This window comes from Planktothrix pseudagardhii (assembly GCF_904830925.1).
GTDB classification, from domain to species: Bacteria; Cyanobacteriota; Cyanobacteriia; order Cyanobacteriales; family Microcoleaceae; genus Planktothrix; species Planktothrix tepida.
In genome coordinates this window covers 1,441,789-1,499,459 of sequence record NZ_LR882967.1, presented here as the reverse complement: position 1 = coordinate 1,499,459, position 57,671 = coordinate 1,441,789, and the positions used below count along the sequence as shown (strand labels likewise).

The following is a 57,671-nucleotide window of genomic DNA, read 5'->3' as shown; positions in this document are numbered from 1 at the left end:
ATAGGCTTCTTTAATTCCCGATGTCCCTAAAATTTGCGCCCCCGTGGGAAAATCTGGCCCCGGAATATGACGCATTAATTCAGCAATGGTAATCTCAGGATTATGAATTAATGCTACTAAACCATCAACTAATTCCCCTAAATTGTGTGGGGGAATATTGGTTGCCATTCCCACCGCAATTCCTGACGATCCATTTAATAATAATTGGGGAATTCGTGCGGGTAAAACTAACGGTTCTTGTTGAGAACCATCGAAGTTATCGCCAAATTCAACGGTTTCTGCGTCAATATCTCGTAGGAGGGAATCAGTCGTTAAGGCTTGCAAACGACATTCGGTGTACCGCATGGCAGCCGGGGGATCGTTATCAACTGATCCGAAGTTCCCATGACCGTTAATTAACGGCGATCGCATGGAAAAATCCTGCGCCATCCGCACTAAGGCATCATAAACGGCGACATCCCCATGAGGGTGATATTTACCGAGTACCTCCCCCACCACACGGGCGCATTTACGGAAGGGTCGATCAGGGGTTAAGCCCAGTTCGTTCATGGCGTATAAAATCCGTCGATGAACGGGTTTCAAACCATCCCGCGCATCTGGCAGCGCCCGCCCTACAATTACGCTCATGGCGTATTCGAGGTAAGATTGCTGCATTTCATTTCTCAGATCCGTCGGGATAATTCTCGACTCAGAGGTACTCATACCTTCAAAAACTCCATTACAATTTAAAATTAGTCACCTTTAACCGAAAATATTAGGAGAAATAAAATCATCTTCGGTATAGGCTCTAAAATCAGTGACTAATGCTTAAAATTATACCATAATTTGCCTTCTTCTTGGGGGTGAAATCTGGGATTAAAATTGACAATAAACTCTTGACAAATGCTAACAGTTATTTATTCTGACGAATTCCTCAACCATAAGACCGGATTATTCCATCCAGAACGGCCAGAACGGTTAACAGCGATAGTAAATGCCTTGAAATCGGTATCTTGGGCCGAAAAGTTAGACTGGAAACTACCCACTCCGGTGATGGATCGGCTGCAACCGTTGATGAGGTTATTGGAAACGGTACATACCTCTTCCCATATTCAACGAGTCAAAGCGATCGCCGATCAGGGGGGGGGTTATTTGGATGGAGATACCCCCATGTCGGCTGAAAGTTATGATGTGGCACTGTTGGCGGTGAGTGCCTGGTTGGATGGGGTGGATCAAGTCTTGACAACGGGACATCCGGCTTTTGTTTTAGCGCGTCCCCCCGGACATCATGCCGAAGCTGATCGAGGGATGGGATTTTGCTTATTTTCTAACGCAGCGATCGCGGCTTATTATGGCTTAGAACAACCGGGGATTGAGAAAGTCGCTATCTTAGATTGGGATGTGCATCATGGCAATGGAACCCAAGCGTTAGTGGAAGATGATCCTCGGATCGCTTACTGTTCGTTACATCAATCCCCCTGTTATCCGGGGACGGGATATGCGGAAGAACGTGGCTCTCACAACAATGTGCTGAATCTTCCCCTGTCTCCGGGTAGCACCATTGATCTCTACAAACCCGCCTTTCAACATTATATCTTGCCCTTTTTACAACAGGTACAGCCGGATTTGCTGATTGTGAGTGCGGGATATGATGCCAACCAGGATGATCCCTTAGCCAGTATTTCTCTACAACCAGAAGACTACGGACTGTTTACTGAATATTGTTTACAACTCACTCCCCGCATTCTGTTTGGACTAGAAGGCGGTTATGATTTACCTAGTCTCTCCCAGTCCGTTGTCGCCACCTTGGAAAAATGCCTTTAGGTAGTCAGTTATCAGTTATCAGTTATTAGTTATTAGTTATTAGTTATTAGTTATCAGTTATTAGTTATCAGGGGTTGGACGAGGCTGGATAGTTTGGCAACACAGTTGATCTAAATCACAAAACTTATCCAAGTTAATCACAAATTTACAAAGCGTTGAGTCACTTAATATTGAGAAGAAAAAGTTCATAATTAATCCAGACAAACCATGGACTTTGATCAACCTCTGAGTAACGTATCCCAAGGAAAGGTGATTTATGATGGCATATCGTCCAGTACCCCTTGAAGAACTTTTTGGTCAAATTATGTTTTCTAGTGTCGTGACTCGCAGTGATCGCCAACACTTGCGTTCCGCCATTTTAGGTGAAAGTTTGACCGATAATGAAAAGGTGATTATTAACCGATTACTGTACAATGTTCGCCGGGGGTGGGTGAAGCTAGTGGATCTTTAGTTGATCAGCTACCTGTTTTCATAAAAAATTTTCATAAATAGAGTTTCCGTTACCCATTTTTCCTTTTTATAGATAGATCCTGAAATTGAGCAATTTTCGATACAATATCAGTCGTTAACTTTACGTTCAGGATTAATCCCAACCCTTGCTATCCCCATCTTTGCTGGTTGCTCACGGTAGCCGAGATCCTCGTCCCCAACAAGCTTTAAATCTATTGGCAAAACGCTTAGGGGAACGTTCAGGTTTTCCTGTAGTTGGAACTGCAACATTAGAATTAGCACCCCTTCCTCTCCATCAACAGATTCAAGAGTTTGCTAAGTTAAGCCAATCTTGGGGATATTCTCAAGTCCAAATTTTACCGTTATTTCTCTCGTCAGGTGTTCATGTTAACACTGATTTACCCGCAGAAATTGCGATCGCCCAGGAACAACTCGGAGCAGAAATTCAACTTAATTTATTACCTTATTTTGGGTCTAAAATCAATCGTTTAGCGGCTTTAATCGCAACAAAAATGGCAATGGTTGAGATCGAGCATTGGATTTTAATCGCTCATGGCAGTCGCCATCCAGGGGGAAATCAACCCATTGAACAATTAGCAACTCAAATCAAGGCAATTCCCGCCTATTGGTCAGTTTCTTTACATTTTGAAACTCAAATTAAAGCCTTAATTTTATCGGGAGTTCACCGAATTGGAATTATTTCTTATTTTATGTTTTCCGGTGGTATAACTGATGCGATCGCCCAATCCCTTCAACAGTTTTATCAAGAATACCCCACTGTTGAATTTTATTTAATTTCACCGTTAGAAATTGACGATAATTTACTTGATTTAATTGAAGATTTATTAAAATAATAAGTTTTAGATTAAAATAAAAGGAATAAATTTAATATTAGGATAGAATATAGTAATCCGCGCCTTCGAGACGGAGGTTATAATAATTTCTAACTGACATGAAACAGCCAGAAGTATTATCCCTGTTCCCTGTTCCCTTTTGAACCCAGATTTTGGATACAACTCAAATAGAATTGCTATAGATTACCCATGAGTCAATTAACCTTGAAAGATTTTACTCCCGACCCCCAACGGTTAGCCGTTTTGGCAGAATGTATCGCTGACTATGGGATTGATGAGGGAAATAGTGAATGGACAAATAATATAATTTCTAAAAAAACCGTTGTTTATGGCAGTGGTGTGATTGCCAAACAAGGTGAAATTGTTAATCATAATGTTGACCCCAAAGAGTTAGAATTATGTCAAAAATTAGCCGATCAAGTTTGCCAAATTATGGGAGATATTGATGTGGGGATGGGTTCAGAATCTTCTACCCCCTTTCAACCTTTCTATATTGTTGCTAATATTGATGATCCAATTCCTGAAAAAATAGATATCGAATTGATTCGCTCAAAATTTGCTGGGACAATTTTTCCCCCCGCAATAATAACAGTTGAACCTTTAGAAGAAGCAGGAATCTGGTGGTCAGAAGTCTTAGATGATGCAGATGGAAGTGAAGAGGAAGAGTATTTACGACCTTGGCGAGAAATGATGGCTTGGTTTCAAACTCAAGATGCTTTTAAAGATACGGCATTTGTTCGTATTGGTGACTATAACGTATTCTATCAAGGTCAATATAATGAGGATGAATTTCCCGAAGATATGGGAGATCAGGGATGTGTTTTCCCCCGGTTTGCAGTTGGTTTAACTCATCATGGCAGTTTAGCTGGAATTTTTGGGTTTAGTGTTCAAACGTAATCAATTCTGGTAAATTAGAACGGTGGATTTATTTCCATTCAACAGGACAAAATAGATCATCAATAAAATTAAAAGATAAATGGAAAACTCAGTTCAACCTCAATATCATTTACAACCCTTTAAGGTTATAGCGGGAGATTCTGGGTCTTCTAAATTAGAATTGAAGAGTCAAGAAACTCTCATTAACTGGAATAATCAAATTATTTTGGGTAATTGCTTAAATGTATTAAAGCAGATACCTGATCATCAGGTTGATTTAGTGATTACATCCCCACCCTATGCGGATAGTCGTTCTAAAACCTATGGCGGAATTCATCCCGAAGAATATGTTAATTGGTTTTTGCCGATTTCTGCGGAAATCAAGAGAGTCTTAAAATTCAATGGTACATTTATTTTAAATATTAAAGAAAAAGTTGTTAATGGGGAACGACATAATTACGTTATTAAACTTATTTTAGAACTGCAAAAACAAGGTTGGTTATGGACAGAAGAATATATTTGGCATAAGAAAAATAGCTATCCTGGAAAATGGCCGAATCGATTTCGAGATGCGTGGGAACGATGTTTACAATTTAATCAACAAAAAAAGTTTAAAATGTATCAAGAACAAGTTATGGTTCCTATGGGAGATTGGGCTAAAAATCGCCTTAAAAATTTAAGTGAAGTTGATCAAATTCGAGATAACTCTAAAGTTGAGAGTGGGTTTGGAAAAAATGTCTCGAATTGGGTAGGACGAACAATGGTTTATCCGGCAAATGTGTTGCATTTAGCGACGGAATGTGGTAATAAAAATCATAGTGCTGCCTTCCCAAAGTCTTTGCCGTCGTGGTTTATTAAATTATTTACTGAACCGAATGATCTGGTATTAGACCCCTTTGTCGGTTCAGGAACAACTTGTATCGCAGCTAAAGAGTTGGGAAGAAATTATTTAGGGATTGAAATCAAAGAAGACTATTGTAATCTTGCCTTATCGAATCTTGATAAAACAGTATTTAATGTTCAAAATCAAGACTCAGTTATCGAAACTATCTCAACCGATTCTATTAATTCTAATATCACAAATTCAACGATAACTCAAAAAAATTATCAAATTTATAATGACTATCTGATTAATCATGTTTTGTCTCCTTTTTATAATAAACGATTTGAAAAATTGAATAACCTTAAACTGAAAGATATTCTTAAACGGAAAAATCCTTACTTATTCAAAGCCAAGAATATTGAACTTGCAGGTGATTTTGTTAAAAGTATAGTTGATGCTTTTCTTTCTTCTCAAGAAGAAACAATTTTTGGTCATTTATTAGAAAGCTTTGCTATTTATATCTCAGAAACTCTTTATGGGGGATTTAAGTCAACGTTGAATAGTGTTGATTTAGAATTTGAACGAGGAAGAAATTATTATATTGTGGGAATTAAGTCAGGAATTAACTGGGGTAACTCTGATCAAATTAATCGCATGAAAGATAACTTTAAGAAAGCCAAAAATAGACTAAGAGAAGAAGGAAAAACTTGTGATATTATTGCAGTTAATGGCTGCATCTATGGAAAAGACAAAAATCCTTTAAAAACCGATCAAGATCCAGATAAAACCTACTATAAATATGCAGGTCAAGATTTTTGGAATTTTATTGCAGAGGATGATAACCTATATCAACAAATGATTGTCCCGATTGATATAGAAGCTCAAAAAAAAGATGAAAGTTTTAAAACCATCTATTCCAGTAAAATTAATCAAATGACGCAAGAGTTTATGCAAAATTTCATGAAAGACAATCAAATTGACTGGGTTAAACTGGTTGATTATGTTTCTAAGCGAGAAGAAAACCCTTTAGATCCTGCTATTGAACAGTTATCCTTAGATTTAGAATTAGGAGATTCGGAAACTTAACCGCTTAGTAAGCCCTGAAGGGCTTCCGGTGAGAGCGAATCATCAAACCCCTTAACCTTAATTTTATTCTGCCCATCTTCTCAATAAATTTGTATAGGTTTTAGACACCAAATCAAACTCAATGGTTTTCCCTTCCTTAGCAAAAATAGAACGGCGAGTGGTATCTAAATCAAATAAAATTTCTCGATTTGCAGGGTCACGAACTAAACTTTGAACCCATCCCACAATGGCTAATCTTACCCCTTGACTAACAGGTTCAACTCGGTGTAAGGTTGTTGATGGATAAACAATCATTGAACCCGCTTTCAATTTATAGCTACGTTCTTCATCACTATTTTCAATCACTAATTCTCCGCCTGTGTAGGTTTCAGGATCACTTAAAAATAACGTAAACGAAACATCCACACGCCAAAATTCTTGATCTCCCATCAACGCATTATCTGTATGGGTTCCATAGGACATTCCATCTTCGTAGCGGCTGGCTAAAATCGAGTGAACAATTTTAGGTAAAACCGCACTTTGAAATAAGGCATTTTTTTTGAGAATAGACTGCACTTGTTCCCGCAAAGCTTGAGCTTCCGGTGTTTTCTTATCAAGCTGTTGATTGTTCTTAACGAGTTTGGCGTGCCAACCTGCGGTTGTTTTGCCATCAACAAACGTAGCTTGAGTGAGATGATCAATAAAAAATTTTAATTCCTCTGATGTCAAAATATCATCAATCGAGAACAGCATAGGAGATAAAAGTGCAACATTAGATAATCGATAGCTGTTTGCACCTCTGTTTTTCGGCGAGTTTCTATGAAACCAGCTTGACAATGTGCAAATTTGTCAGCTTGACGGTATATTGAAAGACGGCTTAATCTTACCTTAATTTTCATTGGTGTAGTCAAGGAGTGTCAAAATGCAATCCAAAACAATTCAGTTATTTCTCACAGTCGGTTTAGCTGCTACTTTAGGGGCTTGTGCCCCAGCCACTCAAGAAGGGGGTACCCCAGCGACTTCACCCGCCCCAGAAGCGACTTCTAGCCCTGCCACTTCACCCAGCCCTGTCACTTCACCCAGCCCTGTCACTTCACCGAACCCTGCCACTTCACCCAGCCCGGAAGCAACTTCTAGTCCAGAAGCAACTTCTAGTCCAGAAACTTCACCTAGCCCAGAAGCAACTTCTAGCCCAGAAACTTCACCTAGCCCCTCTGCTTCTCCTGAAGGTGGTGAAGGGGGCGAAGGCTAGATCCTTTGCTGAGTAGAGATGTTTGAGAGAACGTCTCTACGCAAACAGTTAATGCCCAGGAGGAAAACTCCCCTCCCGCACTTCCGTACAGAACTGTTGAACGGCTTGGGTAATCGTTTGTTGTAAATTGGCGTAGGTTTTGGCAAAGGGGGGTTGCCAGGACGATAATCCCAAAATATCCGAGGTGACTAATACTTGACCATCACAATTAGCCCCCGCCCCAATACCAATGGTGGGTATGGTTAATTGCTGGGTAATTTTTTGGGCTAAATCTGAAGGGATATGTTCTAACACAATTGTAAAGGCTCCAGCTTGCTCTAACGCGATCGCTTCTGAAAGAATGCGTTCTGCTGCATCGGAAGTTTTGCCTTGTTTGCGATAACCCCCAAATTGATGAACGGACTGGGGGGTTAAACCCACATGACCCATGACTGGAATTCCAACTTGGACTAACTGACTAACTGTTTCTGCCATTGCTGGATATCCCCCCTCCAGTTTAACACCTTGAGCACCTGTTTCTTTGAGAATTCGTCCGGCTGAATGAATGGCTTGTTGAGGACTTTCTTGATAAGTTAAAAAGGGCAAATCAACAACTAATAAAGCTTGTTTCACGCCTCGTCGCACAGCTTTAGCATGATGAATAATTTCATCTAAGGTTAGGGGTAAAGTGGTGTCATATCCTAACCCAACCATTGCCAGAGAATCTCCCACTAAAATAATATCAATTCCGGCTTGATCGAGGAGTTGAGCGATCGCATATTCATAGGCTGTCAATACTGTAATGCGTCGTCCCTGCTGTTTCCATTGACTTAATTGTTGGGTTGTAACTGTCATAATCAGTTATCAGTTATCAGTTATCAGTAATTATATCAAGCATGACATAAATGCAGTCGAATCAGACATCCGACCTTTTCTATTCTTTAAAATTTCAACTTTTATTCTTTTAAACCTTAACCTAATTCCAAACTGGTAACTCCAAAAATATTTGTCCAATTGATATTCGGTTGCTCTCCAGTATACATTCTAACACATTCAAACATGGATTGCATTTGATAACGTTCAACTAAAGAAATTCCTGGATTATTAATATTCGGAACATCAATATAAATCGAATCTCCCTGGGCATAACAAGCTAAAGCCAGAAACAGCTTTTCTGCTATCTCTTCATTTTCAGCAAATAAAGGAGCAATTTTATATCCATCTGTTGCTTTTCTAATCACTCCATAACCGACTAAATTCTCCCCATTTAAAATCCCATAACCTTGTCCATGGGGTTGATTAATCCAGTGAGAGAGAAAATTAGGACGATCACCGGGAAAATATTGACGATCATAATTACACAGTTGAGCAAAATTAATCGTTTTTAAATCTACTAAATCATTAGCCATTGTTCCTGAAATTATCCCTTGATAACGCAGATGAGAATGAAACGGTTTAAAGCCAAATTTTTGATAAGTTTTAACTTGTTCCAAAACAGCATCTAACGCTGCATTTTGACCCGGAATTAACTTAAAAGCTTCCTGCCAAGTTTTCAAACCATATCCTTGCTTACGATATTCCGGTTTAACAATATAAAGGCCAATAAAGTTAAAATTGCTATGATATCGGACAACAGAAATACAACTAATGGGTTGACCGTTTAATTCCCCAATTAAAAATCCACCTGGATCAGCACTATAAAAATTATCAACATCATCAATACCCGGATTCCATCCTTCAGAAGCTGCCCAACTTAAGGCTAATTTTAGATCATCCGGGGTCATTGAACGAACTCTGAAATAATCTTCTATTAGGGTCATTTTTTTCGACTCATTAAAACATTTCTCCCCATCTTTTGCAGATAGGGTTCAGATTTACTGATTGATTTTTTAATAATTTAGGTTTAATCTAATTGATTAGTAGATTTTCCTAAAATTTGATTGAATAAACTAGAAACCAAAGAAAGAACGATTGAACCCAATAATGCTGCCCAGAAGCTAGAAATTGAAAATCCGGGGGTGAAATAAGCAACTAACGAAATAGAAATAGCATTGACGACGAATAAAAATAAACCTAACGTTAGAATGGTTAAAGGAAGGGTAAAGATCGTAATAATGGGTTTAATAATGGCATTCACTAAAGCCATTACAACCACTCCAACGGCAGCAGCTTGCCAACTGTTAATGGTAAAACCCGGAACAATATAAGCCGTTATTCCAAGTGAAATTGCAGAGATTAGCCAAGTTAGAAAAAAATTTAGCATGGATGTTTCCTAGGAATAAAAATTCAAATGGCGGTTCTTTTGAGGAATTTGAGATCCTCAAGGAAACTTCTGAGAGATAGCTAATTTTACATGGTAATGGCAAAATTAGGCATTTGAGAAGCTAACATAAGTATAAATCAGTTGATCCTAAAGTGGAGTAATCAATAGATGATTAGACTTTGGCAATATATCATTTTAACAGTCGTTGTCGTGCTGTTGGCTTTACCGCTTCCCTCCTGGGCTGCAAAAAATCCATCCCATCTGTTTTTCAGTCATAGTTTATTACAAGGACGGGATTTTTCTAATCAGTCTTTACCTGCGGCTGAATTTGCGAATTCTAATATGGAGTTAGCCAAATTTGATCATTCTGATTTAGAAGGAGCTATTTTTAGTAAAGGGATTCTAACAAAAGCCAGCTTAAAACAAGCAAACTTAACCTATGCTATGTTAGATCAAGCTGATTTTACAGAAGCAGATTTAAGTGATGCTGTGTTAGTTGAAGCCTTATTTTTCGGGTCAACCTTTCATCATACAAAAATCATAGGGGCTGATTTTACTGATGCTTTATTAGATCGAGAACAGATTCGACAATTATGTCAGGTTGCCAGTGGCATTAATACCACAACAGGAGTTTCAACTCGTGAGTCTTTGGGATGCAGATAAATATGCAATTACTTTGGGAAATATTCTTGAGTGGGATGAGTAATCATGGGGTAATTTTTACTCCCAAAACCTAGATTACACTTGTTGTTGATTATATCACAAATAGAGCTATCTATCTGAAACTTTAACTCTGTAAAAAATGCTTATTGAATTAAACTAATTGGGTAGCTTTAATCAGGTGATAAGCCATTAATAATTGTGTTAAGACAAGAGGATAGCTTTGTAACATTTCTCCCGTTATTTATACTAAAATCCATAAATTCTGTTAAAGATTACAAGTTTTTCCATTTTCTTCTTTGTAATCTTCTGAATTTATTTTAGCAACCTGACTATAGGGTGTAATTAAAGATTGTAAACTCGCCTTAAAAATACTTCCCTTACTCACTTGACTTTGAACTAATTTTAAATCGCCTCCCATCATTTGACAAAAATGGCGACTAATCGCTAAACCTAATCCTGTGCCGCCATATTTACTCGACGTTGAATTATCCCCTTGAATAAAGGCTTCAAAAACATATTTTTGCTGTTCTTCGGGAATCCCAATTCCTGAATCTTGAACACAAAAATTAATTCGATAATACGGTAAAGGATTATCCGATAAATCCTCATTTTCAGAATTGAAATCATTAGAGGAAGGAGTCAGAAGTTCACGATTCACTGTTAGTATAATTTCACCGTGCTGTGTAAATTTAGCCGCATTACTCAGTAAGTTTAATAAAATTTGTTTCACTTTGGTTGAATCCGCATAAATAATCGTTATAGTCGGATCATAATTCAGCGTTAAAATATTTCCATTTTGACTAACTAAAGGTTTAACAGTTGCAAAAACGCTTTCAATTAATTCTTTTAAATCAAAATTTTCTAAATGAAGTTCCATGCGTCCGGCCTCAATTTTAGATAAATCTAAAATATCATTAATTAATGATAATAAATGTTTCCCGGCGGTATTGATCATATCTAAATCACTAATAAATTCCTCATGACCTAAATCTTTCGCATCTTCACTCAGCATTTCGCTGTAGCCTAAAATAGCATTTAAAGGTGTTCTTAATTCATGACTCATATTAGCTAAAAATTGGCTTTTAGCGATGTTGGCAGATTCTGCTGAATCTTTCGCTTGTTCTAACTGCTGAGTTCGTTGATCAACTTGTTCAATTAAGTAGTTGACTGAATGAGCTAAAGAATAGATTTCATCAATATTCGTCTGGAAAGGAACCCGAAGTTGATAATTAGACTCCTGTGCAACTTGTTCTGCCACTTGCTGGGTCACACTTAAGGGTTGAGTAATAGAACGGGTCGTTTTAATAGCTGTAATAATAGAAATTAAAACCGATAACACAGCACTAATAATAATAATTAAATTTTCTAGCTTTCGAGCTTTTTTGAGCACAAGTTCGCTCCTATCTTCTTGGATTTGAGCTTTTTTTAACCAGTCTGTCAATTGATTATTCAGCTTTTCTAAGGTTTGAATGGTTTGTTCATTAGAGAGAGAGTTCAAGGACTGATAAATCGCCTTGCTTTTAGAGTCCGGGGATAAGGTCGGTAAAATAGATTTTAAAGTTTCAATCGTTTTAATATAGGTTTTTAAACTGTTCTTATAGGTTTTAAAGAAGGATTTTATTTCTAGGGGTGTAGCCACTGACCAACTGGGTTCTTGATCAATAAACTTTTCAATTTGAACAACAAGCTGTTCTATTTCAGCTAGATTTTGATGGATACTTTTTTGGTCATGATTCCAAGTTTTAGGGTTATCTGCTGAAGAGATTAAGTGATAACTCTGCAATTGGATCTTGAGAACCGTTGTATTAAAGTTACTGAATAATTCTACTTGTTGATGAGCATCCGATAATTGATGATAAGTCTGTTTTTGGTAAACATCCGCCAACAATAATCCTGTAATTGAACCCATAAAACCAATAGAAATGGCTAAAAAATAGCCATAACTAATTTTTTGATAAATAAACCAGCGATGCTCTGACTGCTTCTGGTGTCGAAAAGGATTATATTTATCGATATAACCCTTTAAAGAATGCGCTCCAACTCTGTGAGTGTCTTGGTATGTTGCAGTGGATTTTAAATCTTCAGATGGCATTAGCCTATACTCCTTTTCCCTCCCAGTTACCTTTGACTAAAGAATAGTTACCTGGTTCATCTTGTCAACCTCAATCCTTAAATTGCCAAGTTTTAGAACATAATAGGGGTTGGTCAGAATACAATCTCCTTCCAGGGTATAACCCCTTAACTACAATTGTGACATGGCTGTGTTAGTGTTACTACTAATTAAATAAAAGATGTAAAAAACCCTCCAGGTTCAACTGAAGGGTTAGGAAGACAGCAAAGTCAAGAATTTCAATCGAGTTCTAAATCCGTGAAGGTTGATCTGATCACAAAGAGATCTCTATTTTTTTGCAAACTTAACAATCACTATCTGAACGATTCACTTCAGTCGAAAAGAATACAGCCGTAACTAACCGACCATAGCAGTTGGTTGCAGTAAGGCTTCTTTGAGTAACTGTACTTTATCCGTCTTCTCCCAAGGTAAATCTAAGTCTGTTCGACCTAAATGACCATAGGCAGCCACATCTTGGAAGAAACGACCGCCACGTTCTGCGGGTAATTTTTGTAAATTAAACGCTTGAATCATTCCCGCCGGACGCAATTCAAAGTTTGCTTGTACAACTTCCAACAGTTTGTTTTCATCCACCTTCGCAGTTCCAAAGGTTTCAATAAACACGCTGACGGGTCGAGCTACCCCAATTGCATAGCTTAATTGCACTTCACACTTCTCTGCTAATCCCGCCGCCACAATATTTTTAGCCACATAACGGCAAGCATAAGCCGCACTGCGGTCTACTTTTGTGGGATCTTTACCCGAAAATGCACCGCCACCATGACGGGAATAGCCGCCATAGGTATCCACAATAATTTTGCGACCGGTTAAACCAGAGTCCCCTTGAGGGCCACCAATCACAAATTTACCCGTTGGGTTGACTAAAAAGCGAGTTTGGTTATCAGGTTTTACCGCAATATCATCAAATACGGGTTGGACAACCGCTAACCACAAATCTTCTTTAATTTTGTTTTGTACTTCAGCCTCATCGGTAATGTCTCCAATGGTCGCTGTATGTTGGGTGGAGATTAAAATCGTATCAATGCCAACGGGACGATCATCTTCATACAGGATAGTGACTTGGGTTTTACCATCGGGACGTAAATAAGGCAATTTGCCATTTTTCCGCACCGTTGCCAATTGTCGAGCAATTCGATGAGCTAAACTAATGGGTAATGGCATCAGTTCTGGGGTTTCATTACAAGCAAAACCAAACATAATGCCTTGATCTCCGGCACCGATCGCATCAAGTTGTTCATCACTTAACAGTTCTCTTGCTTCTTGAGCTTGGTTTACCCCTTGGGCAATATCAGGAGATTGTTTATCTAAGGCAATCAGAACAGAGCAGCTATCGGCTGAAAAACCATTGTTGGCATCAACATACCCGATCTCCGCAATTTTTTTTCGAGCTACATCAATATAGTTGATATGGGCAGTCGTCGTAATTTCACCCGTAATCAGCACTAAGCCGGTATTGACCACTACTTCAGCAGCAACGCGGCTTTTAGGATCATGGGCTAATAAGGCATCTAAAATCGTATCGGAGATTTGATCGCAGATTTTATCGGGATGACCTTCAGTAACGGATTCAGAAGTAAACAGGTAACGGCGAGACAATAATCTATTCCTCCTTATCTTCGAATGAGATTGATTCAGTAGAACCGGATTGACATTACACTACTACAGCATCATCTCTTAATTCTCATTTTCACCGATCAGACGGATTATATTATAGAAAGTTGCGACGATCAGCAATTATACAGGGGTTATTCCCAATTTAACGAAAATTATGGGTTTAAAGCCCCGCCCTTTAGCCGAGTGGAGGGCGGATTTGGTAGCCAGATTGTCAATGTTAAAACTCAAATTGTTTTAAGAATCCCCGTCGCGATATTCGCGGAGAGTATCAAATACGGGCAATAGCGGCTATCTTAGTCAGCTTATTTGTGTTGAGTCCATCTAGTTCATTAAGATGTAGCCAACCCTCTTTAACCAAACTGGCAAAAATAAAAATTAGTCCTGAATATTCATAATCATATTTGCCATCTATATTGTGTCTTCTAGCACTTAAAAAGTCGTGCAAACGCCAGATATCATCAATTTCTACAATCGCACTTGATTGTTTACGAACTTCGTCTATCAAAGCCTTTATTTCTCGTTGATAAGCTGTATCAAAGGCAGCTTTGGCTACTTCTTTTTCTGCCTCAGACCATTCAATTTCATTGACTTGCATCATTACTAAAGTTAAAAGGTTTATTAATCAGAACTTACACAACCATAATTAGGGTTATGTTTGTTAAATCTCACCAACAGGGAAAATAAAAACTATTTATTATCTTCCCCTTTAAACCACAAGTTAAAATATACTATTTATTAAAAATAGACCCTAAAAAAACCTACACAATCAGGGTTTTGTCTGTGTGGCAACGGGTTTAAACCCGTTGCTATATTAAATTAGATTCGTTTATTAATTAACGAACTAAATTTAACAACTCTTTAGGTGATGCTAACAAGTCAATTGCAACAAAGAAAATTTTATTTTCAGGACTTAGCAAAAATCTCCAAGCCATATTCATGCCCACACCAGCACCAAACCAAGGAGTTTGCACTTTACCAGTTACTTTGATTTGGGTATAACCACCCTCTGCGGGTTCTGTTACGCCTCGCTCTGGAATCAACTTGAGATGATTACACTCTTCTCGGAAAAATCGAAGAACAGCATCTTTCCCCACAATGGGTTTCTGAAAAGGAGGTTGAAGCGCGCCATCGGGGGTGAATAACTCAATCAGCACCTCAAAGTCGTTGGCGTTCATGTTATTCATGTAGTTGAGAACCGTGGGATTATCAACGCCTTCGATAGTAACTTGAGTCCGTTGTGCCATATCTTTAGGAACAACCACAGGTTCAGAAACTCTCTGAAAACTATCAAGCTTACTTGTATCAAATCCCATGTCAACAACGCAATTGCGTAAAACAGTGATTTGTTGACCTGATTCTAGTGCTTGAATTGCTTGCAGTACAGAAGTTGCATTAGCTGATAGCTTATATCCTGATGGAATTGGAGCGACAATTCCTTGAGCCATCCATTCCCCAAGCTGATACCAAAAACCTAGCTTAATGTTGGCAGTCCAACTACCGTAAGCTCGTGAAATTGGTGTATCGGTTCGGTTTGCCAAATCACACATGACCTGTGTTTGTTCTTGGAAAGACATTTGCCGAATTTGATTCATCGTTCCTTGAGCAAACTCCATATTAGCCGCGCCTAAAGCAGCAACGGTAATCGTTTTACCCATTTCAAGGTAAGCAAACCAGATTAATGCCAGTTGATCTTCAGCATTAAGTTGATTGAAGCGGGCGATTGTAGCTGGTACTACGTCAGCAGTTAAAGTATTTGGAAAAATCCCACGGGCTGAATCGACTGTAAATGGCATAAAGTAAATTCCAGACTAAAATTTGGACAAAAACCAATCCTGAGTTTCAAAGCAGGGGATGAACTTTAACAGAACATGATTTTAAACTTGCTCATGTTTTGACTATAGCACACAAATCTTAAAGAAAGTACAAAAATCTTTACATAAATTTTCAGACAACATTACGATCTTTGCGAAAAGTATCGGCAAAATTAGGGTTAGATCCTAGTCGAGTTGGTAGAGGCGTTTTGATATCGCCGTTAAAAGTCAAATTGTTTTAAGAATCCCCGAAAGATACTCTTGGGAGTGTCAAGCTCTTAATTTTCAATTGATCCCAATGGGAGATCACCACCGTCGCCCGATTTAGGTGTTTAGGGTGGGATTGGTTCCAACAAACCCCCACACAACCCGCAGCCCCAGCCCCGATCGCCATATCAATATCTCCTTGAGCATCCCCCACCATTAAAGTCACAGAAGGATGCACTCCCAGGGCTTGACAGGCATTCAGGAATAAAATCGGATCGGGTTTTGTTGGGCCGTCATCGACCCCCATTTGTAATTGAATATAGGGTTCGAGTTGATGGTGTGTCACAAAACGTTGGACTTGTGCAGTCGGAGCCGCCGAAAGAATCCCTACCTTTACCCCTGCATCGGATAGGGATTTGAGAATGTCTAAACCCCCAACAAACAAAGGAGAAGGGGGAGTAGACTTGAGATAATAATCTGCATCTTCAAAAGCACGACGGGCAATCGTTAAAGACTCTAACCACCCTCGTCCCGTTTCAGCAATATAGGCTGCTGCAGCAATTTCATTTTCTCGTCGGCTTCCCACCGCCATCAATCCAGTAGGGTCAAGGCTATCTCCCTGAACGCCAAAAGCCATCAATAGAGGTTCCCCAATCCCCGGAATTTGAGCATCAATTAAACGCGATCGCTTTTGAGCTAAATTCCTCAAGAAATCAGTAGAATCCTCTAAGGTTCCATCTTTATCGAAGATAACGGCTTCGATATTAGAAAAAGTAACCGTCTGAACTTGAAGAGTGACCAACCTTTAATACTCCAAAGCGAATCGGGAAAAAGCAAAAGGGAACAGAAAAAAATCTATTCCCTCTTCTTAAAAAAACAGGGAACAGCGAACCGGAAAAAGCTTGATTTCCTCTACCCTATTCCCTCTTCCTTTTTGTTCGGTTGAAACTTATACTCCTTCGGCAACAGGTTCAACGTCTTCTTCGATGGCTTCTGGAATGTCATCGTCAATGGCCGATGGGATTTCATCATCAATGGCCGATGGAATATCTGCTTCATCCAGTTCTGCGGGAACTTCAATCGAGACAGTTCCTTGTTGAGCCGCCAAGAGTTTTTCCCGGAATTTGGCTGCCATTTCTTCAGCTTTCTCATACACAAGCTGAGGATTTTTAACCATTGCTCCCGGTTCGGGTTCCAGTTGTTTTGTCGAAAGGGAAATCCGACCGCGATCTGCATCTAAGTCAATAATCATGACTTTGACTTCATCATTGACATTAAAGACGCTATGAGGCGTGTCAATGTGATCGTGAGAAATTTCTGAGATGTGGAGCAGACCACTCACGCCACCAATGTCAATAAACGCCCCGTAAGGTTTAATTCCTCTAACGGTTCCTGTCACCACTTCACCCACTTCTAAGCGGTTCATCTTCCGCTCAACTAAAGCCCGACGATGGCTTAGAACGAGGCGATTGCGATCCTCATCAACCTCTAGAAATTTTAAGGGTAATTCTTCAGCAACGAGTTCTTCTTTGGGTTTGCGTGTACTAATATGGGAGCCGGGAATAAAGCCCCGCAATCCTTCAATGCGAACTAAAGCGCCGCCTCGATTTGTGGCAAAGACTTGAGAACGGACGGTAGCATCTTCCGCTTGCAGTTGGCGGACGCGCTCCCATGCCCGCATATACTCAATGCGACGAATGGAAAGAGTTAATTGCCCATCTTCGTTTTCATCGGTCAGAATGAAAAACTCGCGGGTTTCATTGGACTGTAATACTTCATCAGGACTTTCCACCCGATTAATTGACATTTCTTGTAGTGGAATGTATGCTGCGGTCTTAGCACCAATATCAATCAGAGCGCCCCTTGGCTCTAGACTAAAAACTGTCCCCGCCACTACGTCACCGGGACTAAAGTGATAGTCGTATTTATCGAGTAAGGCGGCAAAATCTTCGTGGGTGAAGCCCACATCTTTTGGTTTTGTTTTCTGATTGATCATGCGAGTTGTGTCCTAAAGTTGCTCCTATTAAATGGTTGTTTTTGCAGTTAAGAGAGGTTTTTGATCCTGGCTGATCAGCCAATTTCTAGGCGATCAAAACTGCTGACTTGACACCCGAAGCCTCTGGACTATCTGCTAAAAACAGATAAACCGAGTATTACTGCGTCAAGTCTAGTAGCTCCTATAGAATTAAGGTCATCAACTTGAATATACAGCCTAAACCTTTACCCTTGGGTTTCAGGTAAGCTGTGTTGATGCCTAGGGGAACAGTTGACATCCTCCACTGCCTAAAGGCGAATGGATTCTTCACCACGCCACAAGGGTCGCTGAATGGGGTTGACGCTTCATCGATCAATGCCTAAGTGTTTAGGTCTTACGCAATCTCTACGTCCGTTTTGAGTCTCCGAATGCCCTCCGGCGACTTAAGTTTAACCTCGTTCACTAAGTTAAACTTTTTTGTTTAATTTGGTAAATGGAGTTAACTTAAATAGTATAACTGTTCAGAGCATATCTATTATGCCATAACTGATCGATTTTGGGTCATAGCTTGCCCAAAGTTTTATCCGGTTAGGGCTAGAGTTCAAGATTGATTGGGATAAATTAAAAATTATAACTCTGCTGTTGAGATGGAACTCAGGAGGCAGAACACAAAGAAGGGGGGGTTTCAAGCGGTGAACTCTCCCTTGGGGAACTCGGATCTTCCTCGGTTGAAGTGGGTTCATTCCCGTTTTGAGGGTCAGTATCACTCTGAAAGTGATTCAACGCTTCGGCAAAATCTCGAATCCCTTGAAATTGTCGATAAACGGAAGCAAACCGCACATAGGCAACTTCACTTAAAGATTTGAGTCGTTGCAAAACTAATTCTCCAATTTCCTGGGTGGGAAATTCCCGTTGGGAACGTTGTTGCAGTTCCGCTTCAATTTCATCAATAATTGATTCTAAATCTAAAGCAGAAAGTCCTGTTTTTTCACAAGCTCGAACCATTCCCCGCAGTAATTTAGAGCGATCAAAGGATTCCCGTTTCCCATCCCGCTTCATCACCGTAATGGGAACAAATTCAATCCGTTCATAAGTCGTAAACCGATGCTGACACTGGAGACATTCTCGTCGCCGCCGAATGCTTTTACCCGATTCAGCCGAACGCGACTCCAGTACGCGACTATTGGTATACTGGCAAACTGGACACTGCATGATTAACGTCCTTTGAGCATAGAGTTCACCGAACAGAAGTTTTCTGATCAGTGAGTACAAAGCACGGTGGTAACGTTTGAACAGTCCAATACTCAGCCATGAGAACTTAAGGTTTTAGTTAAACAAGTGAACCCCTAGCTCCCAGAAATAAATCCAAGCTTTTCTGGGTTGGCGACGGTACAGAACGTTAAATTACCCCAAATCCTCATCACTTAGTATTGGATCGGAAAAAAATTCTCTTATTGCCAGTTACTTCCCAATCCGAGGGGGTTCCCGGAATGCAATTGCAAAAAAGAGAACTCCTAAGGCCAAGGTCAAAACTAAGATGTAAGCAACACTTTCCATGTTAATGTTTCCTAAACTTATTGTTTTCTAACAGTCTACCATTGAGCGATTAAGGAAGATGGAATCCGTCTAAATAAAGAGAGAGTCGGAAACTTTATGAACAAAGCTCCAACTCTCTAAAAATTAGGTTGACCAAAAGACCGCAAAAGCCTGAACTAGGTGTGTCCTAGACGGTTTTCTTAACGCGAGTCGTTTTGTCACCCACTTTCTGGAACAGACCCCATTCCACTTGTTCTTCGAGATCGGCTTCCACCCCAGCGAACACATCGCGGAAGATCGTCCGAGAACCGTGCCAAATATGGCCAAAGAAGAACAATAATGCAAAGCAAGCGTGGGCGTAGGTGAACCAGCCCCGGGTGCTAGTGCGGAACACCCCGTCAGATCCCAAGGTTTCGCGATCAAACTCGAAAGGTTCCCCTTGTTGGGCTAAACGAGCGTATTTCTTAACGGTTGGGGCATCTTTAAAGGTTTTGCCATCTAATTCACCACCATAGAAACTAACCGTCACTCCAGCTTGTTCAAAGCTGTAGCGAGACTCAGCCCGACGGAAGGGAATATCAGCCCGAACCACACCGTCTTTATCCGTGAGGACTACTGGGAAGGTTTCAAAGAAATTAGGAAGACGGCGAACTAATAATTCCCGTCCTTCAGAATCTTTGAATACCGGATGGCCTAACCAAGCTTTAGCAATGCCATCGCCGTTGTTCATCGGGCCAACCCGGAATAAACCGCCTTTAGCGGGGCTGTTGCCCACATAGTCATAGAAGGCGAGTTTTTCAGGAATTTTTTCCCAAGCTTCAGCGTAGCTATCCCCACGGGCAACACTGGATTGTACCCGGCGTTGAATTTCCTGTTGGAAGTAACCACTATCCCATTGATAGCGGGTTGGGCCAAACAGTTCAATGGGGGTCGCCGCAGAACCGTACCACATCGTTCCAGCAACAACGAAAGCGGAGAAGAACACCGCAGCAATACTGCTGGATAACACCGTTTCAATGTTCCCCATCCGCAGGGCTTTATATAACCGTTGGGGCGGGCGAACAGAAAGGTGGAACAGACCCGCAATAATGCCAACAACACCGGCGGCAATATGGTGAGCGACAATTCCTCCCGCATTGAACGGGTTAAATCCTTCAGGCCCCCAAGCCGGTGCAACGGGTTGCACACTTCCGGTAATGCCATAGGGATCGGACACCCACATTCCAGGGCCAAATAAGCCTGTTAGGTGGAATGCCCCAAAACCAAAGCAAAGCAGACCAGATAAGAACAGGTGAATGCCAAACATTTTAGGCAAATCTAAGGCAGGTTCGCCTGTTCGGGGATCGGTAAAGAGTTCAAGATCCCAAAAAACCCAGTGCCAAACGGCAGCCAGGAAGAGTAAACCAGACAGAATGATATGAGTGGCAGCCACCCCTTCAAAAGACCAAATACCAGGGTTGGTAACGGCTTCTCCGGTGAGACTCCAACCGCCCCAGGATTGAGTTACCCCTAAGCGGGCCATGAAGGGCATGACGAACATCCCTTGACGCCACATCGGGTTGAGGACGGGATCAGAAGGATCATAAATTGCGAGTTCATAAAGGGCCATAGATCCAGCCCAACCTGCCACCAAAGCGGTGTGCATCAGGTGTACAGAGATCAATCGTCCTGGGTCATTCAGGACAACTGTGTGTACACGATACCAGGGTAGTCCCATTGACTACGCTCCTCCTAGTTGATAATGGTCTACTTTTTTATAACTTTGCTATGAATACGCCCGAATTGATCGTCCCTCAATTGAAAAGTCATCAATTTCGGTTAGATCATTAACGGGATCTCCACGAACATGAAGCTTATCTTAAAGAAGTGTATCGATTGTTAGAACCAAATGCAATAGTTTTGATACTCTCACCGACAAGCTTCGCTGTGTCGGGAGATTCTTGGGCTGAACATTGACTCCGCACGACTTCACCGTGAGATTACAGACTATTATTCATTTGACATTCTGTGGAAGCACTTGCCAAGCGTTCTAGGACTTGATCGGCTGTAATTAAGCGAGTCAGAACAACTTGACCAATAGTGCTAGAGGGCTTGTTAATTGGGGTAATATCGGGTTTGACTTCTAACATCAAAACAGCATCTTCAACCCGATACAGCCACATTTTTTCCTGTTGAGTTTGATTCCAAATACAGAGGTTCATTTTTTGAATTTCGGGTGGACGGCGACGTAGGGTTTGATCCCACAGACCTCCTACTCCCCAGACTCGTCCTACTGTCCATCCATCGGTTAAAAAAAAGTATTTCACGACTGCCTTAAACAAACTGACTTTAGATCTGCTGTTTACGATAGCGCGAAAGGTTGACATACTCCCCATTTAAGATAGAAGACAGAACATAGCTAAAGTTCATCTTTGATCAGGGAAATTGACGGGGGCAAAGATCTCTGTAACGATTAAAGTTAACGCTTGACTCCCAGTAAAATCATGAAGACTTCCCCGTCTTTAGTCCGGTTATATCCCTTATCAGCTTTTGCAACTGTACGGCTGTATTATCTAAAGGTTTTGGCTGAACAAGCCCAAAGACAGAGTTTATCTCGGTTAATCCCTCTGTTTTCGATTTTATTATCAACTACAGGCTTAATCTTGACCGATCCTCTCGGTGCGCTCGCTCAAGAATACCCGGGTTGCTTTATGAAAACAAAAACCGGACAGATGCTTTCTTTAAATCAAGTTTGTATTTTTCCACAAACTGATGCAAAAACAGCTATTTCTCCCCTGGCAACACCCGGTATTTATCAAGCTAAAATTATTAGAAGAGATGGAGGAATCCCGGTCATCCAAGTCATCTTTAATAATCTACAACCTTTTGAAATGATGGTTGATACCGGAGCCAGTGGAACAGTCATTACTCCCATGATGGCAGAACTTTTAGGGGCAATTCCAGCCGGTCGAGGTAAAGCAGATACACCCAGTCAAAAAGGTGTGGAATTTGATTTGGGTGCTATTCAGAAATTGGAGGTAGCTGGGGCTGTTAAAAATAATTTCATCGTTGCGATCGCTCCGACTTTAGATGTGGGTTTACTCGGTCAAGATTTTTTTGGAGAATATGATGTTACGATTAAAGCAGATGTTGTTGAATTTCGAGCCAGGCAATAAAAAATCAATAACCAACTTAATGAATAATGGGATCTCAGATTTTAATCAGGCAGATGAACATATCGAATTGAGAGATTGAACTCTCTAATCCTTAAACCAGGATAAAAGGGTGAAATTATGAGCAAAGTAATTTCGATTGATATTAATTCCTTCAGGCTAAGTTTAACCGTTGTTTTAACTGGAATTCTCCTGAATGTGATTCCTGTTAAGGCTCAAGAATATCCAGGCTGTTTTATTCGAGAAAAAACGGGAGATGTTGTGAATTTAACGCAGTCGGTTTGTGGTTTATTTCCGACCTCAACTCCTCTATCTGCAAATCCAACAACACCCGGAGTTTTTCAAATTCCGATTAAACGCCGACAAGGAGGAATTCCCGTTATTGATGTTAATTTTAATGGTCAAAATACCTTTGAAATGTTATTAGATACGGGAGCAACTGGAGTTGTGATTACGCCTGCAATGGCAGATGCTTTAAAGGTGCAACCTTATGGAAATCTACCCATTAACACCGCCAGTGATCAATTGGTCAATCAACAGGTGGGTCGTGTAGATTCTATTAATGTGGGGGGGTTACAAATGAGCAATATCGAAGTGTCGATTTCTCCGGTCTTAGAAATAGGATTATTAGGACAGAGCTTTTTTGGAACATACGATCTCACCATTAAACAAGATGTGATTGAATTCCGCCCCCGTGCCTAATATTAATCCTGGAGGAATTGTACCAATTGTTCGAGTTTTGACCACGCCGCACCGCTTTGCAAAATCTCTTGAGCTAAAGAGATCCCTTTTTGATGGCAACCCATAGGCACAGCACCCCCCACTTGTAATGCTAAAGAGGCATTCAGAGCCACTACATCTTGTTGAGCTTGTGTACCTTTTCCTTGTAATAAATTGCGAAGAATTTCAGCATTTTCTTCCACATCTCCCCCTTTAAGAGCCGTGATAGAGGCTGAAGTTAACCCCACATCTTGAGGGTTGAGGGTGGTTTGTTCAATCTGACCTTGGGATAAAATCGCTAAGTCAGTTATATCGCCTAACCCCGCTTCATCCAGTCTTTCCCGTCCATGTAACACAATCGCCACTTCTGTCCCTAATTCATTTAAGGCTTGAGCAATGGTGGGGAGCAATTTTGGGTCAAAAACCCCCATAACCTGTCCCGTGGGGCGCAGAGGGTTCACTAAAGGCCCCAATAAATTAAACACCGTTCGGACTTTTAGGGTTTGACGTAGGGGAACAACCGCTTTCATCGCGGGATGCCAACCCGGAGCAAATAAAAATGTAATTCCAACCGCCGATAAAGCCTGGGTAACTTTTTCTCCGGGTGCTTTTAAGTTAACCCCCAAAGCTTCTAAAACATCCGCAGACCCGACTTTACTCGATGCAGACCGATTTCCATGTTTCGCTACCGGAACCCCAGCCGATGCTGCAACAAAGGCAACGGTTGTGGAAATATTAAAGGTTGAAGCACCATCACCTCCAGTTCCACAGGTATCAATGACACGGTAAGGAGAAATGACATCAGAATTCCCTGAAACCGGAGATTCTGAAACACAACAGGACTGTAACACCGATGCCATTCCTGCTAATTCTTCTGCGGATACCCCTTTGGCTTGGATAGCTGCCAAAATACCCCCAGACAGCACAGGAGGAACTGCTTCTTCCAACCATCCCCGCATCAATTGTGAAGCTTGGGTTATCGATAGGGATTGGCGGTCTAACAGTTGTTGTAATAACTCCGGCCAAAGATTGGGATGAATTTCAGGTGCAGCAGGGTTTGTCATGAATATGGATTTTTCAATAACCAAAATTCAGTTTACAGCATTTTTTCAATTAAACTTTAAAATCTGTAAAACCCGATTATTCGTAACTAAGGTTCAACAATCACAGGGGTTCCGATTTTTACCATCTCAAATAAAGCCAAAACATCTTGATTAAACATCCGAATACAACCATGAGATGCCGCTTGTCCAACAGTTTCAGTATTCGGAGTTCCATGAAATCCAATATAGTTTTTTCCATCTGTCCAAAACCCAATCCAACGCTGACCTAACGGATTATCTGGCCCTGGAGGAATAATTTCTCCGGTAAGGGGATGTTCCCAAGTCGGACGGGTAATCATTTGAATCACTTGATATTGACCGACTGGAGTTTCCCAACCTTCTCGACCGACGGCGATAGGATAGCTGGTTTGTAATTGTTGATTGCGATATACATAAACCCGACGTTCATTTAATTTAATCACCAGTTGCAAATTAACTTGAATGGAATCAGAACTGGGTTGTTTGGATGGGGGGAATAAGGTAGAAGTGGCAAATTTAGGGGTTCTGGGGGTTAAAAATTTAACCGGGGATGGTGCTAGAGGGATGGGGTTTTGAGGGTGAACGGATACCGCCAGCACGGGCTTTGGAGCTTTCTCTAAAAGTACCGTTGTCCCCAGAATAACGGCTATGAAATGTTTCAGAAAACCTTTTCTTCTAACCATTGCACTGTTTATATTGAGCAAAAAAATAATTTTAAGACGACATCATTACTTTTGACAAACTGAGTAGCTCTCACTGTTCCCGGTGCTTTGCTTGTCGTTCTAGCCAATATAGGTAATTTCCTTAAAGGCTGTTAAACTGAAGTTATAAAGATAACCGTTACCTATCCACTCTTCTTCACTTCCCCGGGTTGCAGATCTGGAATTTGAGTTGGAGTGCCTTTTTCATAGAAGCTAATTCAGTCTGAATTAGCTCTAAACCTGGGAATATTAGACTAAGACACTATTAATAGAAAATGTTAGCTAAATCTCAAGCCACTGGAACAATTCCGTTGGACGCGCAGCAAATTTTCGGTTTAATTGACAGTATTTTACCGTTAGAAGTTTGCTTGCATTACCAAATTTTGCCGCTCTGTCTCAAAGATAATCAATTATATTTGGGCGTTGTTGATTCAGAAGATGAATCAGCCTTAGAATATGTTCAAAAGATTGTATCTTATATGAATTGCTCCATTGTAACTCAGATTATTTCCTCCGAAGAAGAAAGATCTGTGTTGTCTTCGTATTTATATTATACGCAACAGGCTCAAAAAACTGAACCAATTTCAACAAGTGTTGAACAAACCTTATCTTCTGAACCTCAAACTTCTTCCCAAACTTTTATACAAAATTCAGCAGTTCATTCTTCTGTTAAGTCTAAAAATATTACCCCGTCAGAACCTCTTGAATCTTTACCGTCACTGGTTGCTAATTTTTCTTCTGAGGTCGAAAAGTTTTCCCTGGAACCGATAGAATTAGCATCTCCAGGTTCCTTAAATTTACCCTCAGTTTTAGAGATTAAAACAACTGATTTAGAAAATCCGATGGAGGATTTAGCAATATTATCTCCCCATGATTTGTTACAAGAACTGTTAGGAAGAGTGTTAAAGGGGGGGATTGGGCGACTTTATTTTGAACGCCAAGAAGCCAATTCATCTCGAATATTATGGAGTCAGGATGGCGTTTTACAATCCGTTGTTGCGGGGTTAGAAGATCAACAATTTCAGGGGGTAATTAATGAGTTGAAATTATTAGTCGAATTTCCTTTAATTCCCGTTGATAAGCCTCAACAAGTTGAGATTGAACGAGTTTATCAAAATACCCATCTATTATTGCGGTTAAGAGTTACTCCCGGAAGCTTAGGAGAAGAAGCTAACTTACAGGTTTTACGAGGGGCTGCTTTAAAGTTTTATCAAAAACAACAGTTATCTAAATTGAGTTTAGATGCTTTACGGCTAACGCAGCAACTTCAAAATAAACTCAGTGAACTTAGCACTCGCCTTGCTGTAACGCCTTTATCCTCAGAAAATTTACGGTTATTAAATCAACTTTTGAAAACAATGGTTCAACAATCAGAAGCGTTAATTCAAAAAGGTCAAGATTCAGATACCACTCCTTAGAGGGTTGAGGGTTGACGGTTAACAACCAACAGCCAACCGTCAGCTATCTGAAGATTAATCAAAAATTAAACCCAGTAGTCCTTTCGTGTAAATATAACTGAAACCAATTTGAATCCCAAAATCTGTTTCATCTCGAATATATCCCACACTAGCACGGCCTGTAATTAAGAAACTGTAAGAAATGGGAATATCAATTCCGGCTACGGCTGAAGGGCCAACGCTAAAGTCATTATTAAAGATATCTTTGTAGATAATTCCTGCTCCTACAAAGGGTGAAAACCGAACCGCATTTGTTTCACTTCTGACTGGAAAATCAGCCGTCAGATGAACTAAACTGGCGCTATCGCTTCCGATGATAATTCCACCCGAATGTAGGGAAAAGTTTTCTGAAAATCCGGTTTTGGAGAGGCTCATTAAACCTCCTCCTCCTAAACCTGAACCATCTCCTGTAATTCCAATATTTCCTCCGAGTCCAACATAATTATAGTTATTACTTAAACGACGACCATTCGCATCAGCGGCTTTCCGGGGATCTTCGGGTTTCTCTTCTCTTGCTTCAGGTTGTTGAGTAACGGGTAAGGATTGATCTGAATTTTGAGCAATATTCCACTCAACTCGATCCATCCAATTATTACTTAAATCGGCGGCTTGTGTGGAGGGAAATGTAGTTTTAGCTTCTGATAAAGTTTGCGGTTGCTGTTGAATAACTTCCTCGGAGTTATTATTAAGTTCTGTACTTTCAACTGCTAACTGTTCAGGATTTGAATCCGTTGTTTCTGAGAGCGTTTTAGACGCAATTTCTACTGAAGATCCAACAATATTTTCTAAGGAGGATGGAGAGGAAAGTTCTTTAGCTAAAAGTTCACCCCCATTTAGGGTGAGTGCTATCGCAGTTCCTATAAAAGCCGTTGTATGGAGATTGGGCATCGGTAATTGCACTCCTCAACCAATAATTATTTCAGGAAATTTAACATTATTATTATATATAGTTTTCAGAGATTATTCCAGATGAGAAACTGTCACAAGCTGCTTAAAAATCTATCTTTAGACAGATGTAAAAAATAAAAACTCTTATTTTGATTATCCCTAAAATAGTATTAGTTTTAAACTGTGGAAAATTAAAACCAATTTAAGGTAACAACACTCTCAAAATTTGACCCGGATGGTCAACCTGAGCATCTGAGCATCCGGGTCAAGGAATTAACCGACAACAGCCAGTTCTTTTGGCCAACGGCCTACCGCTTTACCAATCACAGACAGTTCTTGCATTAAATGGTCAAACCGATCTGGGGTTAGAGATTGAGGGCCATCGGACAAGGCTTTTGCTGGGTTGGGATGGACTTCAATCATTAAAGAATCGGTTCCGGCGGCAATGGAGGCCATCGCCATAGAAGGAACGTATTCTGCCACACCAATGCCATGACTGGGATCGATCATAATCGGAAGGTGAGTCAGCGATCGCAATACGGGAATCACGGATAAATCCAGAGTATTGCGGGTATATTGACGGTCAAAACCCCGAACGCCCCGTTCGCATAAAATCACATTTGGGTTTCCACCTGCGAGAATATATTCTGCGGCCATTAACCATTCTTCAATGGTGGCAGACATTCCCCGTTTTAGCAGAACAGGTTTATCTTGGGCTCCCACTTTTTTCAACAAAGAGAAGTTCTGCATATTGCGAGCGCCAATTTGAATAATATCGGCGACTTCTCCTAATTTTTCCAAATCTTCGGCATCCATTAACTCCGTAATAATACCGAGTCCGGTGGCTTCCCGTGCCGCTGCTAATAACCCTAGGGCGCTTTCCCCGTGTCCTTGAAACGCATAAGGAGAGGTACGAGGCTTAAAGGCTCCACCCCGCAGGAATTTAGCACCAGCGGCTTTCACTCGTTTAGCGGTTTCAATAATCATCTCTTCGTTTTCCACTGAGCAAGGCCCAGCAACGACCACGAGGGGATGGTGTTCGCTAAAGGTAACATCTCCAGCCGGAGTTGGAACGGTAACTTCGCTGGCTTCTCCTTGACGATAGGTGCGACTGACCCGTTTATAGGGTTTTTCGACCCGTAAGACATCCTCAATGAAAGGACTCATTTCCCGCAGTTGCAAGGGGTCAAGGTCTGCCGTTTCACCGACTAACCCAATCACCACTTTGTGTTTACCAACAATTTTTTCCGGTGATAATCCCCAACTGGTGTTGAGATCTGCATTTAAACGTTCAATTTCGGCTTCCGGTGTGCCGACTTTCATTACTATAATCATTTATCCTGGAATGATCGGTTGATCAAACTTAAAAAACTGGAATTGTTTCAGAAAATACAGGGACGTTAAACTAAATTTAGCGTATTACAATTCAACTTTGGACGTAAAGTTTTGAATTCTTAATTTTTCTGATTTTTTTGCCGTGCAGCTTTCCATCCGTCCTGCATTCGCCCTAAATTCAGTTTAAATTCTTGCCAGCCTAAAACACTTCCTGAGATGTCTTCATCCCAGGATGCTGACAGAACGCCATAGCTTAAACCCACGACACTTAACCCAAAAAAACCCATACTAATCATCACAACAATGCTATGGGGAAAGAGAAACAAGTCTTGGGTAATTACAAAATAACTCCCAATGAATGTTCCTAAGCCCATCAGCAAAGGTAGTCCCGCTAAAACGACCATTCGAGAGAGCATCCGTTGACTGACTTGCTCTGGAATTGCCGTTTCTTCACGAGTATAACGACGCTTAGTGTCTTTCGTTTTTTGGGGTTGAGGTTGGGAAGAGGAAGCAGTCGCCTTGACCTTTTGATCAGGTTTTGTCGATTTAGGGTCTGAAGCCGCCTTAACAGGAGGTTTTGAAGTCGCTTTATTATTTTTTTTGCGATTTTTCCTCGGTTCAAAGGCGGGACGTGCGGGAGGACGTTCAGAGGACATAGGTTTAAAAGATGGGTCTGGAAATGCAGGAGGAAAGCTAAGGTCACAGATTAAGGCTTCGGTTGTTACGCCAGTCGCAGAATTCTAACCCCGAATACCCAGACGTGCAATTAAGGCTTTATAGCGTTCTCTATCTTGACCTTGTAAGAAGCTTAACAGACGTTTGCGACGGCCAATCATGAGTAAAAGTCCACGCCGAGAGGAGTGATCTTTTTTATTGATTTTTAAGTGTTCGCTGAGTTTATTAATTCGTTCGGTCAGCATTGCCACTTGCACCTCACAGGAACCGGTATCGGTTTCATGGGTTTGGTGCTCGGACATGATTTCTTGTTTACGCTGCTGTGTGAGAGCCATAGTTGTTGAATCTCAAGTTAATCCGTAATTTGCCACAATCATTTAGAATACCATACTTTTGATCAGTTTTAATGACGGTTGACGGTTGGCTGTGTAGAGACGTGCCATGGCACGTCTCTACTGACGGTTGGTGGTTTACTGTCCTTCTATTCCCTATTGCCTATTCCCCATTGCCTATAATTAAATAAACCTAGCTCAGGGGTAGAGAGCGTGCCGATTCCCGATTTAGTTAGTCAACGCAATATGCGTTTGTTGATCTTTAGTGTTATTGCTGTGAGTGGGACGATTTGCCCGATTGTTATCCCTGCTCTTGCTGCTGCGGGCACCGTCGCTACGGGTGTTGGAACAATAATCACGGGTATTGCTGGTGGAGTTGTTGCTACTGATATGATTGCCCATCACCAGAATCAACTCAGTGTAAAGCTGCGTCAGAGTAAGGATAGCCTTGCTAATGAAGACCTGATCAAAGCATCAGGGTTAGCGGTGGGTTTCTTGATTCGATCTGTCGCAGAGTCGGGCAAATATCCCCAACGCACCTCAAGGTTAAAACAGCTTGCGACCTATGCGGCAAAACGGTGGACAAAGCTAATTTATGATAGTCATAATCGAGATTTAAATGAATTAACTCCGTTACAGGAAGAGGAGATTAATACTCTTTTTGCCAAACAGGGAAAAGATTTTTTTGAGCAAACAGTATTAACAATAGAAGATTGGCGGATTATTCTTCAGGATCAGTTGTGTAATCCAGCCAAGATTAACCTAGAGGCGGAGATTATTGATGATTTGGCTGAAAAGCTCCATCGAGGATTTCCTAAAGCTCTGCGGCAAGTGCTGAAAATTGATTTTGAGGAGGGAGGAAAAGCCTTTGCTGGGTTGACTATTTCCATGTTAGGAGAAATACTGGCAATTTTGCGAAATGCGTCCTCAATGGGCAATAATGAAACAATTCTTGCTGGGTTGCAACAGATCGAAACTCTACAGCAACAACTCCAACAAAGTCAAGAAGCTAAATTTAAACAGTTGGGAACTGAGATGGAATCGGGGTTTGATGCCGTCTTACAACAGTTGGGAATCACTCAGGCACAAATTGAAGAATTACGGGGTTGGTTATCTGAGGAATTACAAACTTTACAAGAAACGATCATCACCGGATTCGCACAAGTTGGTCAACAGAATCAAGAGTTAAAACAAACCGTAGAACAGGGCTTTGAGACGATTATCGGATTCTTTGAGCGAGACCAATCGAAAATTCAAGCGATTTCCTTTAGTCTAAATACCACACCCCCGGCTGTGAACTATTGGCAAGGGCGAGAACAAGATTTAGCCATTGTTAACGGTTGGTTAGACGATGAAAATAATAAATTGGGTGTAATTGTCGCTATTGCAGGGATGGGAAAATCAACCCTAGCCGCCAAAGTCTTTAACGATAGAACGGATTTTATTGATAAATTGTGGTTAGATTTAAGCCAACGTCCCCTATTCTCCCTTGTCGCCCAGGGGATTTTAACCCAATTGGGAAAACTGTCTCCAGACCAGTTAAAAGAAATTGAAGAAACTCGTTTAACCGAGGTTTTAATCCACTGTCTGCAACAACAACGGTTTTTACTGGTATTAGATAATCTGGAATCCGTGCTCCAGGATGAAGGTTATCAGAATTTCTTGCAACACTGGCTAGGGAAATGTCATCAGACAGAAATTCTGGTGACGACCCAAGTTGTGCCGAATTTAGTCCAGGATAAACCCACAGAATTAGCCCTAGAGGGACTTTCAGCAACGGAAGGAAGACAATTACTTCAAAATTTAGACATTGGAGGGACAGAGGCGGAATTAGGGGCTTTTGTGGCTGGGGTGAATGGCCATCCTCTGACCTTGCGACTGGTGGCGGGGTTACTGAATGGGGAAATTGGCATCGGGGCGACGATTGGGGATTTAGCCGCGTTAGGAATAGCCGATGTCGGGGAGTTGATGGGGCGGTTACAGGGATTTCACCGTCAGGAGGCGGTGCAGTTGGTGGCCGTGTTGGATGCCAGTTTTAACCGTTTATCGGAGAAGTTACAACGGGTGTTGTTGTCCTTGGTGGTGCTGCGTTGGGGGTTTGATGCGGTGACAGCAACAGCTATTTCTAGGGAAACGGTGACGGAGAAGGAATTGCGGGAGTTAGGGAAACGGGGATTTTTGGCGTCGGAAACCAAGGGAATTTATACGTTTTTGCCCTTGATTTTGGAGTATCTCAAGTATTGGGTGGGGGATTTAAGGGGATCGCATCAGAAGGCGATTGAATTTTATCAAAGTCGGTTTAAATCCCGTGACCAGTGGCAGACGGTGGAGGATGTGCGGGAATATTTGGAGGTGTTTTATCATTGGTGCGAGTTGGGGGAATATAAAGCAGCGTTTGATGTGATTTATGATGGAAGTTATAACGATAATTGTGTTGCTAAATTTCTCGAATTACGCGGTAATAACCAACTCCGTACTGAACTCTATCAGGAATTGGTTGAACATCTTACCGATAAGCAAGACTGGCGATATTGTGCCTCTTTAATTTCGTTAGGCAATGTTTACAATTCCCTAGGACGCTACGAAGAAGCGATATCCTATTACCAGCAATCACTAGAAATTGCACGAGAGATTGGGAATAGACAGGGGGAAGCCAATTCTTTAAACGGTTTAGGCAATGCTTACCGTTTTCTAGGACGCTACGAAGAATCCATATCCTTTCACCAACAATCTCTGGAAATTCAACGAGAGATTGGGGATAGACAGGGGGAAGCCAATTCTTTACGCTGTTTAAGTATTGCTTACAATTCACTAGGACGCCACCAAGATGCTATATCCTATTATCAGCAATCTCTGGAAATTCAACGAGAGATCGGGCATAGAGAAGGGGAAGCCAATTCTTTACTCGGTTTAGGTATTGCTTACAAAAACCTAGGACGCTACGAAGAAGCGATATCTTATTACCAACAATCTCTGGAAATTCAACGAGAGATCGGGCATAGAGGGGGGGAAGCCAATTCTTTAAACGGTTTAGGCAATGCTTACAATTCACTAGGACGCTACGAAGAAGCGATATCTTATTACCAACAGTCACTGGAAATTGAACGAGAGATTGGGAATAGACGTGGAGAAGCCAATTCTTTAAACGGTTTAGGCAATGCTTACAATTCACTAGGATGCCACGAAGAAGCCCTATCCTTTCACCAACAGTCACTGGAAATTCAACGAAAGATCAGGGACACAAGGGGGGAAGCCAGTTCTTTAAAGGGTTTGGGCAATGTTTACAATTCCCTAGGATGCCACGAAGAAGCCATATCCTATTACCAACAGTCACTGGAAATTGAACGAGAGATTGGGAATAGACGGGGGGTAGCTAATTCTTTAAATGGTTTAGGAGAAGTCTATGATGGTTTAGAAGACTATCAACAAGCTCTTTCTTTGTATCAAGAGGCTTTGACTATTGCAACAGAAATCAAAAGTCCTGAATACCAAGCTGAAATCTGGTTTAACTTTGGTAAAACCCTAACTAAACTTAACCGCATTCCCGATGCCATAGGTGCGTACCGCAATGCTCGCCAATTCTATCAACAAATCCAACTCGATCACAAAATCCAAGAATGCGATCGCGCCCTTGAGCAACTCGAAACCCCACCCATTCCGCCATCCCTGACCCTGTGGCAAAAAATCCGTCGCTGGTTGAGTCAAATCAAGCAATTTTTCCGCCAGTTATTCTCCTAGTCCTAACCCCATATTTCGGTTAACATTAACCCCAAAATTTAATCTATATTATGAAACAAGAACTTATTCAAGAACTCGAAACAACACCCGACTTTGTAATTGAGGAAGTTTATCACTTCTTAATTTTCCTGAAAACCAGACTCAAAACCAGAAACACGACGGATTCAACCCAACCCAAACTTGATAATTCTATCCTAAATATGATCGATGAAATTATATCAGAAGTCCCTCCCGAAGAATGGGAAAAACTTCCTAAAGATTTTGCCGAAAATATTGATTATTATTTGTATGGTGTGCCCAAAGGTGAAGAATGAAAACAGTTTATGCAGATACAGGATATTGGATTGCTTTAATTAATCCGAATGACAATTTACATTCAAAAGCTAGAGAGATAACCCAGACCCTTTATCCTCTAAAAATCATAACCAGTGAAATGGTATTTGTGGAATGTAGTTGCGCTTAAGCGCAAAAATAAGGGCTAAAGCCCAACTACTAACTGATCACACTGTTGGGTGCTGGGGTGCATTTGGTAAGCGGTTGATGGGAAGTTTGACAAATTTTCGGTTACTAGCCATTTGTTTATTTCGCAAATCATCAAATATAGCCTTGAGGTCATAGTTAAATGATTGTGCGTACTCCTCTCTATAATTATGGATTTCTTCTAAAATTGGATCTTTATACATTGTTATTCTCCCAGAGGATCAAGGTTAAGAAATTCGTAAGGGGTACAGATAAATGGTAGGGTATATCCTAGATTACGGCTAATTTTACATAACTTTCTTTGGATCTGAGAATTTGCCATGTGCTTGCAGTTCCATGTTAACAGATAATTCAACCCGTAAACCGTAGCTAGGGCAATATGCAGAGCATCATTAGAGGCTTTTTGGGGTAAGTTACTCTGCTGTAGAAATTCCTGTGCGAGATCTGTGGCTTCTTCTGTAAACTCCAGAAATGTCAAAGATTGTAGTAGGATTAAGCGTTGAGTTGCGATGATTGAGTCTCCTCTTTTGGCTTCATCTTCAACCAGTTCTGAAGTATAAAGTACCAGTGAGTTATAATACTCGTCCCACCAGTCTTGAGTAATTTTCATATTTGCTGCCACAATTAAATTATCTGTGGGGCGGGCAGTCAGGTAGCCAATAATACTGGTCTCAATGTAAACAGTTTGAATCATTCTCAAAGATTGTGGATAATTAAGTTCATCATGCCATACAAAAGAGATGTGTCAACAGTCACAACGATCAACACACCTAAAATAATTTACTATTGAAGTTGCCGCCTCACAAATTATTCCAGTTAGTCAGTATTGGGAAGAAGCGATTTTAGATAAGTTACGTCAGCTATCCCAAACTAGACAGCGACAACTTGAAGAATACCTAGAATTTCTATTACATAAAGAAAAAAATGAACCCCAAAATCCAACAGATTATACAAAAACTAAAAACCGAATTTGAGCAACTCTATCAAAACCGCTTAGTTACCCTAATTTTATTCGGTTCACAAGCTAGAGGAGATGCAGATATTGGTTCAGATATTGACGTATTAGTGGTATTGAAAGGAACTGTTCAAGTCGGACAAGAAATTAAACGCACAGGTCAATTGATTGCCGATTTATCTTTACAAAATAATGAAGTAATCAACTGTATATTTATGGAAGAAAATCGGTTTTTACATCGTCAAGGCCCTTTATTAAGAAATATTCAAAAAGAAGGTATTTTACTTTAAATTTTATCACATCATGACTAATGATCAACTTGAATTACTCTTAAAAGCAAAACAAAATTATGAACACTAAACTGGTTGAATCTCTGATTACAATTATTGAGTCACTTTCTAAGGAAGAACGGACTCTCCTTGAACAAAAATTATTTCTTAATCTCTCTTACCCTTCCCCAGAAGAAATCGCATATCTAGCCGATTCAGAAGGGACATTTAACTTTCTGAATCATGAACCTGATCTATATACCTTAGAAGATGGAGAGGAAATTAAATGGTAGTAAAAAAAGGAGATATCGTTATGCTAATAATACCCCCCAACCCTAAAAACACGAAGACACAAAGATTTTCACGTTCCTTGACTCAACCAAGCGATCGCACTCCTGATCCATTCGTCAGAATTGGTTTGTTTAGCTAGACTAGAATCTTGACTAATAGCTTGTAAAGCTTTCATGACTTCAGCACCTGTGTAACCGAGGGCGAGTAAGGTCATTTCGACTTCTTCCTGAATGTGGGGGGCTATTCCAGAGGGAGAGGAAAGGAGTCCCGCTTGGTTTCGCCATTCCGAGAGTTTGGTTTTCAGTTCCAGGGCGATGCGTTCTGCGGTTTTGTTTCCGACGCCTGGGGTTTTAGCTAAAACGCGAGTATTACCCCCAACAATGGCTTGAATGAGATCTTGAAGTCCCAGAGTATCCAGAAGGGCGATGGCCAGTTGAGTCCCAATACCACTAACGCTAATTAATTGGCGAAATAAATCCCGTTCAGCCATACTAGAAAAACCATACAAAACCATTTGATCTTCTCGAACTTGTAGGTGAGTGAAGATTTGTGTGGTTTCGCCCAAGGGGGGTAATTCCATTCTCATGCGAGGTAAAATTTGCAGTTCGTATCCGACGTTATTAACATTCAGTAATAACGTAACTCGATTTGCATTTCCTTTCTGAATATCTGCGATGATCCCTGTGAGAGAGCCAATCATATAAAATAATAAAATAATGCCGATGAACTAAACATTTTTAGCTGAAAATTCAGTTAAAATTAGAGGCAGATTCAAGATCTGGATGTTGATTGGGTTCAAGCTTGACTCCGTAATAGGAATTAGAAGTTGAGCCGTTGTCCAAATCAAGTATTCTCTATTCTAAGGGCATTGACCCGATGAATTCAGTGTAAGGGTGTATTATACATTATTCTCACTCATTATGCTGTTTTCAGATGTCAAAAAGATTACTGAAAAGATGGGTAAATCAAATTGCTAGAGCCGTTCCCCTGCGAGCAATTCTTGTTGTTCCTTTTGTTCTACAAACCTTTATTGCAGTGGGTTTAACAGGATGGTTATCCCTGCGAAATGGTCAAGAAGCCGTTAATGAAGTCGCAACTCAACTTCGCCAGGAAATTAGTAATAAAATAGAACAACATCTTGATTATTATCTTCAATTTCCTGCTCTTATTAATAAAATTAATTCCGAAGCCATTTATTACCCTCGTTTTAATATTAATGAACCTGCTCTCATTGAAGAACATTTATTGAATTATCTTCAATTATTTCCCAACGTTAATTCAATCTTGTTCGCTTCCGAGGAAAAAGTATTTATAGAAGCCCGAAAGCTATCTGATCAGCAGATCGTTCTCTTTAGTTCAAGCTCAGATACTAATTTTTCTTTATTTTACTATAACTTGGATTCTAAGTGGAATAAAATCAAGAGTTATAAAATGATAGATAATCTTGATCCGCGTCAAGAATTATGGTACAAAAATATTATTAATGGAAAAGGTAAAACCGTTTGGAGTCAAGTTTCTGAAGATTTAGAGTTTGAGGATCAATTAGCAATCATACAAGGAATTGCCCTTTATGATGAGAACCAAAATCTACTAGGAATCACAGGGGTTAAAATTTCTTTAAATCATATTAATCAGTTTTTACAAAATTTAAGAATTGGTCAATCAGGACAGACTTTTATTTTAGATCAAAGTGGGAAATTAATTGCAAGTTCTATTCCTGAAAAAAATGCTTTATTTCAGTCTCCAAATTCTGTAAGTTATCAACAGGATTTAATTCAATCGACAATGCAATTCTTATTTAATAACTTTAGAGATTTCCAGAACATTAAAACCACTCAAAATCTGAATTTTAAATTAAATGGAGAACAACAATTTGTTCAGGTTGTCCCTTTTAATGATTCCTCTGGACTGCAATGGTTAATCGTCGTGGTCATTCCTGAATCAGATTTTATGGATAAAATCTATGAAAATACTCGAATTACTATTTTACTCTGTATTACAGCTTTATTTGTTGCCATTTTATTGGGTTCAATTACGTCTCGTTGGGTGACCCAATCAATTCAATCTATGAGTCAAGCCGCTTCAGCAATTTCTCAAGGAGACTGGAATAAAATTGTTATCGGAAGAACCAAGGAATTATTTGATTTAGCTCAACTTTTCAATAAAATGGCGAAGCAATTACAGCTTTCTTTTACTGCGTTAAAACAAAGAGAAGCGAATCTAACTGAAGCTCAAAAATTAGCTCATATTGGAAGTTGGGAATGGGATTTAAGAACCCACAATTTTACTTGTTCTGATGAGTTATTAAGAATTTTAGGACAAGAAGATAATGATTTAACATTTCATCACTATTATCAACTCATTCATCCTGATGATCAATACACCTATCAAGAGATGATTCATCAAGCCATTGAAGAAGGATATAGCTTTGAATTAGATTATCGGATGATTAGGATAGATGGGTCTATTCGATATGTCTATGGAAAAGGTCAACCAACCGTTAATTCCCAAGGAAAAACAATTCGATTGTTGGGAACAGTTATGGATATTAGCGAACGAAAATTAGCAGAAAAAGCACTCAAAAATTCGGAAGCGGAATTAAAACAAAAAACCCAGCAACTTGAACAAACCTTAGAAGAACTTCAAAAAACCCAAGCGCATTTGATTCAAAGTGAAAAAATGTCAAGTTTAGGTCAGTTAGTGGCTGGAATTGCCCATGAAATTAATAATCCGGTGAGTTTTATTTATGGTAATATTATTTTTGCCAAAGAATATGCCGAAAATTTAATTGAATTGATTGAAATTTATAAACACAGTTATCAACCCAACTCAGAAGTGATTGAAAAAACTGAAGCCATCGATTTAGAGTATTTATTACAGGATTTTCCTAAATTAATTGATTCTATGAAAATGGGTGCAGATCGAATTCAGTGTATTGTTAAATCCTTAAGAAATTTTTCTCGTTTAGATGAATCACCGATTAAAAATATTGATATTCATGAAGGTTTAGAAAACACGTTATTGATTTTGCAAAGTCGCCTAAAAAATTCTGTTGAGAAAGCTTCCATTGAAATTATTAAAGATTATGGTAATCTTCCCAAAGTGGAATGTTATGCTGGGTTATTAAATCAAGTTTTTATGAATATTTTAGTCAATGCCATTGATGCAACGGAAGAATATAATAGCCACCGTTCAGAATTAGAACTTCAGAAACACCCCTCATGGATTAAAATTAAAACCGAATTTATTCAAGCTGAACCTTTAGAATCTTCAGTATTATATTCTCGATTTAACCGCTTTCAAATAGTGGCTCAGGATAGTATTAGAATTAGAATTCAAGATAATGGCCCCGGAATTTCTGAATCCACTCAAAAACGGCTTTTTGATCCCTTCTTTACAACCAAACCGTTAGGAAAAGGAACCGGATTAGGATTATCAATTAGTTATCAAATTATTACGGAAAAACATCGAGGTCAATTACAATGTTTATCGGAAACAGGAGTGGGAACAGAATTTATTATTACAATTCCTGTGTCTCAAAGTCACGCTTAATAGTATCAAATGGAGAGCGGTTTTCTATTCCTCTTAATAGAACCCGATAGAACCTTAATCCGTTATGATGGTTAAATCAGGATTAACGGTTTTTACGTTATTCCTGTACATATTGTATCAGGACACTCGAAAAATGGGGTTCCGACGGAATCGTTTTTTAGGTTGGCTTCCTCAACTTAATCCTCAAATTTTTATTTTAGCAATCGGTCGATTACTATCCCAAACGGGGACAGGATTTACCTTGTTTTATGCTCCAATTTTCTTTGTCAATCAAGTGGGATTATCCTCTACAGCCGTTGGATTAAGTTTAGGTTTAGCTCAAATTTCAGGAATTTTGGGTCGATTTTTAGCGGGTTCGTTATGTGATTCTCCCCGTTGGGGTCGTCGGTTTACCTTGTTAATTTCAGCCGTTATTTCAGCGATTTCTTCTTTTATTTTAGCCGTCGCGAATGATTTTACCGGAGTCGTTTTAGGGAATTTATTGCTGGGTTTAGGAATTGGACTATATTGGCCAGCAACAGAAGCAGTTGTTGCTGATTTAACGACAGGAAAACAGCGCAATGAAGCTTATGCGTTGACGAGATTAGGGGATAATGTCGGTTTACAATTGGGAATCATTTTAGGGGGATTAATTATTAGTACGTCTGGTAACTATCGAGCGTTATTTATCATTGATGGAATTTCTTTTATTGTGTTTTTTGGAGTAATTTTTGCAGCAATTCAAGAAACAAATACTACTTTCAATCAATCTCAGACTGAGCAAAAAAGATGGGGGGAAAACTGGTGGGTTGCATTACGCGATCGCACGTTGTTAATTTATGTTATTGTTAATATTATGTTTACTATTTATATTTCTCAAATTAATAGTACCCTTCCCCTTTATTTTAATAAATTTGTACAAGGAGGACTTTCTGCGGGGGTAATCAGTTGGTTATTTATTGGCTATACTGCCATTTCTGTTATCTTTTTATTACCTATTTCTCGATGGTTAAATCGGTTTAGCCATTCTCAAGCATTGAGCATTTCTGCTCTTTTGTGGGGAGTCGGATATATTGTGATTGCTTGGACGGGAATGGTAGAAAACCAGGCGTTAATTTTAGCCAGTTTAGGCTTAGGAATTTTAGCCATTGCGGTTGTCTGTTATACCCCTGCTTCTGCGTCGTTAGTCGCTGATTTAGCCCCCGATTCTTTACGGGGAATTTACCTAGCCATTAATGCTCAATGTTGGGGAATCGGGTATTTAATTGGGCCACCTTTAGGTGGTTGGGCACTGGATCAAAGTCCTGAAATTGTGTATAATTTTTGGGTAAGTCTGGCGTTTAGTATTATTATTGCCCTATTCATTTTGAAAATTCTTGATCGTAAAATTAAACTTCAAAAGCAGGTTAATCTAAAGCCAGATTCATAAAAATTTTGAGGAGATAAATTCATGGGAAAACAATCTAAACTCAAACAAAAACGACAAGATTTAAAAAATAATCCTCCTGAAGTATTATCCGTTAAGGAGGATCTTGATCCGACTCATTTTGTCGAAACAATGGAAAAACAAGGTTATCAGTTAAAAACTTTCAATTCCTGTCCCAATCTTCCTGAAAAACAGGATGGAAAGCCTCAACTTTAATCTAGGATGAGCTTAACCCAGTCCTATACTTCAGTTTTGAAGGGACAGATAAAATATAGGAGGTGAAGATAGCCAAAACTTATCCTAATTGATGAGAATTAAGGTGCAACATCAAAATCAAAAGCAATCAAATCATCTAAATAATTTAAGACCATTACTTTAACTTTCTCATGTTCAGGATGGGGTAAATAAGCATCTCGATGGTCGGCTGTTTCAAAGGTCATAATAAATCCATGAGTGTAGCCTTGATTTAATCCTTCAGGACTAGAATAGGGGCCACCATTAAACCCAATTATCCCCGGAATTAAATTCTTAAGTTCAGCTAAATGAGTAAATATCTGATCAATTTGGTCGGGAGTAACTTCGGGTTTAAACTTGAGCAAAACGAGGTGTTGAATCATAATTAAATGTCCTTTAATTTGCCTATAGATTGTCCAGCTAACCATCCGGTTGTCCAAGCACTTTGAAAGTTAAATCCTCCGGTAATTCCATCAATATCTAACACTTCTCCAGCTAAATATAACCCTGGACAACAACGACTTTCCACCGTTTTAAAGTCAACTTCTTTTAAGTTTACACCGCCACAGGTAACAAATTCTTCTTTAAACACACCTTTTCCTATAATATTATAACTGCCTTGGGTTAACTCTTGAATCAGTTGATTGAGAGATTTATTAGAAATTTCAGACCAACGTTTCTCTTCATCAATACCAATATAATTAACTAATTGTTTCCACAACCGACGGGGTAAATCAAAGGGACAATTAGCAGCAATTAATCGTTTAGGAAATTCAGATTTTAGGGCTAATAAGTGTTCTTTTAACTGTTCGGGATGTTCCTGGGGTAGCCAATTAATCTGTAGCGGGGATTTATAACCACAATCATATAAAACCCTTGCCCCCCAAGCCGATAATTTTAAGATTGCTGGCCCACTTAATCCCCAGTGGGTAATTAATAACGGCCCCGTTTGTTCTAGTTTCGCTTGAGGTAATCTAACCCGCACTGAACTAACTGAAACTCCAGCTAAATCTTGCAGCCTTTGATCTTTAATATTAAAGGTAAATAAAGAAGGAACGGGAGGAATAATTGTATGCCCTAAAGCTTTAGCAAAGCGATAACCAGAGGGATTATTTCCTGTTGCCAATAAGATGCGATCGCTTTCTAAAATTTCTCCTGTTTTTAGTTGAATTTTAAAGGGATAAGTGTTAGAATGGTTATGAGAAATAGCAGCAACAGGAACTTGAGTTTTAATCCTAACGCCTGCCTGTTCAGCAACCCGCATTAAACAGTTAACAATCGTCGCAGAATCATCCGTTGTCGGGAACATTCGCCCATCAGATTCTGCTTTTAATTGCACCCCATGATCAGTAAACCATTCAACAGTATTTTTAGCTTGAAATCGACTAAAAGCCCCCCGTAATGCTTTACTTCCTCTGGGGTAATTCTGAACAAATTGAGTCGGTTCAAAACAAGCATGGGTGACATTACAGCGCCCCCCTCCAGAAATTCTAACTTTGGCAAGGGGTTGCTGTCCGGCTTCTAGCAAAATGACTTGAGTATGGGGGTGGTGAGTTGCACAAGTAATGGCACCAAAAAAACCAGCCGCCCCGCCACCAATTACAATCACTTTTACCGGATGTAAACTAGACAAATTATCCTCTATTCTTCTATTACTTCAAAATCTTTTTTTTCAGCTTGGCAAAGCGGACAAATCCAATCTTCGGGGATCTCTTCAAAGGGTGTATCTGGATCAATACCGCCATCTGGATCACCGTATCCGGGATCGTAGGTATAGCCACAGACTGTACAAACGTACTTTTTCATGGTTAAATTTGTCAATAAATTGCTGATCAATATCGTACATTTTTTGTAACCCTATTCGAGTTTATTTATGCAAAGTTTTGTAAACTTTAATTACCATGAAACATCCTTTCCATTTTAAACTACAATTGGCTCCCTTTTTTCCCTATTTACATCCGCTTTTAACCCCAACTTTTCCCCGTTGTTTATGGACGGGGGATTTATCTCAACCTGAAATTTGTTTAACCTTTGATGATGGCCCCCATCCAGACTATACTTTAGAATTATTAAAAGTTTTAGATTCCTATCAGATTCCAGCCAGTTTTTTTTGGTTAGGACAATGGGTAGAACGCTATCCTGAAATTGCCCAAGCCGTCTATCAGCGAGGTCATTGGATTGGATTACATGGTTATCAACATCAATCCTTCCCTTTTTTAACAGAAATAGAATTAAAAACTAGCTTAGAAAAAACCCAAGATGCTATTTTAAAAGCCTGTGGTCTGGAGCCTGAATTTGTCTTAGATGTCCGTCCTCCTAACGGATTCTTTTTGCCACAAACGTTGACTTTATTAACAAGCTGGGGATATCGTCCCGTGATGTGGAGTGTTGTACCGGAAGATTGGGTACATCCTGGGGTTGATGTGGTGACTCATCGCGTGATCAAACAAACCCGAAATGGTTCAATTATTGTCCTCCATGATGGGGATCATGGGGGAAAAGATGTCGCAAAAACGGCTGAAAAAATTATTCCTAAATTGTTAGAACAAAACTATAGATTTGTAACAATTCCTAAATTTTGGCAGTCCGCAAAACCAGTGATATGATCAGCAATGTTAGTGTTTTAATTTCAGTTCACCCAATGACATCATGGTGCTAAAACCTGAAACCGATCCCACCACAGGTCAACTTCGCTTAGTCGGAGATAATACCCCCGAAGATGTGAGATTCTTCCCTGGAGAATTAGCAGTATTTCCATTAGGTGCTTTTTTATTAGGAGGAGATGATACGGTTCGAGGGTCATCTGATCCTGAACGAATTTATGGCAATTTAGATAATGATATCCTGTTTGGGGAAGGGGGAAATGATACCCTTTTTGGGGGGCAAGGAAACGATAAAATTTTAGGAAATCTTGGCAATGATCTCCTATTTGGAGAAGATGGAAATGATCAATTTGTTGGGTTTGTAAATCCAGATAACCCTTCTCAATTAGCAGGTGTTGAAGGAGATGATACCATTTATGCGGGGTCAGGGAATGATCAAATTCGAGAGAATGAAGGCAAGGATTTAATATTCGGAGGTCAAGGCGATGATGAATTAAGATCGGGGATAGAAAATGATATTGTTGAAGGCAATGACGGTAATGATTTTATCGGCCCAGGAGATGGGGATGATACCGTTTCTGGAGGGAATGGAAATGATCAGGTTCGAGGGGATGCGGGAAATGATTTAGTCAAAGGAAATACCGGAGATGATCAGCTATCGGGGGGAACAGAAAATGATACTTTATTTGGGGGTCAAGGGAATGATCAATTGACCGGAGATGGGGGAGATGATCGTTTATCAGGAGATGAAGGAATTGATACTTTAATGGGTGGAGATGGCAAAGATATTTTTGTTATAGATAGTAGTCAATTAGGCAGTAACCCGGAATCATCGGAAATAATTGTAGATTATAAACCCGGAGAAGATATTATTTTTTTAACGGGGGATTTGGGATTTGAAAATTTAACCCCTAAACCCGACCCTAGAACTGAAAATAGCACTATTTTAGAAGCTAAATCGGGAGGAATTGTTGCTGTATTACAAGGGATTAAACCCGATCAAATTAATCGATCTAACTTTATTATTCCTGGAGTTGTAGAATTTAGTTCAGATGAATTTGCGGTTAATGAAAATGGGACAGCGATCAATCCCGTTACTGTTGTTAGAAATAGCGGAAATGATGGGGAAATTAGCGTCACCGTTGTTCCGGTTCGTACCCCCTTAACGCCCCCTGATAATCAAATTAATACAAATCCTGTTGTTGTGAAGTTTGGGAATGGAGATAATACTCCTAAAATTGTTACTATTCCCATTGTTAATAATAATGTTCCTAATTATGCAGCCAATGTTCGTTTAACATTAGAAAATCCCACAAATTTTGCTCAACTCGGAACCCCCAATCAAGCTCTTTTAAACATTATTGATGATGAAATTCCCCCTGCTTCTGTAGGAACTTTAATCAATCCAATTCCTGAAACCTCTGCTGAATTTGGTTTTGCTTTATCCAGAGTTAGTAATAATTTTGCGGTAGTCGGTGCACCGGGTCAAACTAACAATCAAGGAATTGCTTATTTATTTGATCTGACTACTCAACAACCCACATTAACCTTTCGTAACCCTTCCCCCAGCGCTGGGAATTCATTTTTTGGTGAATCCGTTACTACAATTTTAGGTGATAATGTTATTATTGGTGCGCCTCAAGATAATAGTTTAGCACCCAATTCAGGGGCAGTTTATGCCTTTAGTACCACCACAGGAACGCCCTATTTAGTCCTCAATAATCCTACCCCAGATGTCTTTGATTTATTTGGCTATTCCGTTGCTATTATCGGTAATAATATTATAGTCGGTGCGCCCAATGATTCCACATTAGTCCCCGGAGGAGGGACAGTTTATTTATTGGATGGAAATACAGGTCAATTATTACAAACTTTTTTCAATCCCAACCCTCAACCGAATGACTTTTTTGGAGCTTCTGTTGCTGCGGTGGGTGGAGATAGAATATTAATTGGTGCACCTGCTAGTTTAACACCAGGAGGAGGACAACAACCCGGTGAAGCTTATATTTTTGATAGTGTTACCGGACAACTTTTACAAACCTTTAGAAATCCTAATCCAGGGTTAGATAATTTTGGTTATTCCGTCGCTTGGTCGGGAATTGGTCGAGATATTTTAATCGGTGCACCTGGAGATGACTCAGGAGGAATCAATACCGGAACAACGTTTTTATTGGATGGTATAACAGGGGCAGTTTTACAAACCTATAATGCGCCTCAAATAGAGGATAATAATCAATTTGGTCAAGCTTTATCCTTAATCGGAAATGATGTTTTAATCGGTTCCCCAGGCTATGGATTAGCAAATTTAGGAGGAACATTCCGCTATGAATTAAGAACCGGAAATTTACTTCAAACTTATTTAAGTCCCGTTACGGATAATTCCGATACAGACTTGAATTTTGGAGCATCTGTTACCAGTGTTGGTAATGTTATATTAGTGGGTGTTCCGGGTTTGGATACAACCTTGGCGAGTGTCGGTGCTGTTTATCAATTTGTTTAAATTAGGAGTAATATGAAAAAGAAATTTTACCTTCCCCAGCTTAAATTATTTATTGTTGTTCTTTTAGGAGTCATCTTAACTCATAAATCTTTACCCTTAGTTTATCCCGTTTTAGCCCAAAATCCTAAAACCTTTGAGGATATAAAAGGTCATTGGGCGCAAAACTGTATTGAAGAATTAGCTCAAAAAAATATTGTTAAAGGCTATTATGAAGATGATACTTTTCGTCCCGATGAACCCGTAAATCGAGCAGAATTTGCGGCGATTATCAGTCAAGCTTTTCCTAAAATTCCTAAAACTGAAAAAGCCATTGATTTTGTGGATGTCCCTACGGATTATTGGGCTTATAAAGCCATCCAAAATGTTAATCAAAGAGGGTTTATGTCAGGATATTTAGGCAGTATTTTTAATCCGTTATTAAATATCCCTAGAGTACAAGCCTTAGTCGCCTTAGTTAATGGTTTAGATTATAAACCAAGTCAAGTTTCCTCTCAACAATTAACCCAAATATTTGAGGATGGGTCAGATATTCCTGAATATGCAAAAAAAGCGATCGCAACCGCAGCAGAAAACTGGTTAGTCGTTAATTATCCCAATGTTCGACGATTAAACCCCAATAAACCTGCGACTCGTGCAGAAGTTGCGACTTTCGTTTGTCAAGCCATTTCCGCAGATCAAAAACAAGCCTTAGTTCCCACTCAATATATTGCTAGAGTTGCAATTTCTGAACCTTCACAAGCCCAGTCAGAACCCAAACCGAAACCATCAACCCCTGCGGTTACAATGCAACCCCAAACAACCCCTCCCATTGAATCCAGACCGGAATCCTATCCCGAAATTAAGGATTTAAAGGTACAAAAAACTGCAAAATTAGGGGATATTAAAGCTGAATTATTAGCAGATTCCGAGAGTACAATTCAGTTAATGCAAATTAAAATTACTAGAAAAGGAGAGTTAGTTTCTGAAGATGTTGTGACAATGGCAACTTTAGCAGCACCAGGGGTTAAAACCGTTAAAACCGGGAGAGTCCTTGATTTTAAAGTGTTAGATTTAGATAATGATAAAGAACCTGAAATTTTAGTAGATTTATTAATTGATGAGGATAACAATCGTAAAAGTTACTCTTCGGTTATTTATCGATATAGCCCCATAAAAAAAGAATATCGAGATGTGCAACAAAAATGGGGTTTAACGTCCTATCGATTGAATACAGAGAACCTAGAAACCCCGATTTTGATTCATTATGATCAACGATTTAGCCAACAATTTCAAGCTTATACTCCAGAACAACTCCCATTACAGATTTTTCAATATCAGTTTGGAGAATTTCAAGATGTAACTCAACAATATAAGGAGTTTCTCAAAGAGCATAATTCGGTTTTATTGCAAGAAATCAATAAACGTCGTCGCCTGAAACAAGATTTAAAAGCAGTGGTAGCCGCTTATTTAGCCCAACAGTATTTATTAGGTGACGCCAATGCAGGTTGGAAAACGATTGAAGAACTGTATCAAAACCCTGACAGAAATCAATTTTTTCCTCAACTTCGCCAATGGTTGAAAAAGACAGGATACACTGAAGGATCTTCATGAAACATTTTATGATAGCTTAAGACTTGCTATATATCATTCATTTTCAAACCATGATTAACGCCAAACTAAAACCAGACTGGGCAGGAGAAGATTTTCTGTCTCAAATTGTTAACGTTTTAATTCAAACCAAACCGCTTTATAACTTAATGAAGCTTCAAGCGAGACAAGTTTTAATTAAAACAGCAGAAAAAAATGGAGTTCAGTGGCGGAAAACTTGCCAAGAATTAGACAAAGCAGGCGCGAAGGAACTGTTAGAAAGTGTTACTAATCCTAATATTCAATATCCCGATTATTATCAAGTTCCCTTTCATGCTTATGATGAAGGAAATCTCTGTTGGTTAGCCGCCTTTGAAGCTGAACCTGCAACAAAAGCAATGGGTTTGCGAGTCTGGCCGAAAGAACAAATTACCTGGGAAACCGCAGAACATCGGTTACGGTCTAGCTTCCATGAAATCTTAGGCAAATATTGTCCTGAAAGTGTGGAGAATGTATTAGATATTGGTTGTTCTGTGGGGATGTCAACTCTCCCATTACATCGCTATTTAGTTCAAAAATACGGTCATAATATTAGAACAGTGGGGTTAGATTTATCCCCCTATATGTTAGCGGTAGCAAAAGTTCGAGATACCCAGGGAGAAATCGCCGAATGGAGACAGGAACTCGCTGAAAATACGAGTTTTCCTGATAATAGTTTTGATGTTGTTACCCTGCAATTTTTGTTACATGAACTCCCGAATAAACCCAGTCGAGATATTTTTCAAGAAGCGTTCAGAATTTTACGTCCGGGTGGCTGTTTAGCCATTGTCGATAATAATCCGAAATCAGAAGTGATTCAAAATTTACCTCCAGCGTTATTTATTCTGATGAAAAGTACCGAACCCTGGAGTGATGAATATTATACTTTTGATGTAGAAAATACCTTAAAAGAGGTTGGGTTTGATTATAAAATAACCCTTCCCAGTGACCCCCGCCATCGCACGATTATTGCTATAAAACCTTAACCCCGTTGTTGTGCTTCAGTGCGATCTGGGTTGTAAAATGATAGTAGATGGTGCGTGCGCGTTGCTTACGCACCCTACGAATTATAGTTAGAATAATGCGATCGCGCCTTAAAAACCAGGTTTCTCAACAATTAGAAACCCGGTTTATTGAGATTAAACGCCTTCAGAAACAATGCGTTGAAATTGATCAACTAAACAATTTTGTAGTTCTGCAAAATCTTCAACGGATTTTTCTAATTGAGTTTGGCGAACTCGTTTTAAGGTTGGGTTTGTAATCATTTCAGCTTGAGCCATTTGGATTTCCAGACGGCTAATGAATTCTTCAAATAGAGAATTGATTTTATTTTCTAACTCCATTTTTTTCTCTAGTAAAAAGGCGGCTGTTGCACTGCGAATGGCTGCTTTTTCCCGAACTAAATATTGATTGCAATGTTCAGTTAAAGATTGAATTTGGGTTTCTCGCACCTTTTCTAATGCCCGTTTTCGGAATTCAAATTCATCTTTAATTAAGGCTAATTCCCCTTGAATAACAGCACGAGTCGCCGCGTCGGGAAAAAATCGTTGTAAAAATCCTTCTCGTTTTACCATCACAGAATCAATGGCAACTTGGGCTTGATCCGTCAGGCGAACAATTGGAGAAGCAACGATTTCTAAACCTTGTTGTTGCTTAACTAACTCCATCGGTTTTCTTTTTTCAAGATTAGACATAATTTTTTAACCTGTAAGTAACCTGATATTTATAAGATATTCAATCTTTGATGATTTGTCTGTCGAGAAATATCGATTTTTGTGCAGAACTAATTTGTTCAGAAACCGGATTTCTTGAAGAAACCCGGTTTCTAGTTAAAGAATAGTCTTGTTGATATAGTCTTTCAGGGTTTTAGTGGCATATTCTATAAAGGAGTTAACTTTTTTATGGAGGCGGAGACTTTTAGTTTTGAATTTTTCAACTTCTGCTTGAACCCGTTTAAAAGCCTCCTCAAAATAGGGGTTTAGATGTTTAAAAAAAAAGGATTGACTTGATTAATTAACTTCTTACGAGTGCGCTTGACAATTTCTTCAGATAGTTCAGTTTTGACTTGTTTCATTTCTGGACTGTTGTAAGCGTCATCCAAGGTTTGTTGATAAAATTGTCTCTCCCTGTCTTGTTCTTGTTTAAGTTGAGTTGGGAAATACTCTCGATCTTGATCAGCCCTCAATATTTCTTCAGATTCGACCTGTTCTAACCGGGCATCGTAGGGGCCACGTTTAGCCATTAACTTTGCAAAAATGGGGGCTGTATCAATGATAATAAATAACAAAGAAATAGCGTGACTGGCATGGGCGATCGCTTGATTTTCTTTCGCTAATTGTTTGAGAACGTTTAACTGGGTTAAAATATCATCAGCATCCTCTCGGCTGGCTTTAACAGTTTGGAATTGCTGATCTCTTTGAGATTTGAGTTCACGAATACGCTGACGATTTTCTTCTAAAATTGGCTCAGTTTTGTCTTGTAAAGCTTTTAACTCTTGTTTCTGTTGTTCACAAAGCTGTAGCTTTTCTTGATAAACAGGGCCTTTTCCTTCCTTGCCTGTACCACTAATTCCATCCGCTTCTTTCATAGCTTGATCACATAACATATCTCGATTTTTGGTTTTCTCAAAGATTGTGTTTTCTAAGCGTTGATTTTCCCCTTGTAATTCATCAATTTCTGGCATTCCCTGATTAATTTTTTTATTCATTTCACTGGCAATTTGAGCATTTTGTTCCATTAATTCTGCTCGAATGGGTTTTTCAAACATTTTGGCTTCTAAGGGTTTAGCCACCACAACTGCAATTAACAATCCAACTAAAATCCGAACCGTTGCCATGCCCATTTGTTGAAGGCTGATCTTGCTTTCTTTATGGGTCGTAATAATAATAACTCGATCCATATTGAAAATTAGCAATCCCCAAAACGATCCAAACATCAGGGCATATTGGGGGTTTTTGAAGATGGTATAAAAGGCATAACCTCCTGATAAAACTGCACAGGCGGTGGTTAATAAAATTGACAATCCTATGGCACTATATTTATGACGTTCTTTGTCTGAATTGCAATTTTCCAATAACTTTATATCAACACCTGCACACCACAATAAAATTCTTTGAATTATTGAAGTTTTCATGGTTGTATTCCTTTGATTTAATACTGTTGATAGGAGAGAACAGATTAATCCAGGTTCTTTGTAAGAACATTAGGTTTTTAGGAAACCTGCCCCCCTTTCATTAACAAAGGTAAGATATATTGTAGAGATTGGGTGTAGGTAAATATAGTTTTTTGTCGATGTCTATTTTTATCGATTTTCGTGATATTACTTGATAATTTAAAAGCGACTAAATGGTAACACAGAAACGGGGTTTCTGAAGAGATGTTGATGCGATACAATTAATCTTAAAGAGAAACCCGGTTTCTAAACTTGAAAGTGAGTACCCCAGAAACCGGGTTTCTAAAACTATCTTGATAGGATAAAATCAATCTCGAAGAGAAACCCGGTTTCTCAACTTGAAAGTGAGTACCCCAGAAACCGGGTTTCTGAAGTTATCTTGATTTGATAGAATTAATCTCAAAGAGAAACCCGGTTTCTTGATTGTTTGCGATCGCACCCCAGAAACCGGGTTTCTAAAACTATCTTGATTTGATAGAATTAATCTCAATCAGAAACCCGGTTTCTTGAGTCTTGGTGAGCGATCTAGTGTAATTTTTTAAGATGCAAGCTTCCAGAGTAAGAGGGTTGGTGATGTTCAAACATAGAGGAAACCATCACAGCACCGATGACACCGCCCAAAATTCCTCCAACAGTAGCACCAACTGGGCCACCAATCGCAGAACCAGCCCAAGCCCCTAATTTGATCGGCCCGAAAAATGCAGTTTGAACAACAGCCGTATGAGGATCTTGATGTACGAGATGATGTTGCATAATAGTTTCTCCTGAATTTATAGATCCGTTATTGATTTTCGAGGCACTTTTAATCTAGCGTTCTTAATTTTAAATAGCAAGTTTAAAACATCTGTTTTTGTCGGTTTTTGTCGATGTCGATTTTTGTCGGTTTTTGTAATTATCCTTGATATTTGAAAAGCTAAATGCTATAAAAAGAATAACAATTTAATTCTCGGACAGATGGGGACACAGAAACCGGGTTTCTGAAGAAATCTCGAAAGGATACAATCAATCTCCAAGAGAAACCCGGTTTCTTGATGGTGTGCGATCGCTCCTAGAAACCGAATTTCTGAAGAAATCTTGAAGGGATACAATTCATCTGAAAGAGAAACCCGGTTTCTCTGGGGTTATCTGCTACGGTTAATTGGTATTTGCAAAGGAGTTTAAGATTATGAAAACGTTAACACAATTGTATGATGAATATGAAGGCGATTTTATCGATGCCATGATTAATCGCTTTAAGTTTTCGGGGAAACAAGAAGTCGTTTTTCGCAAACGCTTTATTAAAGATAATGATGGTTGCCTTCATCAGAAACTTGCTGATAAATTGACAAAATATTTAATTGATCAGGAAAAAAGCCAAGATGTAGGTCAAATTTTTCGGCAAACCTTAGCTTCTATTTGTGATAAACTCGAAGAAATGGGATGTCCAGCTAGTAAAGGTGCAGATCGGTGGAAAAATTGCCGATACTGGTTACGCGAGGAAATGTTTAAAATATGGGCAAAAGAACAGGGTTTAATCAAACCGAAATCCATTGATGAATGTTGGCAGAAATTAAAGGAAAAAGTTGCTCATCAAGAAGGATTAACGGTCGAAATACCCGCTTTAGGAAATATGGGGGCTAGACCCAACCGCAAACGCCACGAAATTCCGGTTAATAGCAATTTAATTTATCGGGTTGATTTTCCCAAACCAGGGCATTTAATGTTATTTGAACGGGAACCTAACGGAACTATTGTTTGTTTGTGTCCTTCGGAGTTTGCCCCAGAGTCCGAGTATCCGGGGAAAGAGACGAAGTTACCCCATCCCCACTCCGAATATCAATATTTTGGCTCCGATGAGCTAGGCTGGGAACAACTGGTTGCGGTGATTACGCCGGAGTTACCCCCCTTGCAGTGGTTGGAAGATAGCCGCGAAGAAGCTTTAGAACTGAGTCAAGACCATTTAGCGGAAGTGTTGGACTATTTGCAGCAGCAACCTAACGCTGATGTGTTATATACGGAATATTTAGTGATTAATACTAAAAACCAGAGAGGAGGGGAAAAATGAACGGAGATAATGCTTGGGAACAGCTAAATCAACAAGCTTTGGAACTTTTTAATCAAGGAAAATTTAATGAAGCGATAGAGATTGTTGAACAAGTATTACAACAACTCAATCAACAGGTTATTGAACTTTATCATCAAGGGAAGTTCAACGAAGCAGTAGAGATTGCTGAACAAGCATTAATCCTAGTTCAATCCCTTTACTCAGGCGACCATCCGAATGTGGCAACCAGTCTGAATAACTTGGCATTACTCTACAAGTCCCAAGGACGTTACGAGAAAGCTGAACCCCTCTACCAACAGGCATTAGAGATGAAAAAACACCTATTTGAGGGCGACCATCCTGATGTGGCAAATACTCTAAATAACTTGGCATCACTCTACAACGAGCAAGGACGCTACGAGAAAGCTGAACCCCTCTACCAACAGGCATTAGAGATGACAAAACGCCTATTTAAGAGCGATCATCCTGATGTGGCAAATACTCTGAATAACTTGGCATCACTCTACAACGAGCAAGGACACCACGAGAAAGCCGAACCCCTCTACCAACAGGCATTAGAGATGAAAAAACGCCTATTTGAGGGCGACCATCCTGATGTGGCAAATACTCTAAATAACTTGGCATTACTCTACAAGTCCCAAGGACGTTACGAGAAAGCCGAACCCCTTTTGCAACAGGCATTAGAGATGACAAAACGCCTATTTAAGAGCGATCATCCTGATGTGGCAAATACTCTGAATAACTTGGCATCACTCTACAACGAGCAAGGACACCACGAGAAAGCTGAATCCCTATACCAACAGGCATTAGAGATGTTGCAATGCCTATTTAAGGGCGATCATCCCAAAGTGGCATCCAGTCTGAATAATTTGGCATATATCTACAACTCCCAAGGACGCTACGAGAAAGCTGAACCCCTCTACCAACAGGCATTAGAGATGAAAAAACGCCTATTTCAGGGCGACCATCCTGATGTGGCACTCAGTCTGAATAACTTGGCATCACTCTACAACGAGCAAGGACGCTACGAGAAAGCCGAACCCCTCTACCAACAAGCCTTAGAGATGAAAAAACGTCTATTTCAAGGCGACCATCGTGATGTGGCAACCAGTCTGAATAACTTGGCAATGCTCTACGACGAGCAAGGACGCTACGAGAAAGCCGAACCCCTTTTGCAACAGGCATTAGAGATGAGAAAACGCCTATTTGAGGGCGACCATCCTGATGTGGCAAATACTCTGAATAACTTGGGCGCTCTCTACAAATCCCAAGGAAGCTACGAGAAAGCCGAACCTCTCTTGCAACAGGCATTAGAGATGTCACAACGCCTATTTAACGGCGACCATCCTGATGTGGCAGCCAGTCTGAATAACTTGGGCGTTCTCTACAAATCCCAAGGACGCTACGAGAAAGCCGAACCCCTCTACCAACAAGCATTAGAGATGAGAAAACGCCTATTTAACGGCGACCATCCTGATGTGGCAAATACTCTGAATAACTTGGGTGCTCTCTACAAATCCCAAGGAAACTACGAGAAAGCCGAACCCCTCTTGCAACAAGCATTAGAAATGTGGCAACGCCTATTTAACGGCGACCATCCTGATGTGGCAGCCAGTCTGAATAACTTGGGCGCTCTCTACAAATCCCAAGGAAGCTACGAGAAAGCCGAACTCCTCTACCAGCAATCATTAGAGATGGGGCAACGCTTATTTAAGGGCGACCATCCTCATGTAGCACAAAGTCTGAATAACTTAGCATATATCTATAACGAGCAAGGACGCTACTCCGAAACTGAACTCCTTGGTCTACAGGCATTAGAGATGTCACAACGCCTATTTCAGGGCGACCATCCTCATGTAGCACAAAGTCTGAATCACTTGGCATATATCTACGACGAGCAAGGAAGCTACGAGAAAGCCGAGCCGATCTACCAACAAGCACTAGAGATGTGGCAACGTCTGTTTCAGGGCGACCATCCTGATGTAGCAAATAGTCTGAATAACTTGGCAGCACTCTACAACGAGCAAGGACGCTATGAGAAAGTTGAACCCCTCTTGCAACAAGCATTAGAAATGAGAAAACGCCTATTTAACGGCGACCATCCTGATGTAGCACAAAGTCTGAATAACTTGGGTGTTCTCTACCACTGTCAAGGACGCGACGAGAAAGCCGAACCCCTCTTGCAACAAGCATTAGAAATGATAAAACGCCTATTTAACGGCGACCATCCTGATGTAGCACAAAGTCTGAATAACTTGGCAGCACTCTACAGCGAGCCAAGACGCTATGAGAAAGCTGAACCCCTCTTGCAACAAGCCTTAGAGATGAGAAAACGCCTATTTCAGGGCGACCATCCTGATGTAGCACTCAGTCTGAATAACTTGGCATATATCTACGGCGAGCAAGGACACTACGAAAAAGCCAAACCCCTCTGCAAACAAGCATTAGAGATTAAAAAACGCCTATTTCAGGGCGACCATCCTGATGTTGTACTCAGTCTCAATAACTGGTCATTACTGTTTGTTGCTACAAACCGACCCCAAGAGGCATTTGATCAAATGCAACAAGCGATCGCAATGGAAACTCGCTTGATTCAACGTAATTTTGCTTTTAGTTCAGAACAAGAACGATTGCAATCCATTAAAAATAATAGAAAAAAATTTGATGGTTTTCTATCCTTAGTCTCTCAATATTTCTCCAACTCTCCCGAACAAGTCCAAAAAGCCTTAGATATCGTTCTCAAACGAAAATCTCTCACCGCCGCCGCATTAGCCGCATTTAATTTTGCCATCCACAGTCAACGCTATTCCCACCTCAAACCCCAGTTTAATAAACTTCGTTCCTTGCAAGAACAACTGTTTCACCGCATCTATAACCCACCCCTTCCCGATGCACAAACTCCCATAGAAACTTATCGCAATCGTTGGCAACAATATCAAAACGATCTTGCGGAATTAGAACAACAATGTCAACAGTTAGAAAAGCAACTCGCCGCCCAAGTTCCTGAAATTCAACTCGACCATCAAACCCTTGACCGTCGGGCGGTTGCTTTGGAATTACCCGCTAATACGGTATTAGTAGAATATGTGCGGTTTGATCGTTATGATTTTACTGCCCCCAAAGGTGAAAACTGGAAATCTGCCGAATATTGGGTGTTTATTTTACCTGCCCAAAATCCCGATGCGGTGCAGATGATTTCATTAGGAGAAGCACAACCCATTGACGACTTAATTGATAAAGTACGACAGGTTTTATCTTTAGAAAACAATCCCCAACCCCCAGAAACAATGGCAAGGGGAGGCGCGAAAAAAGCGAGTCAAACAGAATTAAACAATTATCAATATCAACCCCAATATCCCAACGCTTTAAGAGAAAAAATCTTTGATCCTCTGCTTCCACTTCTGCAACCGAATCAAAACATTTTTATTGCCCCCGACTTTAGTTTAAGCTTGATTCCCTTTGGCGTTTTACCCCTCGATGAAACCGGAAACCAACTGTTAAGAGATCACTATCAAATCAGTTATCTCAGTAGTGGGCGAGATGTCTTAAGATGGAAAATTAAAAGCGATCGCATTCCCGCCGAACCCTTAATTATTGCCAATCCCAATTTTAACTATCCCCATCCTCCCAGTTCAGCAAAACCAAAAACCAAAGGTTTAACTCAATCGGGAGTCCCATCTTCCAGTCCAAAACCCGTATTTCAAAGTTTATCCTCAGAAGAATTTGATCCCCTTCCCGAAACGGAAACCCTCGCTAAAAGTATAGCAGAAAAACTGAATATTTCTAACTTGTATTTAGGCGATCGCGCTTTAGAACCTCTGTTTTCTCAAAAAACTTGTCCAGGGATTTTATTAATTGCAACTCACGGTTATTTTGAATCCGAAAATCCCTATATTAAACTCATGGATGAATTACAAACCTCACCCGCAGGAGAAGAAGATCAAATCTTAGCCAAAAATAAAAACTTAATCAACTCTCAACTGCTGTTAGTGATGGAAAATCAAGCCGAAACCTTCAGCAAACAAGGCAAAGAAAATCAAGCCCAATGGTTAAAAAACTTTGCCAACAAACTCTCCACCCAATATCAAATTTCCCCCGCCCCTCTGCCCACAGAAAACCCCTTTGATCGCTTTTCCGTTGCCCCAGTTAATAATGCCATGATTCGGGGCGGTTTAGCCTTTGCTGGGGCGAATACATGGCGACAAGGACAACTATTACCCACAGAAGCAGGTAAAGGAGTCTTATTAGCTCAAGATGTCGCTGGTATTGATTTATGGGATAATCAATTAACGATATTAATTGCTTGCCAAACCGGATTAGGAGATGTACAATTAGGAGAGGGTGTATTTGGCTTACGTCGAGCGTTTGCCGTTGCCGGATGTCAAGCATTAATTATGAGTTTATGGTCAGTTCCCACCCGTGCCTCCCTGTTACTCATGGATCAATTTTTAACCTTAGTAGAAACGGGTTTAGGGAAACGAGAAGCATTATTAAAAGCCCAACATTATATCCGCACAATTACCATTCAAGACTTACAACAAATTCCCCTGGGTTGTCATATTCTGGATGAGTTTATTGAGGAAAGAGTAATTCCCAAAGGGTTTATCGAAAATAACCCCAATTATCAATTATTATCCCATCCCTATTTTTGGGGTGCATGGATATCTCAAGGGGAATTCTAACAGTATCCCCAGAAACCGGGTTTCTAAAACTATCTTGATTTGATTGAATGAATCTTAAAAAGAAACTCGGTTTCTCTGGGATTATTTGCTACGGTTAATTAGTATTTGCAAAGAAGTTGAAGATTATGAAAACGTTAGCGCAATTGTATGATGAATATTAAGGGGATTTTATTGATTTGATTAATGAGAATACAAAAAGCTTTGTGTCTCAAGTTTTTACCCAAACCTTAGCTACAAAGTTATGGGGATTAAACGGCCACCAAAATCAGATCGCCGTCAATCTTAACATCATAGGTGTCCAGGGGTGCAGTGGCAGGGCCTCGCACCACGTCTCCACCTTGATCAAAACGAGAATTGTGGCAAGGACAAACAAAGCTAGATTGACTGGAATTCCAGTCCACAGTACAGCCTTGATGTGTACAGGTGGGATTAACTGCGAGCACATTAGTGGCATTTTGAGGATTAGGAAGCACCAGCAACACAGGGGTAGGGACTCC

General features: G+C 40.0%; 55 protein-coding genes (2 of these 55 only partly in view). 24 read left to right on the top strand and 31 right to left on the bottom strand.

Annotation, left to right across the window (positions count from 1 at the left end):
* Window positions 1–702: the start of a DNA topoisomerase (ATP-hydrolyzing) subunit A gene (gyrA, locus tag NMK36_RS06345; protein ID WP_072717196.1), read on the bottom strand. 1,932 nt of this gene lie to the left of the window's left edge; the window shows 702 of its 2,634 coding nt (coding positions 1–702); its start codon is at window positions 700–702; the stop codon falls past the left edge of the window.
* Between the two features lie 180 nt (window positions 703–882).
* Between gyrA and NMK36_RS06340 the strand changes: the two genes are divergently transcribed.
* From NMK36_RS06340 to NMK36_RS06320, 5 genes are all read left to right on the top strand, one after another.
* Window positions 883–1,803, top strand: coding sequence for a histone deacetylase family protein (locus tag NMK36_RS06340; protein ID WP_072717197.1), 921 nt, complete (start codon window positions 883–885; stop codon window positions 1,801–1,803).
* Window positions 1,804–2,059: 256 nt separating this feature from the next.
* On the top strand, window positions 2,060–2,254 hold the full coding sequence (locus tag NMK36_RS06335; protein WP_437126732.1) for a hypothetical protein: 195 nt from the start codon (window positions 2,060–2,062) through the stop codon (window positions 2,252–2,254).
* Between the two features lie 145 nt (window positions 2,255–2,399).
* Window positions 2,400–3,107, top strand: coding sequence for a sirohydrochlorin chelatase (locus NMK36_RS06330; RefSeq protein ID WP_254173331.1), 708 nt, complete (start codon window positions 2,400–2,402; stop codon window positions 3,105–3,107).
* 189 nt (window positions 3,108–3,296) lie between these two features.
* Window positions 3,297–4,004, top strand: coding sequence for a hypothetical protein (locus tag NMK36_RS06325; protein ID WP_254173330.1), 708 nt, complete (start codon window positions 3,297–3,299; stop codon window positions 4,002–4,004).
* Between the two features lie 79 nt (window positions 4,005–4,083).
* A complete protein-coding gene (locus NMK36_RS06320) occupies window positions 4,084–5,892 on the top strand; it encodes a PmeII family type II restriction endonuclease (RefSeq protein WP_254173329.1) in 1,809 nt (602 codons plus the stop codon).
* A 63-nt stretch (window positions 5,893–5,955) separates the two neighbouring features.
* Here the strand turns inward: NMK36_RS06320 and NMK36_RS06315 are convergent, their stop codons facing one another.
* The gene (locus NMK36_RS06315; RefSeq protein ID WP_072717202.1) at window positions 5,956–6,624 is read right to left on the bottom strand and encodes a Fe2+-dependent dioxygenase; all 669 of its coding nucleotides are present in this window, start codon (window positions 6,622–6,624) and stop codon (window positions 5,956–5,958) included.
* A gap of 169 nt (window positions 6,625–6,793) precedes the next feature.
* On the opposite strand from NMK36_RS06315, the gene NMK36_RS06310 reads away from it, so the two are divergent.
* Window positions 6,794–7,123 carry a hypothetical protein gene (locus NMK36_RS06310; protein WP_072717203.1) on the top strand — a complete coding sequence of 110 codons (330 nt, stop codon included), beginning with the start codon at window positions 6,794–6,796 and terminating at the stop codon, window positions 7,121–7,123.
* Window positions 7,124–7,171: 48 nt separating this feature from the next.
* On the opposite strand, the gene panB is transcribed toward NMK36_RS06310, so the two are convergent.
* The 3 genes from panB to NMK36_RS06295 form a co-directional block, all read right to left on the bottom strand.
* Entirely contained in the window at window positions 7,172–7,957 is a 786-nt protein-coding gene (panB, locus tag NMK36_RS06305) for a 3-methyl-2-oxobutanoate hydroxymethyltransferase (RefSeq protein ID WP_072717204.1), read from the bottom strand.
* A gap of 116 nt (window positions 7,958–8,073) precedes the next feature.
* Entirely contained in the window at window positions 8,074–8,922 is an 849-nt protein-coding gene (locus tag NMK36_RS06300) for a GNAT family N-acetyltransferase (RefSeq protein WP_072717205.1), read from the bottom strand.
* An 83-nt stretch (window positions 8,923–9,005) separates the two neighbouring features.
* Window positions 9,006–9,365, bottom strand: coding sequence for a phage holin family protein (locus NMK36_RS06295; RefSeq protein ID WP_072717206.1), 360 nt, complete (start codon window positions 9,363–9,365; stop codon window positions 9,006–9,008).
* Window positions 9,366–9,533: 168 nt separating this feature from the next.
* On the opposite strand from NMK36_RS06295, the gene NMK36_RS06290 reads away from it, so the two are divergent.
* Window positions 9,534–10,028, top strand: coding sequence for a pentapeptide repeat-containing protein (locus tag NMK36_RS06290; protein ID WP_072717207.1), 495 nt, complete (start codon window positions 9,534–9,536; stop codon window positions 10,026–10,028).
* A 265-nt stretch (window positions 10,029–10,293) separates the two neighbouring features.
* Here NMK36_RS06290 and NMK36_RS06285 read toward each other — a convergent pair whose 3' ends face one another.
* The 10 genes from NMK36_RS06285 to NMK36_RS06240 form a co-directional block, all read right to left on the bottom strand.
* Complete coding sequence (locus NMK36_RS06285) at window positions 10,294–12,120, bottom strand: sensor histidine kinase (protein WP_254173328.1); 1,827 nt, start codon at window positions 12,118–12,120, stop codon at window positions 10,294–10,296.
* 375 nt (window positions 12,121–12,495) lie between these two features.
* Complete coding sequence (gene metK / locus NMK36_RS06280) at window positions 12,496–13,755, bottom strand: methionine adenosyltransferase (RefSeq protein WP_072717209.1); 1,260 nt, start codon at window positions 13,753–13,755, stop codon at window positions 12,496–12,498.
* Between the two features lie 286 nt (window positions 13,756–14,041).
* The gene (locus NMK36_RS06275) at window positions 14,042–14,371 is read right to left on the bottom strand and encodes a hypothetical protein (protein ID WP_072717210.1); all 330 of its coding nucleotides are present in this window, start codon (window positions 14,369–14,371) and stop codon (window positions 14,042–14,044) included.
* Between the two features lie 235 nt (window positions 14,372–14,606).
* Entirely contained in the window at window positions 14,607–15,566 is a 960-nt protein-coding gene (locus NMK36_RS06270; RefSeq protein ID WP_072717211.1) for an orange carotenoid-binding protein, read from the bottom strand.
* A gap of 256 nt (window positions 15,567–15,822) precedes the next feature.
* Window positions 15,823–16,593 (bottom strand): HAD family hydrolase, encoded by a 771-nt coding sequence (locus NMK36_RS06265; protein WP_072717212.1) that lies wholly within the window; start codon window positions 16,591–16,593, stop codon window positions 15,823–15,825.
* Between the two features lie 147 nt (window positions 16,594–16,740).
* Window positions 16,741–17,787, bottom strand: a complete 1,047-nt coding sequence (locus NMK36_RS06260) for a 30S ribosomal protein S1 (protein WP_072717213.1) — start codon at window positions 17,785–17,787, stop codon at window positions 16,741–16,743.
* A 633-nt stretch (window positions 17,788–18,420) separates the two neighbouring features.
* Window positions 18,421–18,978 (bottom strand): transcriptional regulator NrdR, encoded by a 558-nt coding sequence (gene nrdR / locus NMK36_RS06255; protein ID WP_072717214.1) that lies wholly within the window; start codon window positions 18,976–18,978, stop codon window positions 18,421–18,423.
* 249 nt (window positions 18,979–19,227) lie between these two features.
* Window positions 19,228–19,323 carry a photosystem II reaction center protein T gene (locus tag NMK36_RS06250; RefSeq protein ID WP_006619121.1) on the bottom strand — a complete coding sequence of 32 codons (96 nt, stop codon included), beginning with the start codon at window positions 19,321–19,323 and terminating at the stop codon, window positions 19,228–19,230.
* A 166-nt stretch (window positions 19,324–19,489) separates the two neighbouring features.
* Window positions 19,490–21,019, bottom strand: coding sequence for a photosystem II chlorophyll-binding protein CP47 (gene psbB / locus NMK36_RS06245; RefSeq protein WP_072717215.1), 1,530 nt, complete (start codon window positions 21,017–21,019; stop codon window positions 19,490–19,492).
* A gap of 262 nt (window positions 21,020–21,281) precedes the next feature.
* Window positions 21,282–21,608, bottom strand: a complete 327-nt coding sequence (locus tag NMK36_RS06240; RefSeq protein WP_072717304.1) for a hypothetical protein — start codon at window positions 21,606–21,608, stop codon at window positions 21,282–21,284.
* Between the two features lie 177 nt (window positions 21,609–21,785).
* Between NMK36_RS06240 and NMK36_RS06235 the strand changes: the two genes are divergently transcribed.
* Both NMK36_RS06235 and NMK36_RS06230 read left to right on the top strand, forming a co-directional pair.
* Window positions 21,786–22,457, top strand: coding sequence for a retropepsin-like aspartic protease family protein (locus tag NMK36_RS06235; RefSeq protein WP_083579853.1), 672 nt, complete (start codon window positions 21,786–21,788; stop codon window positions 22,455–22,457).
* Window positions 22,458–22,574: 117 nt separating this feature from the next.
* On the top strand, window positions 22,575–23,156 hold the full coding sequence (locus NMK36_RS06230; protein ID WP_254173327.1) for a retropepsin-like aspartic protease family protein: 582 nt from the start codon (window positions 22,575–22,577) through the stop codon (window positions 23,154–23,156).
* A 2-nt stretch (window positions 23,157–23,158) separates the two neighbouring features.
* Here NMK36_RS06230 and trpD read toward each other — a convergent pair whose 3' ends face one another.
* Together trpD and NMK36_RS06220 are read right to left on the bottom strand one after the other, a co-directional pair.
* Window positions 23,159–24,238 carry an anthranilate phosphoribosyltransferase gene (gene trpD / locus NMK36_RS06225; protein ID WP_254173326.1) on the bottom strand — a complete coding sequence of 360 codons (1,080 nt, stop codon included), beginning with the start codon at window positions 24,236–24,238 and terminating at the stop codon, window positions 23,159–23,161.
* Window positions 24,239–24,324: 86 nt separating this feature from the next.
* Entirely contained in the window at window positions 24,325–24,939 is a 615-nt protein-coding gene (locus tag NMK36_RS06220; protein WP_254173325.1) for a L,D-transpeptidase, read from the bottom strand.
* Window positions 24,940–25,232: 293 nt separating this feature from the next.
* On the opposite strand from NMK36_RS06220, the gene NMK36_RS06215 reads away from it, so the two are divergent.
* Window positions 25,233–26,375, top strand: a complete 1,143-nt coding sequence (locus NMK36_RS06215; protein WP_193868129.1) for an ATPase, T2SS/T4P/T4SS family — start codon at window positions 25,233–25,235, stop codon at window positions 26,373–26,375.
* A gap of 54 nt (window positions 26,376–26,429) precedes the next feature.
* On the opposite strand, the gene NMK36_RS06210 is transcribed toward NMK36_RS06215, so the two are convergent.
* The 4 genes from NMK36_RS06210 to rpsO form a co-directional block, all read right to left on the bottom strand.
* Window positions 26,430–27,302 carry a hypothetical protein gene (locus NMK36_RS06210; protein WP_254173324.1) on the bottom strand — a complete coding sequence of 291 codons (873 nt, stop codon included), beginning with the start codon at window positions 27,300–27,302 and terminating at the stop codon, window positions 26,430–26,432.
* Window positions 27,303–27,575: 273 nt separating this feature from the next.
* Window positions 27,576–28,637 carry a 3-deoxy-7-phosphoheptulonate synthase gene (gene aroF / locus NMK36_RS06205; protein ID WP_254173323.1) on the bottom strand — a complete coding sequence of 354 codons (1,062 nt, stop codon included), beginning with the start codon at window positions 28,635–28,637 and terminating at the stop codon, window positions 27,576–27,578.
* Window positions 28,638–28,756: 119 nt separating this feature from the next.
* Entirely contained in the window at window positions 28,757–29,293 is a 537-nt protein-coding gene (locus NMK36_RS06200) for a PAM68 family protein (RefSeq protein ID WP_072717222.1), read from the bottom strand.
* Between the two features lie 84 nt (window positions 29,294–29,377).
* Entirely contained in the window at window positions 29,378–29,647 is a 270-nt protein-coding gene (gene rpsO, locus NMK36_RS06195; protein WP_072717223.1) for a 30S ribosomal protein S15, read from the bottom strand.
* Between the two features lie 210 nt (window positions 29,648–29,857).
* On the opposite strand from rpsO, the gene NMK36_RS06190 reads away from it, so the two are divergent.
* The 3 genes from NMK36_RS06190 to NMK36_RS06180 are packed head-to-tail and all read left to right on the top strand — an operon-like array spanning window position 29,858 to window position 33,845.
* Window positions 29,858–33,382 (top strand): tetratricopeptide repeat protein, encoded by a 3,525-nt coding sequence (locus tag NMK36_RS06190; RefSeq protein WP_254173322.1) that lies wholly within the window; start codon window positions 29,858–29,860, stop codon window positions 33,380–33,382.
* A gap of 50 nt (window positions 33,383–33,432) precedes the next feature.
* Complete coding sequence (locus NMK36_RS06185; RefSeq protein WP_254173321.1) at window positions 33,433–33,696, top strand: hypothetical protein; 264 nt, start codon at window positions 33,433–33,435, stop codon at window positions 33,694–33,696.
* On the top strand, window positions 33,693–33,845 hold the full coding sequence (locus NMK36_RS06180; RefSeq protein WP_254173320.1) for a hypothetical protein: 153 nt from the start codon (window positions 33,693–33,695) through the stop codon (window positions 33,843–33,845). Before NMK36_RS06185 ends, NMK36_RS06180 begins: the two co-directional genes overlap by 4 nt.
* A gap of 37 nt (window positions 33,846–33,882) precedes the next feature.
* On the opposite strand, the gene NMK36_RS06175 is transcribed toward NMK36_RS06180, so the two are convergent.
* Both NMK36_RS06175 and NMK36_RS06170 read right to left on the bottom strand, forming a co-directional pair.
* A complete protein-coding gene (locus NMK36_RS06175) occupies window positions 33,883–34,065 on the bottom strand; it encodes a hypothetical protein (protein ID WP_254173319.1) in 183 nt (60 codons plus the stop codon).
* 2 nt (window positions 34,066–34,067) lie between these two features.
* On the bottom strand, window positions 34,068–34,556 hold the full coding sequence (locus NMK36_RS06170; protein ID WP_254173318.1) for a type II toxin-antitoxin system VapC family toxin: 489 nt from the start codon (window positions 34,554–34,556) through the stop codon (window positions 34,068–34,070).
* 230 nt (window positions 34,557–34,786) lie between these two features.
* Here NMK36_RS06170 and NMK36_RS06165 point away from each other — a divergent pair, with 230 nt between their 5' ends.
* Together NMK36_RS06165 and NMK36_RS06160 are read left to right on the top strand one after the other, a co-directional pair.
* Entirely contained in the window at window positions 34,787–35,107 is a 321-nt protein-coding gene (locus NMK36_RS06165; protein WP_254173317.1) for a nucleotidyltransferase domain-containing protein, read from the top strand.
* A 59-nt stretch (window positions 35,108–35,166) separates the two neighbouring features.
* Window positions 35,167–35,379 carry a hypothetical protein gene (locus NMK36_RS06160; RefSeq protein WP_254173316.1) on the top strand — a complete coding sequence of 71 codons (213 nt, stop codon included), beginning with the start codon at window positions 35,167–35,169 and terminating at the stop codon, window positions 35,377–35,379.
* Between the two features lie 68 nt (window positions 35,380–35,447).
* Here NMK36_RS06160 and ruvA read toward each other — a convergent pair whose 3' ends face one another.
* Window positions 35,448–36,077, bottom strand: a complete 630-nt coding sequence (gene ruvA / locus NMK36_RS06155; protein ID WP_254173315.1) for a Holliday junction branch migration protein RuvA — start codon at window positions 36,075–36,077, stop codon at window positions 35,448–35,450.
* 233 nt (window positions 36,078–36,310) lie between these two features.
* Here ruvA and NMK36_RS06150 point away from each other — a divergent pair, with 233 nt between their 5' ends.
* The 3 genes from NMK36_RS06150 (at window position 36,311) to NMK36_RS06140 (ending at window position 40,550) form a co-directional block, all read left to right on the top strand.
* Entirely contained in the window at window positions 36,311–38,929 is a 2,619-nt protein-coding gene (locus tag NMK36_RS06150) for an ATP-binding protein (RefSeq protein ID WP_254173314.1), read from the top strand.
* Window positions 38,930–39,062: 133 nt separating this feature from the next.
* Window positions 39,063–40,337 carry an MFS transporter gene (locus tag NMK36_RS06145; protein ID WP_254175167.1) on the top strand — a complete coding sequence of 425 codons (1,275 nt, stop codon included), beginning with the start codon at window positions 39,063–39,065 and terminating at the stop codon, window positions 40,335–40,337.
* Between the two features lie 21 nt (window positions 40,338–40,358).
* Entirely contained in the window at window positions 40,359–40,550 is a 192-nt protein-coding gene (locus NMK36_RS06140) for a hypothetical protein (RefSeq protein WP_254173313.1), read from the top strand.
* 98 nt (window positions 40,551–40,648) lie between these two features.
* On the opposite strand, the gene NMK36_RS06135 is transcribed toward NMK36_RS06140, so the two are convergent.
* Genes NMK36_RS06135 through rd form a run of 3 tightly spaced genes read right to left on the bottom strand, consistent with a single transcriptional unit; the run spans window position 40,649 to window position 42,374 of the window.
* Window positions 40,649–40,951 (bottom strand): Dabb family protein, encoded by a 303-nt coding sequence (locus tag NMK36_RS06135; protein ID WP_254173312.1) that lies wholly within the window; start codon window positions 40,949–40,951, stop codon window positions 40,649–40,651.
* A 2-nt stretch (window positions 40,952–40,953) separates the two neighbouring features.
* On the bottom strand, window positions 40,954–42,201 hold the full coding sequence (locus NMK36_RS06130) for an NAD(P)/FAD-dependent oxidoreductase (protein ID WP_254173311.1): 1,248 nt from the start codon (window positions 42,199–42,201) through the stop codon (window positions 40,954–40,956).
* 8 nt (window positions 42,202–42,209) lie between these two features.
* Complete coding sequence (gene rd, locus NMK36_RS06125) at window positions 42,210–42,374, bottom strand: rubredoxin (protein ID WP_072717232.1); 165 nt, start codon at window positions 42,372–42,374, stop codon at window positions 42,210–42,212.
* Window positions 42,375–42,469: 95 nt separating this feature from the next.
* Here rd and NMK36_RS06120 point away from each other — a divergent pair, with 95 nt between their 5' ends.
* Genes NMK36_RS06120 through NMK36_RS06105 form a run of 4 tightly spaced genes read left to right on the top strand, consistent with a single transcriptional unit; the run spans window position 42,470 to window position 48,262 of the window.
* Window positions 42,470–43,174 carry a polysaccharide deacetylase family protein gene (locus NMK36_RS06120; protein ID WP_254173310.1) on the top strand — a complete coding sequence of 235 codons (705 nt, stop codon included), beginning with the start codon at window positions 42,470–42,472 and terminating at the stop codon, window positions 43,172–43,174.
* Window positions 43,175–43,217: 43 nt separating this feature from the next.
* On the top strand, window positions 43,218–45,671 hold the full coding sequence (locus NMK36_RS06115) for a Calx-beta domain-containing protein (RefSeq protein WP_254173309.1): 2,454 nt from the start codon (window positions 43,218–43,220) through the stop codon (window positions 45,669–45,671).
* Between the two features lie 12 nt (window positions 45,672–45,683).
* Window positions 45,684–47,261: an S-layer homology domain-containing protein gene (locus NMK36_RS06110; protein WP_254173308.1), complete on the top strand. Its 1,578-nt coding sequence runs from the start codon at window positions 45,684–45,686 to the stop codon at window positions 47,259–47,261.
* A 50-nt stretch (window positions 47,262–47,311) separates the two neighbouring features.
* Entirely contained in the window at window positions 47,312–48,262 is a 951-nt protein-coding gene (locus tag NMK36_RS06105) for a class I SAM-dependent methyltransferase (RefSeq protein WP_254173307.1), read from the top strand.
* A 153-nt stretch (window positions 48,263–48,415) separates the two neighbouring features.
* On the opposite strand, the gene NMK36_RS06100 is transcribed toward NMK36_RS06105, so the two are convergent.
* The 3 genes from NMK36_RS06100 to NMK36_RS06090 all read right to left on the bottom strand — a co-directional run bounded on the left by NMK36_RS06100 (window position 48,416) and on the right by NMK36_RS06090 (window position 51,201).
* Entirely contained in the window at window positions 48,416–48,970 is a 555-nt protein-coding gene (locus NMK36_RS06100) for a hypothetical protein (protein WP_254173306.1), read from the bottom strand.
* 284 nt (window positions 48,971–49,254) lie between these two features.
* Window positions 49,255–50,409 (bottom strand): DUF4407 domain-containing protein, encoded by a 1,155-nt coding sequence (locus NMK36_RS06095; RefSeq protein ID WP_254173305.1) that lies wholly within the window; start codon window positions 50,407–50,409, stop codon window positions 49,255–49,257.
* 564 nt (window positions 50,410–50,973) lie between these two features.
* The gene (locus NMK36_RS06090) at window positions 50,974–51,201 is read right to left on the bottom strand and encodes a hypothetical protein (protein WP_254173304.1); all 228 of its coding nucleotides are present in this window, start codon (window positions 51,199–51,201) and stop codon (window positions 50,974–50,976) included.
* A gap of 412 nt (window positions 51,202–51,613) precedes the next feature.
* Here NMK36_RS06090 and NMK36_RS06085 point away from each other — a divergent pair, with 412 nt between their 5' ends.
* Entirely contained in the window at window positions 51,614–52,492 is an 879-nt protein-coding gene (locus NMK36_RS06085) for a DUF4384 domain-containing protein (protein ID WP_254173303.1), read from the top strand.
* Window positions 52,489–57,174, top strand: coding sequence for a CHAT domain-containing protein (locus NMK36_RS06080; RefSeq protein ID WP_254173302.1), 4,686 nt, complete (start codon window positions 52,489–52,491; stop codon window positions 57,172–57,174). Before NMK36_RS06085 ends, NMK36_RS06080 begins: the two co-directional genes overlap by 4 nt.
* Window positions 57,175–57,422: 248 nt before the next feature.
* On the opposite strand, the gene NMK36_RS06075 is transcribed toward NMK36_RS06080, so the two are convergent.
* Window positions 57,423–57,671, bottom strand: the 3' portion of a protein-coding gene (locus NMK36_RS06075; protein WP_254173301.1) for a ubiquinol-cytochrome c reductase iron-sulfur subunit. 114 nt of this gene lie beyond the right edge of the window; 249 of the gene's 363 nt are visible here — the last part of the coding sequence; the start codon falls outside the window, past its right edge — the gene reads right to left on this strand; the stop codon is at window positions 57,423–57,425.

What these genes read in the sequence shown, in the direction of transcription:
- NMK36_RS06215 (WP_193868129.1), top strand. Translation starts at nt 25,233, where the DNA reads ATGTTAGCTAAATCTCAAGCCACTGGAACAATTCCGTTGGACGCGCAG.
- psbB (WP_072717215.1), bottom strand. Translation starts at nt 21,019, where the DNA reads ATGGGACTACCCTGGTATCGTGTACACACAGTTGTCCTGAATGACCCA.
- rd (WP_072717232.1), bottom strand. Translation starts at nt 42,374, where the DNA reads ATGAAAAAGTACGTTTGTACAGTCTGTGGCTATACCTACGATCCCGGA.
- NMK36_RS06110 (WP_254173308.1), top strand. Translation starts at nt 45,684, where the DNA reads ATGAAAAAGAAATTTTACCTTCCCCAGCTTAAATTATTTATTGTTGTT.
- NMK36_RS06100 (WP_254173306.1), bottom strand. Translation starts at nt 48,970, where the DNA reads ATGTCTAATCTTGAAAAAAGAAAACCGATGGAGTTAGTTAAGCAACAA.
- NMK36_RS06115 (WP_254173309.1), top strand. Translation starts at nt 43,218, where the DNA reads ATGGTGCTAAAACCTGAAACCGATCCCACCACAGGTCAACTTCGCTTA.
- NMK36_RS06320 (WP_254173329.1), top strand. Translation starts at nt 4,084, where the DNA reads ATGGAAAACTCAGTTCAACCTCAATATCATTTACAACCCTTTAAGGTT.
- NMK36_RS06285 (WP_254173328.1), bottom strand. Translation starts at nt 12,120, where the DNA reads ATGCCATCTGAAGATTTAAAATCCACTGCAACATACCAAGACACTCAC.
- NMK36_RS06335 (WP_437126732.1), top strand. Translation starts at nt 2,060, where the DNA reads ATGATGGCATATCGTCCAGTACCCCTTGAAGAACTTTTTGGTCAAATT.
- NMK36_RS06160 (WP_254173316.1), top strand. Translation starts at nt 35,167, where the DNA reads ATGAACACTAAACTGGTTGAATCTCTGATTACAATTATTGAGTCACTT.
- NMK36_RS06210 (WP_254173324.1), bottom strand. Translation starts at nt 27,302, where the DNA reads ATGCCCAATCTCCATACAACGGCTTTTATAGGAACTGCGATAGCACTC.
- NMK36_RS06295 (WP_072717206.1), bottom strand. Translation starts at nt 9,365, where the DNA reads ATGCTAAATTTTTTTCTAACTTGGCTAATCTCTGCAATTTCACTTGGA.
- ruvA (WP_254173315.1), bottom strand. Translation starts at nt 36,077, where the DNA reads ATGATTGGCTCTCTCACAGGGATCATCGCAGATATTCAGAAAGGAAAT.
- NMK36_RS06300 (WP_072717205.1), bottom strand. Translation starts at nt 8,922, where the DNA reads ATGACCCTAATAGAAGATTATTTCAGAGTTCGTTCAATGACCCCGGAT.
- NMK36_RS06180 (WP_254173320.1), top strand. Translation starts at nt 33,693, where the DNA reads ATGAAAACAGTTTATGCAGATACAGGATATTGGATTGCTTTAATTAAT.
- NMK36_RS06150 (WP_254173314.1), top strand. Translation starts at nt 36,311, where the DNA reads ATGTCAAAAAGATTACTGAAAAGATGGGTAAATCAAATTGCTAGAGCC.
- NMK36_RS06090 (WP_254173304.1), bottom strand. Translation starts at nt 51,201, where the DNA reads ATGCAACATCATCTCGTACATCAAGATCCTCATACGGCTGTTGTTCAA.
- NMK36_RS06080 (WP_254173302.1), top strand. Translation starts at nt 52,489, where the DNA reads ATGAACGGAGATAATGCTTGGGAACAGCTAAATCAACAAGCTTTGGAA.
- NMK36_RS06220 (WP_254173325.1), bottom strand. Translation starts at nt 24,939, where the DNA reads ATGGTTAGAAGAAAAGGTTTTCTGAAACATTTCATAGCCGTTATTCTG.
- NMK36_RS06165 (WP_254173317.1), top strand. Translation starts at nt 34,787, where the DNA reads ATGAACCCCAAAATCCAACAGATTATACAAAAACTAAAAACCGAATTT.
- NMK36_RS06085 (WP_254173303.1), top strand. Translation starts at nt 51,614, where the DNA reads ATGAAAACGTTAACACAATTGTATGATGAATATGAAGGCGATTTTATC.
- NMK36_RS06095 (WP_254173305.1), bottom strand. Translation starts at nt 50,409, where the DNA reads ATGAAAACTTCAATAATTCAAAGAATTTTATTGTGGTGTGCAGGTGTT.
- NMK36_RS06270 (WP_072717211.1), bottom strand. Translation starts at nt 15,566, where the DNA reads ATGCCATTTACAGTCGATTCAGCCCGTGGGATTTTTCCAAATACTTTA.
- NMK36_RS06235 (WP_083579853.1), top strand. Translation starts at nt 21,786, where the DNA reads ATGAAGACTTCCCCGTCTTTAGTCCGGTTATATCCCTTATCAGCTTTT.
- NMK36_RS06230 (WP_254173327.1), top strand. Translation starts at nt 22,575, where the DNA reads ATGAGCAAAGTAATTTCGATTGATATTAATTCCTTCAGGCTAAGTTTA.
- NMK36_RS06120 (WP_254173310.1), top strand. Translation starts at nt 42,470, where the DNA reads ATGAAACATCCTTTCCATTTTAAACTACAATTGGCTCCCTTTTTTCCC.
- NMK36_RS06105 (WP_254173307.1), top strand. Translation starts at nt 47,312, where the DNA reads ATGATTAACGCCAAACTAAAACCAGACTGGGCAGGAGAAGATTTTCTG.
- NMK36_RS06325 (WP_254173330.1), top strand. Translation starts at nt 3,297, where the DNA reads ATGAGTCAATTAACCTTGAAAGATTTTACTCCCGACCCCCAACGGTTA.
- NMK36_RS06275 (WP_072717210.1), bottom strand. Translation starts at nt 14,371, where the DNA reads ATGATGCAAGTCAATGAAATTGAATGGTCTGAGGCAGAAAAAGAAGTA.
- panB (WP_072717204.1), bottom strand. Translation starts at nt 7,957, where the DNA reads ATGACAGTTACAACCCAACAATTAAGTCAATGGAAACAGCAGGGACGA.
- aroF (WP_254173323.1), bottom strand. Translation starts at nt 28,637, where the DNA reads ATGATTATAGTAATGAAAGTCGGCACACCGGAAGCCGAAATTGAACGT.
- NMK36_RS06145 (WP_254175167.1), top strand. Translation starts at nt 39,063, where the DNA reads ATGGGGTTCCGACGGAATCGTTTTTTAGGTTGGCTTCCTCAACTTAAT.
- NMK36_RS06170 (WP_254173318.1), bottom strand. Translation starts at nt 34,556, where the DNA reads ATGATTCAAACTGTTTACATTGAGACCAGTATTATTGGCTACCTGACT.
- NMK36_RS06290 (WP_072717207.1), top strand. Translation starts at nt 9,534, where the DNA reads ATGATTAGACTTTGGCAATATATCATTTTAACAGTCGTTGTCGTGCTG.
- NMK36_RS06340 (WP_072717197.1), top strand. Translation starts at nt 883, where the DNA reads ATGCTAACAGTTATTTATTCTGACGAATTCCTCAACCATAAGACCGGA.
- NMK36_RS06250 (WP_006619121.1), bottom strand. Translation starts at nt 19,323, where the DNA reads ATGGAAAGTGTTGCTTACATCTTAGTTTTGACCTTGGCCTTAGGAGTT.
- NMK36_RS06310 (WP_072717203.1), top strand. Translation starts at nt 6,794, where the DNA reads ATGCAATCCAAAACAATTCAGTTATTTCTCACAGTCGGTTTAGCTGCT.
- NMK36_RS06185 (WP_254173321.1), top strand. Translation starts at nt 33,433, where the DNA reads ATGAAACAAGAACTTATTCAAGAACTCGAAACAACACCCGACTTTGTA.
- trpD (WP_254173326.1), bottom strand. Translation starts at nt 24,238, where the DNA reads ATGACAAACCCTGCTGCACCTGAAATTCATCCCAATCTTTGGCCGGAG.
- nrdR (WP_072717214.1), bottom strand. Translation starts at nt 18,978, where the DNA reads ATGCAGTGTCCAGTTTGCCAGTATACCAATAGTCGCGTACTGGAGTCG.
- NMK36_RS06175 (WP_254173319.1), bottom strand. Translation starts at nt 34,065, where the DNA reads ATGTATAAAGATCCAATTTTAGAAGAAATCCATAATTATAGAGAGGAG.
- NMK36_RS06140 (WP_254173313.1), top strand. Translation starts at nt 40,359, where the DNA reads ATGGGAAAACAATCTAAACTCAAACAAAAACGACAAGATTTAAAAAAT.
- NMK36_RS06135 (WP_254173312.1), bottom strand. Translation starts at nt 40,951, where the DNA reads ATGATTCAACACCTCGTTTTGCTCAAGTTTAAACCCGAAGTTACTCCC.
- rpsO (WP_072717223.1), bottom strand. Translation starts at nt 29,647, where the DNA reads ATGGCTCTCACACAGCAGCGTAAACAAGAAATCATGTCCGAGCACCAA.
- NMK36_RS06315 (WP_072717202.1), bottom strand. Translation starts at nt 6,624, where the DNA reads ATGCTGTTCTCGATTGATGATATTTTGACATCAGAGGAATTAAAATTT.
- NMK36_RS06260 (WP_072717213.1), bottom strand. Translation starts at nt 17,787, where the DNA reads ATGATCAATCAGAAAACAAAACCAAAAGATGTGGGCTTCACCCACGAA.
- NMK36_RS06200 (WP_072717222.1), bottom strand. Translation starts at nt 29,293, where the DNA reads ATGTCCTCTGAACGTCCTCCCGCACGTCCCGCCTTTGAACCGAGGAAA.